Origin of the sequence: Gordonia sp. DT218 (genome assembly GCF_049847105.1) — a bacterium.
Lineage (GTDB): Bacteria > Actinomycetota > Actinomycetes > Mycobacteriales > Mycobacteriaceae > Gordonia.
Map to the genome: position 1 here is coordinate 1 of NZ_JBNCNS010000008.1, position 57,671 is coordinate 57,671.

The following is a 57,671-nucleotide window of genomic DNA, read 5'->3' on the forward strand; positions in this document are numbered from 1 at the left end:
GCCCTCACCGCCGACCACAACACCCGCACACAACCCGACACTCAAGCAGCCGCTTGACATAGGAGCTATGAGTAGCCGGCGAGCGGCAGCGAGTCGGCGTATCGAAACCCCCCGGCGACCCCCCCGAAACCCCACCACCACCCGTGACAACAAACTAGAACACGTTCTACTCTGGTGAGCGTGGATGTCTCCTACGACGCGACCAAACGCGAACTGACCACCGACCAGGGCGTACTGCGCTATCACGAGGCCGGCGACGCCTCCGCGCCGCCGTTGATCCTGCTGCACGGTTCCGGCCCCGGCGTCACCGGCTGGCGCAACTACCGGGGCAATCTCGACTTCTTCGCCCAGACCCACCACTGCTACGTGGTCGAGTTCCCGGGCTTCGGCGTGAGCGACCCGGTCGAGGGCCATCCGGTGCTCACCGCCGGGTCGTCGGTGATCCGCTTCATGGACGCCCTCGACATCCCGTCGGCCCCGATGATCGGCAATTCGATGGGCGGCGTCGTCGGCGTGAACCTGGCGATCAAGAAGCCCGACCGTGTCGAGAAGCTCGTGACCATCGGCGGCGTCGGCCCCAACGTCTTCAGTTCCAGCCCCAGCGAGGGCCTCCGATTGCTGCAGGAGTTCACCGACAATCCCGACAAGGACAAACTCGTCCGCTGGCTGACCGCGATGGTCTACGACCGGAAACTCGTCACCGAAGAACTCATCGAGGAACGCTGGGAAGCGGCGATCCATCCCGACGCCCAGAAGACCGCGCAGATGATGTACGGCTCGGCGGCGTTCGAGATGCAGCAGCAGTTCATGGCTGCGTCCGACACCCCGCCCTACTGGGCGATGATGCACAAGGTCGCCTGCCCGACGCTGCTCACCTGGGGCCGCGACGACCGCGTGAGCCCGCCGGACATGTCGATGGTCCCGATGCGCCTGATCCCCGAGGCCGAGCTGCACATCTTCCCGAACTGCGGCCACTGGGTGATGATCGAGGCGAAGGAGGCCTTCGAGTCGGCCGTCCGCGCGTTCCTGCTGCGCTGATTCGTCCTCGCTCACCCATTTCGTTCCCGCTCACTCGGTCGGGTGAGCGGGAACAGATTGGGTGAGCGGGAATCATGCGGCGATCAAGCCGCCACGCACCAGCCACGGCCGCAGCAGGGTGGCAACACCATGCTTTTCGAGCACCGCCCAGATCCATCGGACCACGACGAAACCCAGAGCCCGCAGCTCGTCTTCCCGGATCTTCTCACGAACGACGGCATCCGCCACGGTCTCGCCGGGACGCCGAAGCCGGCTGTACTTCTCCAGGCCGTCGAACTCGCCGATGACACCCTGCGAACCGTCCGCGCCTGCCTCCCAGTCGAAGTCGGCCCGATACTCCTTACGCCCACACTGGAAGGTGTGTTGCAGCCGCGGAGTGGGCAGGCCGGCGTCGATCATCTGTGCGCGACTCCAGGACTCGCCGACACTCTCCGACAGCGCGTCCGACAGCGGAAGCGCGCGACGAGCCGCATTGACGCCTCGACGACGCCGGGTACCGAGAATCTTCGTCATCAATTCGTCGTCCGCGCCAAGCCGTTTCGCGCCGTCGAACACGGTGAGCGCCTGTGCGAAATCCCCTGCGCAGGCGATGTCGACCGCGGTCCGCTCGAGACCGGTCACGCGGATGCCGTCGACCTCGGTGATCTCATCGGGACGAAGTAGTGCGGCGTGAATGTGTCGTTGCGCTCGCATCGACCCACCGGAGCGCTTTCCGTTGGTGACGTGAACGCGTTCGCGATCGGGTTTGAGCAACGGGAGTTTGTGTACCGCCGCAGATGATTCGTGGCTGAGTGGATGTGGAATCTCGCCGACGAGACCGGACGTGGCAGTGGCGATCGAGCGTAGGCGGTACAACTCGTCGGCGCCGGCCGGCCCGGTGAAGGAGTCGCTGTTCTCGACGAACGCTCCGCGGGTCAGCCGGCGGAGGTCCTTCTTCCGGACGGCAGCGGCGAGGTGATCGTCACCGATGTCGCGGGCCAGCGCGGCCTCGCGTCGGATGATCCCGAATCGGTCTTTGGAGTATGCGGTCATGAAACTCAGACGCAAGGCGGGCCGGGTCGGTTCCCGGTGGGATTTTCGCTCACCCAATCCGTTCCCGCTCACCATGCAGGATGCGCGGGAACGAGATGGGTGAGCGGGAAACGACGAAGGGGCCCCGACCTCGGCCGGGACCCCTCGTCAGTTCAGCTCAGCTCAGAACTTCTCACCCTTGGCTGCCTTGTCGACCAGCGACTGCGGCGGCTCGAAGTGCTTGCCGTACTTGCTCGCCAGGTCGCGGCTGCGGTCGACGAAGCCCTGCAGGCCACCCTCGTACTGGTTGATGTACTGGATGACACCACCGGTCCAGGCCGGGAAGCCGATACCGAAGATCGACCCGATGTTGGCGTCCTCGACGGAGGTGAGCACACCTTCGTCGAAGCACTTCACGGTCTCGAGGGCCTCGGCGAAGAGCATGCGCTCCTGCATGTCCTCGAACGGGATCTCCGTGGTGCCCGACTTGAAGTGGTCACGCCCACCGGTCCACAGTCCGGTGCGCTTGCCGTTCTCGTCGTAGTCGTAGAAGCCCTTGCCGTCCTTCTTGGCGGTGCGGCCGTTCTCGACCATCCAGTCGACGACGGCGTTGCTGCCGTGCTCCGGGATCGACTTGCCCTCGGCCTTGAGCGCGGCCTCGGTCTCCTTGCGGATCTTCTGCGGCAGCGTCAGGGTCAGCTCGTCCATCAGCTGCAGCGGCGCGGCCGGGTAACCGGCCTGGGTGCCCGCATGCTCGATGAACGCCGGCTCCACACCTTCGCCGACAGCCGCGACGGCCTCGTTGATGAAGGTGCCGATCACGCGGCTGGTGAAGAAGCCACGGCTGTCGTTGACCACGATCGGGGTCTTGCGGATCGCCATCGTGTAGTCGATGACCTTGGCCAGCACCTCATCCGAGGTCTTCTCGCCGCGGATGATCTCCACGAGCGGCATCTTGTCGACCGGCGAGAAGAAGTGGATACCGATGAAGTCCTCTTGGCGCTGCACGCCCTGGGCGAGGCTCGTGATCGGCAGCGTCGAGGTGTTGGAACCCAGGACGGCGTCAGGCTCGACGACACCCTCGATCTCCTGGAACACCTTGTGCTTCACCTCGACCGACTCGAACGCGGCCTCGATGACGAGGTCGACACCCTTGAAGTCGGCGGGATCGATCGTCGGCGTGATCCGCGCGAGCAGAGCGTCGCTCTTCTCCTGCGTGGTCTTGCCCTTGGCGAGCGCCTTCTCCTCGAGCTTCTCGGAGTACGCCTTGCCCTTCTTGGCGGCGTCGAGGTCGATGTCCTTGAGCACCACCTCGATACCGGCCTTGGCCGAGACGTACGCGATTGCCGCGCCCATCATGCCCGCGCCGATCACACCGACCTTCTTGGCCTGGTACTTCGGGTAGCCCTCGGGACGCGACCCACCGTTGTTGATGTGCTGCAGGTCGAAGAAGAACGCCTTGATCATGTTCTGCGCGACCTGGCCGGTGACCAGCGAGACGAAGTAGCGGGTCTCGATGATGTCGGCGGTGTCCACGTCGACGTAGGCACCCTCGACCGCGGCGGCCAGGATGGCCCGCGGCGCAGGCATGTTGGCACCCTTGATCTGCTTGCGCAGCAATGCCGGCAGAGCAGGCAGGTTGGCGGCGAAGGCCGGGTTGGTGGGAGCACCACCCGGGATCTTGTAGCCCTTCTTGTCCCATGGCTGCTGAGCCTCGGGATTCGCGGCGATCCATGCCTTGGCGGCCGGGACCAGCTCCTCGATCGAGCCGACGACCTCGTCGACCAGTCCGGTCTCCTTGGCCTTGGTCGGGTTGAACCGCGTGCCCTGCAACAGGACACCCATCAGGGCGTTCTGGATGCCGAGCAGACGGACGGTGCGGACCACGCCGCCACCGCCGGGCAGCAGCCCGAGCGTCGCCTCGGGCAGACCGATCTGGACACCCTTGACGTCAGCAGCAACGCGGTAGTGGGTGTGCAGGGCGATCTCGAGGCCACCGCCGAGAGCGGCGCCGTTGATCGCCGCGACGACCGGCTTGCCGAGGGTCTCCAGCCGGCGCATGACCTTCTTCATGGCGTTGGTGCGCTCGGTGATCGCGGTGGCGATCTCTTCCTTGGATTCCGAGCCTCGATCGCTGCTCATGTCCTTGAGGTCGCCGCCGGCGAAGAAGGTCTTCTTCGCCGAGGTGAGCACGACACCCGTGATGTCGTCCTTCTCCGCCTCGAGGCGATCGACGATCCCGGGCAGCGAGGTCATGAACAGCTCGTTCATGGTGTTGGCGCCCTGGTTGGGGTCGTCCATGGTCAGGATGACGACGCCATCGGCGTCCTTCTCCCAGTTGAACATGTTGTCACTCATGTGTTTCGAAGATTCTTTCTGTGAATGTGAGGCCAATCCCTCGATCCCTGAGGAGTATCGCGAGGAACGAGCGATGCGTCACGAAGGGTCGAAGGTGACTGTCCCGCAGGATCAGAGACGCTCGATGATGGTCGCGACGCCCATGCCGCCGCCGATGCACAGCGTGACCAGGCCGTAGCGGCCGCCGGTGCGCTCGAGCTCGTCGAGGCAGGTGCCGAAGATCATCGCGCCGGTCGCGCCGAGCGGGTGACCCATGGCGATCGCGCCGCCGTTGACGTTGACCTTCTCGTGCGGGATCTTCAGATCCTTCATCCACTTCAAGACGACCGACGCGAACGCCTCGTTCAGCTCGAAGACGTCGATGTCGTCGACGGTCAGTCCGGCCTTCTTGAGGGCCAGCTCGGTGGCCGGGGTCGGGCCGGTGAGCATGATGGTCGGCTCGCTGCCGATCTCGGCGAAGGTGACGATGCGGCCGCGCGGGGTGAGCCCGTTGCGCTTGCCCGCTTCTTCGCTGCCGAGGAGCACCAGACCGGAACCGTCGACGATGCCGGAGCTGTTGCCACCGGTGTGGATGTGGTTGATCTTCTCGACCGAGTGGTACTTCTGCAGCGCCACGTCGTCGAAGCCGGCCATGTCCGCGAGCGCCTGGAAGGCGGGCTTGAGCTTGCCGAGGCTCTCGACGGTGCTGCCGGGACGGCGGTGCTCGTCCTGATCGAGCACGATGACACCGTTGATGTCACGCACCGGGACCACTGACTTCGCGAAATAGCCGGAGGTCCAAGCCTTCTCGGCACGCACCTGCGACTCGGCGGCGAACGCGTCGACGTCGTCGCGGCTGAATCCCTCGATGGTGGCGATCAGGTCCGCACCGATGCCCTGCGGGACGATGTAGTTGTCGTACGCGGTGGCCGGGTCGGTGAACAGTGCGCCACCGTCGGAACCCATCGGGACGCGCGACATCGACTCGACACCACCCGCGAGAACCAGGTCGTCGAAGCCGGACGCGACCTTGGCGGCGGCCAGGTTGGTGGCCTCCAGACCGGACGCGCAGAACCGGTTGATCTGGGTGCCGGGGACGCTCTCGGGCAGACCGCTGTTCAGTGCCGCGGTGCGAGAGATGACCGCGCCCTGCTCGCCGACCGGTGAGACGACGCCCAGAACGACGTCGTTGACCTCGGCGGGATCGAGACCGCCGTGACGGGACAGGACCTCGTTGATCAGCCCGGAGACCAGATCGACCGGCTTGACGCTGTGCAGCGAGCCGCCGCGCTGCTTGCCACGGGGCGTACGGATCGCCTCGTAGATGAATGCTTGATCAGCCACGTTGAGTGTTCCTTTCGCATGAACCATGTGTGGTTACTCAACCAGGCTAACGCGGAATAACTTCCTTGGCCATACCGGGTGGTCAGGTGCCCACTCGCCGAGGGAAACATGCGCTATGGTCGATTCACCATGTCTACCCCGAAACCCGGCAGGCGCACGCGGCCGGCCGACCGCAAGGGACAGCTCGTCGACCATGCCGCGACGCTGTTCCTGGAACGCGGCTACCCGCAGGTGTCGGTCGCCGACATCGCACGGGCCGCAGGCGTGACCGCGCCGTCGGTGTACCGGCATTTCGCCGACAAACAGTCGCTTCTGGCCGCGGCCGTGCTGGCCGGCGTGGACGATCTCGAGGCCTGTACCGACCGCGCCCTGAGCGCCGCACCGACGCCGGGAGTGGATCGACTCATCGCCACCGTGTGCACCCTGGGCGTGCGACGTCCCGAGGCGACGTCGCTGTGGCGGTGGGCCAGCCAGCACCTGACCGACGACCAGAACCGTGAGGTGGTGCTGCGCACCCGGGAGATCCTGCATCGGTGGGCGGCCGCGCTCTCCGAGGGCACCGACCTCACCGATCGCGAGGCGGTCACCCTCGCGTGGGCGGTCCTCAGCGTCGCCGGGAGTCTGTCGGTGCACAACATCCGGATGCCGGCCGGGCGGGCCCTCGATGAGCTCGACACCCTGGTCCGCCGGGCGATCGCCCTGCACCCCGCCGGCGCCCCACCGTTGCCGTCGATGCCGCCTCCCGGAGCCGGACCGCCCACCCGCCGCGACGAGATCCTGGACGCCGCCGCCGCACTGTTCGCGGTGCGCGGATACGCCGGTGTCGGGGTCGACGACATCGGCGCGGCAGTCGGGATCACCGGACCGAGCGTGTACAAGCACTTCAGTTCCAAGTTGTCGATCCTGCTCGGCATCGGCCAGCGCAGCGCCACCCGCCTGGAGGCCGGCGTGATGGCCGCCTGGACGACCACCTCGGATCCGGCAAAACTGCTTGCGTTGCTGGTGGATTCGTACGTCAACGTGATCACCTCCACCCCGGACCTGTCGGTGGCGTTCAACAACTCGTTCGCACTGTCGGGGCAGCCGACGGCGTCCGATCTCGTCGACGTGCAGCGCCGTTATGTCGCGCGGTGGATGGATCTGCTGCTGCAGATCCATCCCACCCTGACGCGCGAACGTGCCGCCGTCGACGTCCACGGGGCGCTGAGCATCGTCAATGACGCGATCCGGATGCGACGCGGCACCCGACGTCCCGAATTCGGTGCGCAGATGGCGTATCTGATGAAGGGCGTGCTGGACATCTGAGAGGTGGTCTCGATACGCCTCCTCGCTACGCTCGTCGGCTACTCGACCGGCGGCTCAATCCTTCGCCCGCCGGCGCTTGCGACACCTCCCGGCGGTCGAGTAGGCACCGAGCGCAGCAGGCCCACCCACCGCCGGTCGAGTAGGCACCGAGCGCAGCAGGCCCACCCTCCGGCGGTCGAGTAGGCACCGAGCGCAGCAGGCCCACCCACCGGCGGTCGAGTAGGCACCGAGCGCAGCGAGGCGCCGTATCGAGACCACACCCCTCCACCGTTCTCTATGCTGAATCCCGTGACCGGACCCGACGGCGACACACCCGCCCGCTACACCCGCGACGAACTGATCGCCGAGCTCGGCCTCTCCCCCGAGTACGCGGAAAAGGTCTGGAACGCTTTCGGTTTCGCACGACGTTCGACACCGGACAAGATCTTCAGTGACGCCGACGTCGCCGCGCTCCGGCTCTTCGCCGACTCCGAGTCGACCATGCCGCAGGAAGCCCAGGTCGCCACCGCCCGCGCGATCGGTCAGACCATGTCGCGCCTCGCGGACTGGCAGGCAGATCAGCTGCGTGAACTCGACCGCAACCCCGACGTCCCGTGGTCGATCAGCCAGATGACCGGAGCGCTCGGACAGATCCAGCAACTGATCTGGCGCCGACACCTCGCGCTTGCCCTCGAGCGCGACGTCGAACGCGATACCGACGAACGTCTCGATCTGGTGGTGGGATTCGCCGACATCGTCGGCTACACCAGTCTGTCGCGCCGCATCGCCCTCGAAGAACTCGAGGAACTCCTCGAATCGTTCGAAGAGGACACCTTCGAGATCGTCGCGGCCAACGGCGGGCATGTCGTGAAAACCCTTGGTGATGCGGTCATGTTCACCTCCCATGACCCGGCATCCGCCGCAGCCATCGCGATCGCGTTGCACGAACTGTCCACCGGGGAAAGGATTCCACCGCTACGCGCGGGTATGGCGCGGGGCCGCGTCTTGAGTCGCCTCGGTGACGTGTTCGGTGAGCCGGTCAACATCGCCGCACGTCTGGCCGGATCCGCCCGGCCGGGCACGACGCTCGTCGACGAGGCGCTGGCCGAGAGTCTCACCGACGACGACAGGTTCTATCTGAAGTCGGTGCCCACCTTGAGTGTTCGTGGCTACAAGCGACTGAGGGCGCGCGCCCTCGAGTTGAACAGGCATTTCGACGGATCGTGAACCTCTGACGCAACCCGTCCGCATTCTCAGTACACGCGCACCGCGCTCGCTTTGACCGCGAAGTAGACGCGGGCACCGACGACGAGCGACAACGCTGCCACCGCGGCCCCGGTGACCTCCGCGCCGATCACATGTCCACCGACGTCACCCCGCACCACCATCCGATCACCGTGTGGGATCACCTGGGCGATCGAGCAGGCGAACACGTTGCGGAAGCTTGCATCCGACGGAGGTGAGGTGAACACCGCGACGCCATCGGGCGAGAACACCGCCGTCGCATGACGGCCGGTGTGAACCGGCTCGGCAACGGTTCCGGCGACGGCGATACCGTCGGTGACCACACTGGTTCCGTCCCACCGGCCGGACACGAGGTTGAGACCGGCCAGCCGCGCGACGAAGGCGTTGACCGGGTTGGCGAGAACCGCGGCCGCGGGCCCGCTGTCCACCGCATGCCCGTCGTCGACGACCACCATCTCCTCGGCCAGCGTCACCACATCGACAACGTCGTGGGTGACCATGATCGTCGTGCGCGAGCGGTCGTCGAGCAGATCTCGCAGCAGCGCTCGGAGGCGACCGGCAACGTCGACGTCGAGAGCACGAAATGGCTCGTCCAACAGCAGTATTCGGGGCTGCGCGGCCAGCGCACGTGCGATCGCGACCCGTTGCGCCTGCCCACCCGACAGCTCGGCCGGCTTGCGGTCGGCGAGATCGGCCACTTCGGTCGCCGCCAGCCATCGATCGACCCGAGCGGCGACCTCTGCGCGTGAAAGCCGTTGGGCGGATGGCGCGAAGGCGATATTAGACCGCACCGTGAGGTGTGGGAACAGCCGTGCGTCCTGGGAGAGCAGCGCGACCCCGCGACGGTGTGCCGGTACAGATGTGCGCCCGTCACAGAGTATTTCGCCATCCAGAGCAATCATCGATCGGCCATTCGTGAGCAGCCCGGCGATCACGCGCAGCAGAGTGGTCTTGCCCGCGCCGTTGGGTCCGACGACGGCGGTGGTGCTGCCCGCGGCGAACGTGTGCGAGATCCGCATCGGCGGCAGCACGTTGTCGATGTCCGCGTACAACCCCGAGCCGGGCACCGCGCCGGTCACAACGCGCCTTGTCCGACACCACGACGCCCGACACCACGCCGCGCGTGGACCGCGACCACGACGATCAGGGACACCACCACCAGCACCAGCGACAACGGGATCGCCGCCCGCGGATCGTCGATCTCCGCGACGTAGATCGCGAGCGGCGCGGTCTGCGTGATGCCCGGTGCGTTGCCGGCGAAGGTGATGGTCGCCCCGAATTCGCCCATGGCCCTGGCGAATGCCAGCACGACGCCGGCCAGGAGCGACGGCACGATCAGGGGCAGGGTGACCCGCCAGAGCGTTCGCGAGGGACCGGCCCCGAGCGTCGCGGCCACCTCCTCGTATCGCGTCCCGGCCACCCGCACCGCCCCCTCGACACTGATGACCAGAAACGGCAGCGCCACAAAGGTCTGCGCCAGGACCACCGCGGTCGAGCTGAACGCGATGTCGATGCCGACGGCGCGCAGATGCTCGCCGACGAGCCCGAGCCTGCCGAACGTGTACAGGAGCGCGATACCACCCACCACGGGCGGCAGCACGAGAGGCAAGAGGACCAGCGACCTCAGGACACGGGTGACGACGCCGTCGTGCCGCGCGAAGACCACCGCCATCGGCACCCCGAGCAGGATGCAGAGAAAGGTGCTGAACGCGGCCGTCCGGAGTGACAGCACCAGCGCCTGCCTCGACGATTCGGAGCCGACCTGGTCGAGGAAGGTGTCCCACGGCGTCTGTGCGATCAGGGCGATGGGCGGCAGCACGATCAGCGTGATGCCCAGCGCTGCTGGGAGATACAGCCAGACAGGCAGCCCGGCGCGGATCGACGGTCGGCGGATCAAGGCTTTCCGAAGCCCGCTTCCTGCAGGATCTGCTGTCCGGACGGGCTCAACACCGCGTCGACGAACTCCTTGCCCACCGCCTCGTCCGCGGCGTCGCGGACCGTGGTGATCGGATACGAGTTGACCACTGCCGCGAAGGCGGGATCGACCACCGTCGCGACCTTGTCACCCGCCCCCTTGGCATCGGTCACGTACACCAGACCGGCGTCGGCCTGCCCCGACGTCACCTTGGTGAGTACCGCCGTCACCGACTGTTCTTCCGACGCCGCATCGACGGTGATCCCGGTGTTACGTTCCACGGTGTCGGTCGCGTTGCCACACGGCTGCGCCGACTGGCACACGACGGTCGTCACGCCCGGCTTGTTCAGGTCGGCAAACGACTTGATGCCCTTCGGGTTACCCGGTGCGGTCACGATCACGAGGGTGTTGGTCGCGAAGATCTTCGGGTCGACGGCCGACTCGCCCAGCTTGGCCATGTTCTTCTGGTCCGCACTGGCGAAGACGTCGGCGGGGGCGCCCTGTTTGATCTGGTTCACCAAGGTCGACGAGCCGTCGAACGACAGCGACACCGTTGTCCCCGGGTGCTGCTTCTGGAACTCGTCAGCGATCGCGGTGAACGTCTTCTTGAGTGACGCGGCGGCGGACACGTTGAGTGTCGTCGGTGTCGTGGACGACGACTGGGACGAGGCGTCCTCCGACGACGAGCACCCAGAAGCGGCCGTCATCACCGATGCGGCAACCGCGACGGCGGCCAGAACCTTCTTCACTGTCCATCTCGTTTCGTCTCGACGATCACCGTGGTGGCCTTCACCACCGCGGTGGCGACCGACCCCGGCGCCAGTTGCAGCTCGCGTGCCGCGTCGGCACTCATCAAGGAGGTGACCTCGAACGGACCGCACTGCATCGTCACCTGGGCCATCACCCCGTCGATCGACACCGCGGTGACGAGACCGGCGAATCGGTTGCGCGCCGAGCGCAGGACTCCGTCGTCGTCCGGCGGGGCGGCGGCACGCGTGCGGGCACGAGCGGCCAGCTCGGCGCCGTCGACCATGGCAACCTCCCCGTCACCGGTGGATGCCGCGAGCTCGCCGGCGGCGATCCACCGCCGCACGGTGTCATCGCTGACGCCGAGCAGGCGAGCCGCGTCCCGCACTCGAATGACAGTCACTCGCTCACTTTATCCGCAGATGCGTTCAGAATGCTCATCGATACCCGCAGATGCGGAAATAACACCTCCGACGTTGACTTCATGTGCACGTGAACTCCTAGCGTGAACACCGACCACCCACGACGTACCGATGAGTTCTGGACGTCTCCGTGGTCTGCACTGATGCCCTCCCGGCAGCGCCTCGGAGGGATGAAAATTAGGTCGCTGGATGTCCGAATTGCACCGTAGTGTGGAGAAACATGAGCTCACCCACCGCCCCCGCCGTAGCGCGACGAGATCGACAGTCGACACCGGACGTCGCCATCGAGGCCGTCGACCTGGTGAAGAAATTCGGTGATTTCACCGCAGTCGACGGTGTCAGCTTCACCGTGCCCCAAGGTTCGGTTCTCGGCCTGCTCGGCCCCAACGGAGCAGGCAAGACCACCATTGTCCGCATGATGGCCACGTTGTCCCCGCCCACCAGCGGGTCGGCCAGCATCGCCGGATACGACGTCGCCAGTCAACCCGAGATGGTCCGCCGCAGTATGGGATTGACGGGTCAGGCCGCCACCGTCGACGAGATCCTCACCGGACGCGAGAACATCCGCATGATCGGCGGCCTGTACGGCATCGGTCGCAAGGAACTCGCCCGTCGAGCCGATCGGCTCCTCGAGCAATTCTCGCTGACCGAGGCCGGCAACAAACAAGTCAAGTCCTACTCGGGCGGCATGCGACGGCGCCTCGACCTCGCGGTCAGCCTGTTGGCCGCCCCGCCGGTGCTCTTTCTCGACGAGCCGACCACCGGCCTCGACCCTCGCAGCCGGCAGGAACTCTGGGACGTCCTGCGCAACCTGGTCGCCGACGGCACCACGCTGTTGCTGACCACGCAGTACCTCGAGGAGGCCGACCAGCTCGCCGACGACATCGTGGTGATCGACAAGGGGAAGATCATCGCGCATGGCACATCGCTACAGCTCAAGCAGCAGGCCGGGGCCGCAAGCCTGGTCCTGACCGTTTCCGATCCCGACGACATCCCCGAGGCGGAGGCGCTACTGCGCAAGACCGGCACCGAGGTCTTCATCGATCACGGCGCCCGACGACTGACCGCCCCCGCCGACGGACTCGGCGATCTCACCCGCGTCGTCGCATGGTTCGACGAGAGCGGCATCGCCGTCGACGACCTCGGGCTGGCCCGACCCAGCCTCGATGACGTCTTCCTGTCACTCACCGGCCACCGCGCCGAGGACGATTCGGCCTCCGAGGAGGAGCAGACCGCATGACCACCACCGTCACCTCCGATCCCGCGGTCGCCCAGCGACCCGAGATCCATCAGACAACAATCTGGCAGCAGTCATGGATCATGGTGAAACGCAACATGATCCACACCAAACGGATGCCGGAGATGCTCTCCGACGTGACCATCCAGCCGATCATGTTCGTGCTGCTGTTCGCGTACGTCTTCGGCGCGTCGATCACCAATACCGGTGGCGTGTCCTACAAGGAGTTCCTGCTCCCGGGCATCATGGGCCAGACGATCGTGTTCACCGCGTTCATCGTGGCCACCGGCATCACCGCCGACCTCGAGAAGGGGATCATCGATCGCTTCCGCTCGCTGCCGATACGTCGATCATCGGTTCTGGTCGGCCGCAGCATCGCGAGTCTCCTGCACTCGTCGATCGGCATCGTGGTCATGGCGATCACCGGGCTCGCGATCGGCTGGCGTATCCACGGAACGTTCGGGGAGGCGGTCCTCGCTTTCGCGCTCGTCCTGCTGTTCGGCTTCGGGATGATCTGGTTCGGCATCCTCATCGGATCGTGGCTGAGTTCGGTGGAAGCGGTGAACGGCTTCATGTTCACCACCCTGTTCCCGCTCACCTTCCTGTCGAATGCGTTTGTCCCGACCGCCCCGATGCCGACGTGGCTGCGGACCATCGCGGAGTGGAACCCGATCTCGGCGCTCGTCCAGGCGATGCGCGTGCTGTGGGGCAACGGGCCGGCCGCCGGGCCGGGTTCCCCGTGGCCACTGCAGCACCCGGAGGTCGCGACCCTGATCTGGGCCGTCGTGCTGACGCTGGTGTTCGCGCCGTTCGCGTTGCGCGCCTACAACAAGCGCACCTCCGACTGACCCCAGGGAACCCTCTCCCCCGCACCCCCTCCACCGCGCACCCCCGCAGCCGCGACGGTTCCCGTCATCCGCGACGCCATTTAGGGGGCGCGGGTGACGGAAACCGTCGCGGCTGCGGGGGGTGCCGGGGGTAGGGGGATTGAAGTTCAGGCGGTGGCGGCGAGCGCTTCCAGCGGATCGGTGTAGATCGCATCGAGGGCGACCGCACCGGCGGCCTGCTGCTGCACGGTGGTTCCCGAATGCGACACGCGCACATCGCGGTTGGCCACCACAGACGTCGTCTTGACCGCCTTCGCGACGGTCGGCAAGGTGGCCGGGAAATCGGTGAACGCCTGACCACCGAGCACGATGTGATCGGGATTGAAGATGTCGGCGATCAGCGCGACAGTCCGGCCGAGGACCTCGGCCCGCTCCTCGAGCAGTGCACGCGCAGTGGCGTCGCCGCCGCGGGCGAGGTCGTGCACACCCTCGATGTCGTCGACCGAGAGCCCGAGGGCCTGCGCGGCATCCACCACGCCGGTGTCGCTGGCGGTCGGCTCGAGTCGCCCGGTCTTCTCCGGATCGAGGAGTGTGGTGGGTCCGGTGGGGAAATGGCCGATGACCGGCGGGCCCGCGGTCGGCGTGTGCACGGTGCCGTCGACGCAGAAGGCGGTACCCACCATCTCGCGGGCATAGAAGTACAGGAAGCTCGACTTCTTCTGATCGGGATTGACGACGAGTTCCGCGGCGGCCATCGCCTCGACATGCGAGGCGACCGACACCGGCAGACCGACGGTCTCGGCGATTATCCGGCCGACCGGTGCCGCCGACCAGCCAAGGCGGGGGTGATCCACCAATCCGCCGGGCGCGACCCGCCCACCGAGCGCCACGCCGGCCCAGAGCACGCGGCGGCCCGCCCATCGGCCGACGAAGCGCCGAGCACTGACCCCGATCGCCTCGAGGGTCTCCTCCGCGCTGTCTGCGGCCGGGGTGGGGATCTGGATGGCCCCGACCACACGGTGCAGGAGGTCGTGGGTGGTGATCGAGGTGACCTTGTAGCCGATGTGGATGCCGAGCGTGAGGAAGTCGGCGACGTTGAGTTCGAACGGCAGTCGCGGCCGGCCGATCGCCCCGGCGGGGGCGAGATCGGCGCGTTCGCGGATCAGACCGGCCTTGAGCAGGGCACCCACCTGTCGGTTCACGGTCGAGATACTCAGCCCGGTGTACTCGGCGGCGTCGTCGCGGAACACCGGCCCGGAGAGACGCGCGGTACGCAGTACCAGCGCGGCAGGCTTCGACGACAGTTGCAGCTGAGGCGTGGCGATGTGAATGGCGGACGCTCCCTTCCGCGGTGACCCATAGGCGAGTGGGCGGGGAACGCGGTCGGCGAGCCGGTGTCCCGGTGGTCGGGGCGCCTGCGGTCGGGCGGGTTCCGGGTTGGCGGTGGCGGTGCTGTGGTGGTCGAGCGTTGCGGTCATCTGTGTGTCCTCATCGAATGTGCCACATCCGGGTCGGATCGGCGCCGGGGCGCGACCGAGTCGCTCGGATGAGCGGAAGTGAGTGGGCCGCCGTTGGCCCGGGGTGAATGCTGGGATCAGCGCATTCGGCAACAACACAGAACACGAGCAAACGGCAGCCGACAGCCCAGAGCGGTAGTCACATAGGTGACCTCTGGGACGTAGGGCTGGCGGCTCGTCATGTGCATCAAGCTAGCAACGCGCGAGGGCGACTGGCAACCTCGGACGGCCCACCACCCCGGTCGTCGGCGGCACGCAAATATGGGCGTTCACCGGCGATGATAGGACTGCGCCAACGTCCTGGCGTCGGTTGCGCGCAGCGTGATCCAAACCCGCTTCGGACGCCCCGGAGCGGGCCCGGCCGGCCCGGCGATCCCCCTCACGACCGCCGGACCGACCCGACTCATCCTGTGCATGAACACCGGACCTATATCTGACGCAGCGACCACGGAATCGGTTCCGTCGAACGCTCGACTCGAGGGGCTGACCTTGTCGGACCCTTCCCGTAATCTGGGTCACATGTCCACCACGACTGCGCCCAACGCGTCCGACGCCGAGTTTCTCGAGGTCACCGAACCGTTCCGGCGCGAGATCCTGGCGCATTGTTATCGGATGATGGGGTCCCATCACGACGCCGAGGATCTCATGCAGGAGACCTATCTGCGCGCATGGCGTGGCTACGGAGGATTCGATCGGCGTGCGTCGGTGCGCACGTGGTTGCACAAGATCGCCACCAACACCTGCCTCACCGCGCTGGGGAGCCGACAGCGGCGACCACTGCCGTCCGGACTCGGGGGTGACGCCTTCGACCCGACCGACGACCTCCTGCAAGACCACGAGGTCCCCTGGCTCGAGCCGTTCTCCGGCACCGTCGACGAGATCGCGCCGGGCGACGACGCCGATCCCGCCTATGTGGTGGGTGCCCGGGAGTCGATCCGCCTCGCCTTCATCGCCGCGCTCCAGCATCTGCCCGAACGTCAGCGCGCCGTCCTGATCCTCCGTGACGTCCTACAGTGGCGGGCCGCAGAGGTCGCCGACACCATCGGGGTCACCACCGCAACTGTGAACAGTCTTCTGCAGCGGGCCCGAGAGCAGCTCAAGAACGCTGCGCCCGAGAAGGATTCGCCGAGCACGCTCGACGATGCCGCCAAGCGTGAACTGCTCGCCAAGTACGTGTCGGCCTTCGAACGGTACGACGTCGATGCGATCGTCGACCTGTTCACAGACAAGGCCATCTGGGAGATGCCCCCGTTCACCGGCTGGTATCAGGGCCCCGCCGCCATCGGCACGCTCATCCGCCGCAACTGTCCCGCCGAGAAGGAAGGAGACCAGATCCTCCTGCCGACCACGGCGAACGGACAGCCGGCCTTCGGCCTCTACATGCGCGAGCCCGACGGCATCCACCGCCCGTTCCAGCTCCATGTGCTCGACCTCGACGCCGACGGCAAGGTCTCCTATGTGGTGGCCTTCTTCAGCGACACCCTGGAAGAAGATTTCGCGCGGTTCGGACTGCCCGCCACACCCTACGAGGCACCGCAGCGCTCCGCGCCGAGCCCGTTCCACTGAGCCGGATCACCGAGCCGCGCAGTCGGCTCAGAGCCCGGGCCCACTAGGTCGAGGAGTCGTCGTCCGCCGGGATCTGTGAGGGGTCCATCCAGACCACCTCCCACGCGTGGCCGTCGAGATCGCAGAAGCTGCGGCAGTACATGAAGCCGAGATCCTCGGGGTCACGCAGAGCGGATCCGCCGTATGTCAGCGCCGCATCCGCGCACCGATCGACCTCGGACCGCGAGCCGGCCGACACCGCCACCAACGACTCGCGTCCAAGGAGCGGGTCGGCCACCGCGCTCGCCGCATACCCCGCGAACCGCCCTGCCGCGTGGAGCACCACCCTGCTGCTGTCGTTGATCTCGATGCAGACGGTGCCCTGATCACAGAACAGCGCGTCGAACCGGAAGCCCAGGCACGTGAAGAACGCCCGCGAGCGCGCCACATCGGCCACGGGAAGGTTGACGAACAACATCGTCGACAATTCGGACACTCCTCGATCACGTGGTGATTCCACGATGTGTTGACCGGCCGGGCAGCCCGAACTCATCGGCAGCCGACCCGAGGCCATAAGGTGTGATGCATGGGCGTGATCTATCTGGTCCGGCACGGGCAGGCCGACCCGAATGCGTACGGCATCCAGGGCAGCGACGATCCGGCGCCCAACGGGCCGGGGGGACTCACCGACACGGGCGTGATGCAGGCCCGGCTGACCGGCGCGCTGCTCGCCAGCCTGACCGACAAGGTCACCGCTGCGGTGAGCGGTGATCTCCCGCGGCAGTCGCAGACCCTGGCCGCGGTGCTCTCGGCGTTCGACTCGGCTCCGACACCGGAGGTCGATCCGGACTGGAACGAATATGCGCTGCCGGCCTTGGTCGGTTCGGCCAGCGCCGAGGAGTATCGCGACGGCCGCAGCTATCAGCAGCGACTCGATACCGGTCTGGCCCAGTGGATCGCGGACACGGCCCAGCATCACGAGGCCGGCGGTGAGACCTACCGCGACTTCAGCGCCCGGATATCTGCCGCCGCCGACCGAGCCGTCGCCCTGGCCGGGTCGGGGCAGACCGTCGTGGTGGTGTCCTCCGCCGGCTCCATCACCCGATGGCTCGGCCAACTGTGGGACATCCCCGCGCAGGGCTGGCCGCTGCTGTCCCGCACGATGGTGAATGCCTCGGTGTCGAAGCTGATCGTCGGACGCAGCGGCGTCTCGGTCGTGTCCTTCAACGAACACGCCCATCTCGCGGATCGGGACGGTGGGGTCGCGACGTTCCGCTGACGGGGCAGACGATCTCGATACGGAGCCTCGCTACGCTCGGGTCCTACTCGATCAGCGGAGGCCGCCCGCCGCTGGTCGATCAGCGGAAGTCGCCTGCTGCTGGTCGAGTAGCAGATCCCGCGACGAAGGAGCCGGATCTGCGTATCGAGGCCCGCGTATCGAGGCCACTCACGCCCGATGCAGATTTGTCCCCGGCCTGGTCAGGATCACGTTGGGTAACACGGCAAATCGCGACAGCGCAGTGACCGAGTGTGCGATGGTGGCGACGTCGCCGACAGTGATCATCTCCTCGCCCGGGACCTGCTCCTTGAGCCAGTCGGACATGTCCGTGTCGACATATCCGGGTGCGATGGTGGTCGCACTCACGCCGTTCAATGACTCCTCGAGGTTGAACGTCTCGCACAGCGAGATCAGCGCCGCCTTCGTCGAGCCGTATGCGGACAGTTCCGGCTCGGGATAGACGCCGGTGATCGACGCGACGGCGATCACCTTCGCCACACCGTTCGCCTCGGCCGTGGCACGCAGCGTCGGCAGCAGAGATTGCAAAAGGATGTACGGCGCACGGACATTCACCTGATACAGACGGTCGAAACGACGGACCGGCAGGTCCGCGATGGCGCCCTTCTGCCCCATCCCGGCGTTGATCACCAGGGCATCGCACCTGCCGAACGCCTCGGCATGTCCCGCCGCCAGCTCAGCGACGGCGTCCGCATCGGTCATGTCCGCCGGGATCACCTCGACGCGACTCGCCCCGAGCTCCGAGAGCTCAGCGGCCCTCTGCTCCAACGCTTCTCGCCCGCGCGAACTGATGGTGAGGCCCCACCCGTCCGCGGCGAACCGCTCGGCGATCGCCGCACCGATCCCCCGCGAGGCGCCGGTCACCAACGCAACCTTGTCATCCGACATTCCGTGTCCCCCTCAGCTGCTGGAGCCCCGCGGCAACGAATTCTGCGGTCGCCTCGCCCGCACGCTCGGCACCGTCGGACGATGCGCCGGCACGCGCCCGATGCGCGATACCCTCCGCGACCACTCCGAGCTTCAGATTCGCCAGCGCCAGGTAGAAGTCCCAGTCCCCCAGATCACGTCCGGTCCGCGTGGCGTAACGCTGCGCGATGTCGTCGGCCGACGGATAACGATCGCTGGTCCACGCCGCCTCGAAGCCGACCACCTGATCGAAGCCGGGGCGGCGGTACACACACATCAGTGCGATATCGGTGAGTGGGTCGCCGAGCGTCGACAACTCCCAATCCACCACCGCTCGAACAACTCCCGGATCGTCGGGTGATGTGATGGTGTTGTCCACCCGATAGTCGCCGTGCACGATGGTGTTGCGCGCCTCGGTCGGCACCCGCTCACCCAATGCGGCGACAAGCCGATCGACGTCCTCGAGTTCACGGCTCTTCACGTGCCCCCACTGCCGGGCCCACAGCTTCACCTGGCGCGCGACAAAGCCATCCGGCCGACCGAACTCGCCGAGCCCGACAGCCCGGTAATCGACCTCGTGCAGCCGGGCCAACGTCTCCACCAGGCCGTCGAGATTGCGTTCGACATCACTGTCCGACAAGGCCTTCAGGTCACCGGCGGTCCGGATGACCGGTCCGTCGACGAACTCGACCACCGTGAACGGAGCGCCGAAGACCTCCCCCTCGGAGTCGATCGCGACGGTCCGCGCCACTGGGACGTCGGTCTGCTGGAGCGCACTCGTCACCGCCCACTCGCGGTTCATGTCGTGTGCCGACGGGGTGAGCCCGCTCGTCGGCGGGCGCCGCACCACCCAGTGCGACCGGTCATCGCGCACACTGAACGTCAGATTGGATTTGCCACCGCTGATGAGATCCACGCGGAGCCCGCCGACCACGTCGACTCCACGTCCGACCAGGAAGTCCCGCAGCAGAACCGAATTCAGCGCCGGATGCTCGCTCACCGGTTCGCTCCCGACGCGGCGGCGTCCGCCGACCGGGCCGCCTTACGTGCTCGACCGATCGCACGGCGCGCGATCGCCCATCGGTGCACTTCCGACGGTCCGTCGTAGATCCGGAACGGGCGCAATTCACTCTGCAGCCGCGCCAGCGGCAGGTCGTCGGAGACGCCCATCCCGCCGCACATCTGAATGCTGCGGTCGGCGATCCTCGTGTATGCCTCCGCGGCAAAGGTCTTGGCGATCGACGTCTCGTTCGACGCGTGGTTGCCCAGATCGAGTTCGTGGCAGGCCTTGATCAGCAGTGCGGTACTCGCGGCCAGATCGATCTCGTTGTCGGCGACCATCTGCTGAATCATGCCGAGGTCACCGAGCTTGCCGCCGAACCCTTCTCGTCGTGACACGTAGTCGACGGCGACATCGTGACAACGTTGCGCCGAGCCGAACCACCGCATCACGTGGGTCATCCGTGCCGGGCCCAATCGCACCTGCGCATACCGGTACCCCTCGTCGACCTCGCCGAGGATGTCCTCGTCCGGGACGAAGAGATCGGTGAAGCTGACCTCGCAGTGCCCGCCGATCATCGAGCGGTCCGTCGTCACGATGTGGCGGTCCACGGAGATGCCTGCGGCATCGGCCGGGGCGAGGAACATGGTCGCGCCGCCCCGGTCGCCGGGTGCCCCCGCGGTCCGCGCCATGATGATGAAGAAGCCCGCGCCATCGGCGCCGGTGATGAAGCGCTTCTCGCCGTTGATCTTCCAACCGCCGTCCACCTTGACGGCGCTGGTGCGTAACGCATTGGGATCCGAACCGGCTCCCGGGGAGGGTTCGGTCATCGCGAACGCCGACCGGACATCACCGGCCGCGAGCGGGGCGAGGTACTTGTGCTTCTGCTCGTCGCTCGCGACGTGCGCGAGCATGTGGACATTGCCCTCGTCCGGCGCGCCGATGTGCAATGCCACCGGCCCGAAGGTCGAGTATCCGGCAGCCGCGAAGACCGGTGCGCGGTCGGACATGTTCAGACCGAGCCCGCCGAACTCCACCGGCGCGTGTGGCGCGAAGATCCCCTCCGCCTTGGCCTTGGCGTTGAGCTCCCGACGGAGTTCGTCACCGCCGGCCGCGGTGATGTCTCCGCCATGCGCGTTCTCGATCGGCAGGACATGGTCGCGCACGAATCGGCTCGTCTTGTCGACGATCTCCGAGACGTCCGGGGAGTAGCTCAGGTCAACGGGCATCGGATCTCCTCATGGTTCGCCGACCGAGCGATCGTTCGGCGAACGTCACGATGCCAGCCCGGAAAGCCGCGGTCAAGTCAGGCCGACGCCACCGGGGGACGCATCAGTCCGAACCGTCGCCGGTCCGGTAGCCGACGAGAGCACGGGCAAGCTGCAGGTTCCGGGAGATGAGTTCGTCGGCACCGAGTTCACCGTCGAGCTTGAACCAGGTCGACACCCCGACACACATCGTGGCGACGGCACGACTCGCGTCCTTGGGATACCGGGTGGAGAACACTCCCGCCTCCACGCCGGCGAACACGACCTCGTCGACCATGTGCTGCTGCCGGTCCCGATGCCCGATGTAGGTCTGCCGATAGCTGTCGTCGAGACTGCGGATCTCGGTGGAACCGACGAACGCCTGCTCACGTCGGTACATGTGGAACCTCAGGAGCGACTCGACCACGGCGTCGAACTGGGCGATCGGCCGGTCACCGGCCTCAGAGATGGCACGCTCCGACCGACTCAGGAGGTCGGTCATGGTCCGCTCCAGCAAGCCCTGGAGCAACGACTGTTTCGACGGATAGTGGTGATAAAGCCCCGGTACCGAAAGGTTCGCGCGGGAGGCGATCTCTCGCACCGACGTTCCGTGGTAACCCTGCTCGGCGAACGCGGCCAGCGCCGCTGCCAGCGGCACCGGGAGCTCCGGCTCACCGTAGTCTCGCCATTCGCCGATGGAGTGTGGACGCACCTCCGCCTCGCCGGCTCCACTACTCATGGCATCCAACATAGCGTCCCTGCGGGTATGGCGGTGCAGCGGTGACACATGTCCCGATCGCTACGCGCCGAACCGTTCCACGCCGTCGGCGATGGCCATCATCAACCCGACGCTCACCTCCACGACACCGCCGCGGTCGAGGTCCAGGTGGCCGTCGAGCCATGCGGCCAACAGGTGGGCGAGGCCGCCGACCTGGAAGTGGGCCGCGGCCAACGCCTTCGGATGCGATCTGACCTCCAGCACTCCCGACGCCGACTGCAACGTCAGTCCGGCGAACAGCGCCGTGGACTCCATCCGCTTGGCCGCGATGGTGGGGCTGAGTAATGACTGGGAGAACAGCAGACGGCCCTTGCGGCGATCCTCGTCGATGATGCGCACGATGGTGGCGATCGCACCGGCAACCTTGCCCTCGACTGCGTCGCCGGCGTCGAACGCGGCGAGTGCATCCTCGGAGATCTCCGCGATCACCTCGTCGAACGTCGCACTCACCAGCGCTTCTATCGAGTCAAAACTCTCGTAGAAGTAACGCGTGGTGAGACCCGCCTCCCGGCACACACCACGCACCGTGACCGACCCGCCGTCCGATGCGCCGAGCAGTTCGAGTGCGGCGTCGACCAGTGTGGCCCGACGGCGGGCGACGCGGCTGCCGCCGTCCTCACCGCCGTAGGCACGCAATCTGCCGCCGGTACTCGATGAGCCGGTCGACCTGGTCTCGGAGGTGCTCGCCACATGTCCATCTTGACACCGATGACGATGACATCGTTGAATGAAAGAGAATACGCACGTTGTCAGAATGTGTGGCGGTCATGAACTGTCCGAGCAAACATGGGAGACCTGGTGAGTACTGAACCGATCGTCGACGTCGAGGTCGAGGTGCCGGCTGCCCACTCGGCGACCGCGCCGGACACCGAGTACCTGCCACCGGCGGCCCGGATGACCCGTGGCGAACTCGACGCCCTGCCGAGCCGGATGAACGAGATGAAGGGCATCTCCGCGCTCGCCGGACCGGCCAACGTGATCATGCAGCTCGCCATGCCCGCGGTCGGATACGGCGTGTACGAGAGCCGGGTCGACAGCGGCAACCTGTTCAAGCACCCGATCAAACGAACTCGCACCACGCTGAGCTACCTCGCCGTCGCGGTCATGGGCAGCCCGGCCGATCGCAAGGCCTACCGCAAAGCGGTGGGCAAGGCGCACGCGAAGGTGCGGTCGAGCGCCGACAGTCCGGTGAAGTACAACGCCTTCGACCCTCAGCTGCAGCTGTGGGTCGCGGCCTGCCTCTACAAGGGCTGGGAGGACATGCAGCGGATCTACGGCGATCCCGCCGACATCACCGACGAGGCCTATCAGAACGGCGCGGTCCTCGGCACCACGCTGCAGGTGCCGCGCGAGATGTGGCCGGCGACCCGAGCCGATTTCGAGACCTACTGGAACGAGACCGTCGAGAGCTTCGAGATCGATCCGGTCATCCGCGAACACCTGATGAGCATCACCCGTGCGGAATTCATGCCGCGCTGGTTCAGCGTGCTGGTCGGCTGGTGGTTCGAGCTGCTGACCATCGGCTTCCTGCCGCAGAACTTCCGCGACAAGATGGGCCTCGAGTTCAAGCCCTGGCAGCGCGTCGTGTTCGACACGCACAACAAAGTTGTCCGCGCCATCTGCAATCGGCTTCCGAAACCCATGCGCGAGTTTCCGTTCAACCTGCTGCTGTGGGATGTCCGCTTCCGGATCAGGACCAAGCGACCGCTGGTCTGAGCTCCCCTGCTCGCGGGCCCCGGGTCTCGATACGCTGCCTCGCTCCGCTCGGAAGCTACTCGACCAGCGAGAAATACCCCCGCCCGCCGGTCGAGTAGACGACGAGCGCAGCGAGGAGTCGTATCGAGACCCCACTCACACCGACTGCAACGGATCCCGATCACGGTCGGCACTCCACGCTCCGCGCCCGATACGCTGGCAGTCACATCGATTGGGAGGTCGCCGTGGCGTTGTGGTTGTACCGGCTCGGGCGTTTCACGTTCCGGCACAAATGGTGGTTCGTCGGAGCCTGGCTCGCGGTGATCATCGCCCTCGGCGCGATCGTCAGCGCGGCCGCACCCAAGTTCTCCACCGATTTCGAGCTGCCGGGCACCGACTCGGACCGTGCGATGTCGGTGATGAAGTCCGATTTCCCCGCGATCAACGAACAGCAGCTCAAGGCGTCGACCAGCATCCTGGTGGCCGCCGACGACGGGCTCGCCAACCACACCCAGCAGATCGACGCGCTGGTCGCCAAGGCCCGGACCCTGCCGAAGGTCGTGGAACCGGAGACCGTGGTCAACCCGGTGACCGCTGCGCAGGAGAACCCCGCGATGGCCTCGGCCGTCCTCGGCGACAACGGCAAGGTCGGCCTGATCCAGATCCGTCAGGACATCCCCCAGCAGGACCTGACCGGTGAGGACATGCAGCAGTTCGAGGATCTGTTGGCCGAGTTCCGTGGCGACGGACTCCAGGTCGAGGGCACGGGTTCGCTGATGCAGGTGTTCGAGCAGGGCGGCGTGTCCGAGCTGCTGGGCTTCGCGGTCGCGTTCGTGATCATGATCGTCGCGTTCGGCGCGCTGATCGCCGCGTTCATCCCGATCGTCACCGGCATCATGGGCGTGGGGATCACCATTCTGCTGGTCACGTTGAGCGCCAAGATCATCGACGTCCAGCAGAGCGCGACCACGATCATCACCATGCTCGGCATCGCCGTGTCGATCGACTACGCACTGTTCATCGTGTCCCGGTATCGATCCGAGCTGAATCTCGGCGGCAGTCGCGAGGCCGCGGTCGGACGGGCGGTCGGCACCGCGGGTTCGGCCGTCGTGTTCGCGGGCCTGACGGTGATGATCGCGGTCGCCGCGCTCGCCGTGGTCGGGATCCCGTTCATCACCCAGATGGGTGTCGCCGCGGCCGTGGCCGTCCTCGTCGCGGTGTTGGGCGCGATCACCCTCATCCCTGCGCTCCTCGGTGCCTTCGGGCGATTCGCGTTCAAGCCCCGCATCCCGGGTATCCGGCACGGCGACGAGCCCGACTCGCAGCCGTCGAACGGTTTGCGGTTCGCGCGGTTCGTCACCCGCTACCCGCTACCGGTGGCCATCGTCGGTCTCGTCCTCCTGGCCGTCGCCGCGATCCCGATGACCAAGATGGACCTCGGGATGGAGTCGACCACCGACAGCGAATACGCCGCCACCCAGCTGCTCAATCGAGGCTTCGGCGAGGGCGTGAACGGCCCCCTCCTGGTGGTCGTCAGCGACGCCGACGGCGGTGACGTGGCACCCGCGGCGACGGCGGTCGTCGAGAAGATGAAGACCCTCGACAACGTCGCCAATCCGGCCCAGATCACCTGGATCGGCAATGGCACCGACCCGGCGAACCCGCAGGCCGGCGCGACCGCGGCACTCATCTCCGTCACCCCGCAGCAGTCGCCGAGCGGTCCACAGACCCACGAATTGATGGAACAGATCCGTGACTACGGCGCGACCTCGCCCGACGGCGCCACCGTCAACGTCGGCGGACAGACCGCGATCATGTCGGACATCTCATCGAAGCTCAGTTCGGCACTGATCCCGTTCCTGATCGTCGTGGTCGGGTTGGCCTTCATCATCCTGACCATCGTGTTCCGGTCGTTGCTGGTCCCGCTGATCGCGACCATCGGGTTCCTGTTCTCGGTGTGCGCAACGTTCGGTGCGACGGTGGCGATCTTCCAGGAGGGCGACTTCGGCCTGATCGACCACACCAAACCGATCATCTCCTTCCTGCCGATCTTCCTGGTGGGCGTGGTGTTCGGCCTGGCGATGGACTATCAGGTGTTCCTGGTGACCCGAATGCGCGAGGAATACGTACACGGCGTCTCGGCCAAGGATTCCGTCATCGTCGGGTATCAGCACGGCGCCCGGGTGGTCGCGTCGGCGGCGGTCATCATGATCTCCGTGTTCGCGGCGTTCATGCTGGCTCCGGACACGATCGCGAAGATGATGGGCTTCGCGCTCGCGGCCGCGGTCTTCTTCGACGCCTTCATCATCCGGATGGCCGTGGTGCCTGCGGTCATCACGCTGCTCGGCGACACCGCGTGGAAGCTTCCCCGTTGGCTCGACCGCATCCTCCCCAACGTCGACGTCGAGGGATCCGCCATCCGCGAGATCCCGATCGAGACCCAGGTGGATCCGGATCTCTGGGAGCCCGAGCCGGCGAAGGTGTGACGGCCCACCTCGCCTCGGACGCCGCCCGATCCCTGAGGAGCGAGCCCGCGAGCGTCACCCGATCCCTGAGGAGCGAGCCTGCGAGCGTCACGAAGGGCCGCCCTTCGTGACGACCCTCCGCGGGCTCCGGGTCTCTCAGGCTCCGGGTCTCCTCAGAGATCGAATCCCGGAAGGCCCCGTCCTCACACCGACGCGATCAGCATCGCCCCCATCGCGAGCATCACGACCGCGACGACCGCGTCGAGCACCCGCCACGATCTCGGTGACGCGAAGTGGCGGGCAAGCCTCGTGGCGCCCCCGCCGAGCGACGCGAACCACAGCAGGCTTGCGAGGCATGCGCCGATGGCGAACGCCCACTTGGCATTTCCGTGGCTGTTCGCGATGGCCCCCATGGTGAGCACCGTGTCCAGGTAGACGTGCGGGTTGAGCCACGTGAGGGCCAGCGTCATCCCGACCGCCGCCCACCGGCTCACATTGTTCGCCTCGCCGGCATTGGTCACGATGGCCTCGCTGCTCCGCAGACACCGGCGCGCCGCCATCAGGCCGAGCACGACAACATATCCGCCACCGACGATCTTCGCGATCGTCACCACCGCCGGGTGAGCGGCGACCAGTGCGCCGAGCCCGGCGACGCCCGCGAGGATCAGCACCACGTCGGAGATCGCGCACACCGCGACGACCGGGATCACATGTGAGCGGGCCACACCCTGCCGGATGACGAAGACATTCTGGGGCCCGATCGCGATGATCAGCCCGGCGCCGGTCAGCAAACCGGCGACGGCGGCAAGGACATACGTGCTCATGGCAACGACGGTAAAGACACATGCCACGACAATCCAGCGAATGTTTTTCACGAATCATTCACAGAACTTATGATTACCCGATGGAGATCAGCCAAGAAGGCCTGCAGACCCTCGCCGCGGTTCTCCGTGAGGGCACCTTCGACGCCGCGGCGACATCACTGCACATCACCCCGTCGGCGGTCAGCCAGCGGATCAAGGCCCTCGAGACCTCGGTCGGAAGGGTGGTCCTGCGCCGCACCAAGCCGGCCACCGCCACGCCCGACGGCGAGCTACTCGTCCGCCTCGCCAAGCAATGGGAGCTGCTGCGCGAGGAGACCCGCTCCGAACTGATGGGCAGTGGCACGGCCGATCAGGACTCCGCCCGCATCCATCTCCCGATCGCCGCGAACGCGGACTCGCTGGCAACGTGGTTCCTCCCGGTTCTCGCGCGAATGCATCACGAGCACCCGGTCGCCATCGAGGTGGTGCGCGACGACGAGAGCCAGAACACCCGGTTCCTGCGGTCGGGAGAAGTGCTCGCCGCCATCACCTCCGACCCGCTCGGCATCCGCGGCTGCACCACCCGGGCACTCGGGTCGATGCGCTATCTGCCAGTCGCCACACCGGATTACGTGGCCCGCTGGCTCCCCGACGGCCCGACAGCGGCCGCGTTGTCCCGAGCCCCGATGGTGCTGTTCGACCGCAACGATTACATCCAGCGGGACGTGCTGACAACTCTTGCCGCGCAGCCGGTCTCGCCACCGATCAGCTATATCCCGGCCTCCACCGAGTTCCACCTCGCGGTGGAACTCGGTGTCGGCTGGGGTGCGGTACCGGAGGTACAGATCGCCGACGCGCTCGGCGCGGGGCGGGTGATCCCCATCGTCGACCACCACGTCGACATCCCGCTCTTCTGGCAGTATTGGAAACTCAGTTCGCCGATCCTCGACGCCCTGACCGACCTCACCGTCGCGGCGGCAGCCGAGCATCTCGTACCGCCGCCGGACCGGCTCAGGTGAGGACCTTGGGATTGTCGGTCACCTGAATCCGCAACGGATGGTCGATCTCGTCGCGCCACAGACGCGCCGCGAGGTAGAAGCACGCTGCGACCGGCACCGGCAGCAGACCGGCGACCACAAAGGTGGCGGTCAACCCGATCGCGTGACTGACCGGCGCGGCGATCGCCATCGACACGGGCATCAACGCAACCGACACGAAGAAGTCCAGGCTCGCGACCCGCCCGAGGAGCGCCGGTGGGACCCGACGCTGTAACAGCGTGCCCCACAAGACCATCGGGCCATCGAACAGCACGCCCATCAGGAGCCCGGCGGCCACGAACATCCACGTCCGGTCGGCGAAGCCCATGATCACCAGCGGCACGCTCGAGAAACCCCAGATCGAGAACATCACCGTCAGATACCGTCGCGGCATCGGGATCGAGGCGAACACCAGCGACGACAATGCCGCACCGACGCCGAACGCCGCGAGCACCAGCGAGTGGTCACCGGCGCCGCCGTGCACACGTTCCCGCAAGGCGAACGGCACCAGCACCTCGATCGGCCCCATGGTGGCGAGCACCAGGATGCAGGCAAAGAACAGGGTCGCCCACAACCACGGGGTGCGCCACATGTAAGCGAAGCCCTCGGCGATGTCGGTGACCACCGACCGGAACGGGTGCACCGTGATCGCGGCGGGTTCGCGCCGCACCCGGACCGGATCCATGGCGACATAGAACAGCGACGACGCCGCGCTCGCGACGCCCGCCAGCACGATCGAGGCGGCGGGTGACGCAATCGAGATGACCCCGCCCGCCACCATCGGACCGAACGCCTGGAAGACCACCGGACGCAGAAAACCCTCGATCCCGTTGGCGGCCTGCAACTGTTCCGCCTCCACGATGCTGGGCAGCAACGCAGAGTATGCGGGGTAGTACATGCCCATGGTGACGCCGCCGACGAACGCCGCGACGATCAGGAAGGGCTGATTCAACACACCGAGCATCGCGGCGACACCCACGACGCCGAACGCCAGCAGCTTCACGATCTCCAGCGCGATCATGATGCGCCGCTGGGAGACCCGGTCGGCGAGGACTCCGCCGGCGAGGGTCGACACCACCATGCCGAGCGCAGCCACGCCGGTGACGGCCGAGAGTTGCCCCGGTCCGCCGCCCATACCGATGACCTGCCACACCACGCCGACGGTCCACACGCCGTCGGCGAACATGGCCAGCACCAGACCGAGGACGAGCAACCGGTACTGCCGCAGCGCGAACGGTCTCAGCGTTGCGGGCAAACGACGGTCGGCCACGTGCCGATCGGAACCGGTGCTCACGTATCGAGCTTGCCGGATGATCACCGCCTCCGGCCAGCGATTATTCAGGCCGGACGCACGCCTACCCGAGGTTCGACCGTCCCGAACACCATCGCCTCGGTCACGTCGTACCGTCGCGCGTCGATGGCGTCGAGGACCAGATTGTGCCGGACGCGCCACGGTCGCTCCGACGACGCCTTGGGCAGCAGAGTCGCGGCCCGTCGTACGTATCCCGAGTCGAGGGCGAGCAGCAGTTCCTCCGGGAGGACCGCCGACCCGACCGTCGGATATGCGTGCGTGTACCCGTGCTCGTCCATGTGCGCGATCAGGTTTGCGAAGGCCTGGCTGGTCAGATCGACCCGAAGGGTCCACGACGCATTGGTGTAGCCGACCGACCAGGCCATGTTCGGGACGTCGTTGAGCATGTATCCGCGGTAGGCGAACTTGTCGTGCGGCTTGAACTCATGGCCGTCGATGCTCAGCGTCGCGCCACCGAAGGCGATCAGCGCGAGTCCGGTGGCGGTGACGACGATGTCGGCGTCGAGTTCGCGGCCGGAGACCAGTCGGATTCCGCCCGAGACGAATCGATCGATCTGATCGGTCACCACGTCGGCGTCGCCGTGGCGGATGGTGCGGTAGAAATCGCCGTCGGGGATGATGCACAACCGCTCGTCCCAGGGCTCGTAGCGGGGCCGGAAGTGGGTGTCGACGTCGTAGCCCTTCGGCAACGACCGGATCGCGATCTGGCGGAGGGTGTGGCGCGAGAGCTTCGGGAAGGCGCGGCAATAGAGGTAGAAGGCCAAGGTGCCCAGTGCATTTCGCCACCGGATGAGGTGATGCGACCACGTCTTCGGGAGTGCCCGCCGCAGCGCTCTGGTCATCGGGTCCTGCCACGGGAGCGGCAAAATGAAGGTGGGTGACCGCTGGAGCATCGTCACTGCGCCAGCGGATTCCGCCATGGCGGGGATCAGGGTGACCGCGGTGGCACCGCTGCCGATCACCACCACTTTCTTCCCCGCGTAATCGAGGTCCTCCGGCCAGAACTGCGGGTGCACGATGGTGCCGGAGAAGTCGGCCATGCCGGGGAAGTCCGGCAGGTATCCCTCGTCGTAGCGGTAATACCCGGTGCACATGTAGAGGAATCGTGCGACGTAGGTCCGACGGGTCCCGTCGTTCTCGGTGGTCACCGTCCAGAGATCCGTGTCGCTGTCGAAATCGGCTGCGGTGACAGACACCTCGAAGTCGATGTGCCGATCGATCCCGAACTCGTGTGCGGTGTCCTCGAGGTAGTCGCGGATCTCGTCGCCCTCGGCGATGGTCCGGTCCTTGGGCCACGGGCGGAACGGAAAGCTCAGGCTGAAGATGTCGGAATCCGACCGGACGCCGGGATACCGGAAGAGGTCCCACGTCCCACCGATCCGGCTGCGCTGCTCGACGATCCGGTAACGCAGACCCGGATTGCGTTCGGTGATCCGGAAGGCGGCGTCGATGCCCGAAAGACCCGCGCCGACGATCAGCACGTCGAGCTGTTCGGATTCCCCGGTCACCACACCATCACTCCATCCGCCGTCGCGACCACCGCACTAGCTAGGCCGACTTCTTCGCCGCCGCCTTCTTGGCCGCGGTCTTCTTTGCCGGGGCCTTCTTCGCGGCCGCCTGCTTCGCCGGGGCCTTCTTTGCCGGCGCCTTCTTCGCGGCCTTCTTGGCCGGGGCAGACTTCTCCCCGTCGTCCTCCGACGCCGAGCCGTCGGAGGTGCCCTTGTCCTTCACCGACGCGCGCAGCGCGGCGAGAAGATCGGCCACCTCGGAGTCGTCGTCTGCCGAGGATTCTTCCTCGCTCTCCGGGAATGCGTCGGCACCTTCGGATTTCGCTTCGACGAGTTTCGACAGCTCGACCTGATAAGTGTCCTCGAACTCGGCGGGGTCGAAGTCCTTGGCCATCGTCTCGATGAGCGACGCGGCCATCTCGAGTTCCTGGGGGCGGATCTCGGGTTCGTCGCCGAGGAACTCGAAATCGGCGGCCCGGACCTCGTCCGGCCACAGCAGGGTCTGGAGGGTCATGACACCGTCGACCACGCGCAAGGCCGCGAGCCGGGTCCGGTTGCGGAGCGTGAAATTGGCGATGGCGAGACGGTCCGTCTTCTGCAGTGCCTGGGCCAGCAATGCGTAGGCCTTCGGGGACTTCGACGCCGGCTCGAGGTAGTAGGGCTTGTCGAAGTAGATCGGATCGACCTGGTCGGTCGGGACGAACTCGAGGATGGAGATCTCGGGACTCTTCTGCACCGGCAGCATCCCCAGGTCCTCTTTGGTGAGGATCACGGTCTCCCCGGAGTCGGTCTCGTACGCGTTCGCGATGTCGGAGTAGTCGACCTCGGTGTCGGTGCCCTCTCGCACTCGCCGATACCGGATCCGCGTGCCGTCCTTGGAGTCGACCTGATACGACTTCCGGTCGTGACTTTCCGTGGCCGAGTACACTTTGACCGGAACATTCACCAGGCCAAAGCTCAGATCGCCCTTCCAGATCGAGCGCATGGGGTTCATTGTGCCACCGGTTGCCTGAATCCTCGGCCCGGAATGTGGACAATGGTGGTCATGGCGGGTGGTGACAGTCTCGAGGTCGACGGTCGTCGCATCCCGGTCACCAACCTCGAGAAGGTGCTGTATCCGGAGACCGGTACCCGGAAATTCGAGGTCATCGACTATTACTCGCGCATCGCCGACGTCCTGCTCCCGCACCTCGCCGGCCGCCCGATCACCCGCAAACGCTGGCCGAACGGCGTGGAATCGATGCCGTTCTTCGAGAAGGATCTCCCGGTGTCGGCACCGGATTGGCTCGAGCGATTCGGCGAACAGCACAGCAAACGCGTGATCACCTACCCCCTCGCATCCTCGCAGGCCGACCTCGTGTGGTTCGGCCAGATGGCCGCGCTGGAATTGCACACGCCGCAGTGGCGTGTGCCGGCCTTCGACGGAACCGCGCCGAAAGCCGACCGTCTCGTCCTCGACCTCGATCCCGGTCCCGACGTCCCGCTCTCGCAGTGCGCCGAGGTGGCACTGATGATCCGCGACATGCTGTCGGCGGCCGGGCTGACCGCGTTCCCGGTGACGAGCGGCGGCAAGGGGCTGCACCTGTACGCACGGTTCGACCGCCCCGTCTCGCCGGACGCGGCCCGGACGGTCGCCAAGCAGATCGCCACCAGTCTGGCCGCCGCGCATCCCGACTCGATCACCGCGACGATGTCCAAGTCGATCCGGGCCGGCAAGGTCTTCATCGACTGGAGCCAGAACAGCGGCTCCAAGACGACGTTGGCGCCGTACTCGATGCGCGGTCGGGAACAGCCATGGGTGGCCGCACCCCGCTCCTGGGACGAACTCGACGACCCCGACATCGGCCAGCTGCTGTTCCACGAGGTCCTCGAAAGAGTTGCCACCGACGGCGATCTGCTGCTCGACCTCGACGACGCACACGACTCCGATTCCGAAGAGCTCGACACCGACGCCGTCGTCGCGGCGGCCGCCACAACTGCCCCCGTCTCGAATCCTGTTGTCAGCCTTGGCGAGTACCGCCGTAAGCGGGATGCGGACAAGACACCCGAGCCGTTCGGCGACGAGGCGCACCGTGATCGCGCCGACGAAGAGACGTCGGCCGACCCGATCTTCGTCATCCAGGAGCATCACGCGCGCCGTCTGCACTACGACTTCCGGCTCGAGCGTGACGGCGTGCTGGTCTCGTGGGCGGTCCCGAAGAATCTGCCCGACGACCCGGGCCAGAACCGTCTTGCGGTGCACACCGAGGACCACCCGATGGATTACGCCGATTTCGAGGGAGACATCCCGCACGCCGAATACGGCGGCGGGCACGTGGAGATCTGGGACCGCGGCACCTACGAGACCGAGAAGTGGCGTGAGAACGAGGTGATCGTCCGGCTGCACGGCGAACGGGTGCAGGGTCGCTACGCGCTCATCAAGACGGGGGACAAGAACTGGCTCGCCCATCTGATGAGCGACGAGCCGCGGCCGATCCTGCCGGACAGTCTCAAGGATCCACGACCCATGCTGGCCACCGACGAGTCGATCGACAACCTCGACGGACGCGACTGGGCGTTCGAGGGGAAGTGGGACGGCTACCGAATCCTCTTGCGCTACATCGACGGCGACTTCCGACTGACGTCGCGGTCGGGTATCGACATGACCGCCGACTTCCCCCGCCTGCGCTCCATCGCCGACGATCTCGGGCTGATCGACGTCGTCCTCGACGGCGAGGTGGTGGTCCTCGATGCGAGTGGTCGGACCAACTTCACGCTGCTCGCCGCACGCAATACCACCGACGAGGATCTCACCGTCAAGCTCTATATCTTCGACGTGCTCTACCTGAACGGCACGTCGCTCCTACGTCGGCCGTGGTCACAACGACGGGAGTTGCTCGAGGAGCTCGCCCCGGCATTCGCGCACTCGCCCTATGCCGAGGTCCCGCCACTGCTCGACGGGCCCGGGCGTGCCGCGGTGGAGCACAGCCGCGAACAGGGGTACGAGGGTGTCGTCGCAAAGCGACGGACCTCCACGTATCAGCAGGGCCGGCGCACCACCCAATGGCGCAAACACAAGAACTGGAGCGACATCGAGGTCGTGATCGGCGGATACCGGCCCGGCCGCGGCAACCGGTCGGACACCATCGGGTCGCTACTGCTCGGACTGCCCGAGGAAACCGGGCTGCGATACGTCGGACGGGTCGGCACCGGCTTCACCGACGCCCAACTCCGTTCCCTCGCCGAAGAACTCGAGCCGTTGCAGATCAAGTTCTGTCCATTCGTCGACAAGCTGGACCGCCCGGTCGCGTCGAGTGCGGTGTGGGTGCTGCCGAAGATCGTCGGCGAGGTCCGGTTCATGGACTGGACCACCACCGGTCACCTGCGCCACCCCAGCTGGCGCGGCATCCGCCGTGACAAACTGCCCGGAGACCTCTGAGACCTGTCCACCGTGGAAAGGGAAAAACCTGTGTCGAACGAGATGATCACGATCTCCACACCGGATGGCATCGCCGACGCCTACGTCACGCGTCCGGACAATGCTTCCGGTCCAGTCCCGGGTGTGCTGTTCGCCATCGACGCCATCGGGCTGCGCCCGCAGACCAAACAGATGGCCGATCGAATCGCGTCCTGGGGATATGTCGTGTTGGCGCCCAATGTCTTCTATCGCTCGGGCGTCGCCACCGATCTCGAACCGGCCGCCGACCTCACCGATCCGACGAGCCGGGCGGACTTCTTCAAGGAGGTGATGCCGCGGGTGCGAGCGCTCACCGACGACCTCGCCGCGCCGGATCTGTCCGCCTACCTCGACACGCTGCGTGGGCTCGACGGTGTCTCCGGCGGTGACGTGGGGATCACCGGCTACTGCATGGGCGGACGTCTCGCGCTGCTGGCCGCGGCCACCCGCCCCGACGTGGTGGGCGCGATCGGCATGTTCCACACCGGTGGCCTCGTCACCGACGACGACAGCAGTCCGCATCGCCGTCTGCCTGACGTCCGCGCCGACGTGCTTGCCATCCACGCCGACCAGGATCAGTCGCTGCCACCGGAGGCCGTCGCGGCGTTCGAGCACGCCCTCACCTCATGCGGCGTCACGCATTCGGCAACGGTGTATCCGGGTGCCCACCACGGCTATACGATGGCCGACACGGCGATCTATCACTACGAGGCCACCGAGAAGCACTTCGCAGAACTGCAGAAGCTGTTCGAGCGCACTCTGCACTGACCACGCGCGGTCTCCCGCCGACCGGACACAGAATCTCGCCGAGCTCGCGCGCTAGAGGTGTTGCCGCTCCCGCTGCTGAGCGACGAACTTCGTCGACAGCTTCTGCATCAGTCCGGGCGCGAGACGCGAGAAGCGCCACGCCATCCGAGCCTGCGCGGGCACCACCAGCAGCGGCCGGTTGCTCTCGACGGCGTCGAGGGCCTCGGACGCGAGCCTGTCGGCGTCGTATGCGGTCCGCACTCCCTGCCCGGACAGGTAGAAGGTCCGGCCGGTGAATCCGCCGACACCGGGGGCATCGAGCAGCGGCGTCTCCACCGCGGCCGGGCAGAGCGCCAGCACGCCGACACCATGTACCGCGGCTTCCGACCGCAGCGCCAGCGACAGGCCGACGACCGCGTGTTTGGTCATCACGTAGCTGGTGAGCAATCCGGCAGCAGTGAGCCCGCCCATCGACGCCGTGTTCACGATGTGGCCGGACTGCTGACGGATCATGTGCGGATAAGCGGCCGCCACACCGTGGACCACGCCGCGGATGTTCACGTCGATGATCGCGTTCCATTGGTCTGCGGTGAGCAGTTCGGTGTTGCCGCCGAGGGCCATGCCGGCGTTGTTGAACATGAGGTCGATGCGGCCCGTCGACGCCACCACCTCGTCCACCAGGGCTCGGACCGCATCACCGTCGGTGACGTCGAGGTGCGCGGCGCGGGCCGAGCCGGGTGCCGAACGCAGGCCCTCGACGACCCGTTGCGCCGCGTCGACATCGCGATCGGTACACACCACGTCGGCGCCGGCGGCGACGAGCGCTCTGGTGAGTGCCGCCCCGATGCCGGACCCGCCGCCGGTCACCACCGCGGTCGCACCCGCAAATCGAGTCGTGTCCCGGACCCCGCCACCTCGTCGTCTCATCCGCCGACTCTCATCTGCCCGGCGACAACTGTCAACACCCCGCTGCGCGCGGTCGACCGGGCGGGGCGCGCAGGGGATCCGGGGCCTTGTCGCGCCGTCCGTGGCCGATGTGACTAGCCTCAGGTGAGTCCGTCATCGAGGAGCGCGTGTGTTCGTCGTCGCCCACATCAGCGACCTGCATTTCAACGGCACGCGGTACAACCGCAGCCGCATCGAATCGACGCTTGGCTACATCAATGCCCGCGCCGACGGCCTCGACGCGCTCCTGGTGACCGGCGACATCACCGACGAGGGCAGCGAGTCCGAGTACCGCGAGGCCTATGGCGTGCTCTACAGCCCGCTGCCGATGCTCATCACCGCAGGCAATCACGACAAGCGGGAGGGCTTCAACGCCCACCTGATGGCCCGGCAGACCGACGAGCCGGTCAACCAGGCAGCACTGATCGGCGGCGTGCTGTTCGTGGTCTGCGACAGTTCCATCCCCGACCGCAACGACGGCCACCTCCCCGACGACACACTCGCCTGGATGTCCGCCGAGATCGCGGCCGCAGGCCCGACGACACCTGTGCTGATCGCGTTCCACCACCCACCAACCACGTTGGGGATGCCGTTCATGGACTCCATCCGACAGACCGGCGAAGAGCGGCTGGCAGCGATGGTCGACCAGCACCCGAACATCGTTGCCTTTCTCTGCGGCCACGCCCACACCCCGGCGGTGACGACGTTCGCCGGCCGGCCGCTGGCGATCGCGCCCGGCGCGGCGTCCACCCTCAACCTGCCCTTCGAGGGCACCGAGATCGTCAATCGCGGTCAGCCGCCGGGTATCGCGTTCCACTTCCTGGACGGCCTCGGCGGCCCGCCCGCCGACTGGCGGCTGATCACGCACTTCCGTTCGGTGATGTTCTGAGCCTTGGGGGCGAGGACTGTCCGGGTCACGCACCCCGACTCGATGAATCCACCTTGATACCGAACGATTGTGATGTCACCGAGTCGAGGTGGCGCGCGTTCCGCGGAACGCGCGGGACGATCAGGGCAGCAACGTCTCCGCACGCGCATCGGTGCCCGCGAGCCGGATCTCGGTGCCGGTGACCTCGAAGACCTGCGCGGTCGGGATGTCGAAGAACAGCCCGACGACGCGCAACCGCCCGTCGGCGGCCGCACGACCGACGACGGCGTCGCGCATCAGGTTCTCCACCTGCTTGGCCACATTGACCACGGCGAGCTGGTCGACCTCGGGGAAGCCCGCCTCGGCGGCGGCCCGGCCGGCCGGGTGGCCCAGGCGGTAGGCTGCCAGGCTGGGGATGGCGTGGCCGAGCCAGGAACCGATCTTGCCGTCGCCCGCGTCGGCACCGGCGAGCATCGCCTTCATCGCGCCGCACGACGAATGACCGCAGACCACAACCGAACTCACCCCGATCTCACCGATGGCGAACTCGAGTGCGGCGGCCACCGACGTGTCCGTGGACCCGTCACCGGGGACCAGGTTGCCGACGTTCCGGACGGTGAACAGGTCACCGGGGCCACTCGCGGTGATGATGTTCGGCATCAGCCACGAATCGGAGCAGGTCAGGAACAGCGAGTCCGGGTCCTGCCGGTGGGTGACATCGGCAGTGGCAGCTCGCAGGAGATCGGGGCGCGCCCTGCTTTCGTCGCGCCGATGAATCCTGTGAGACCGGCCAAGACTGCGGTGACGATGTGGGTCAGTTCACCCGGCGGTCCCACACCTGTGAATCATGCGTTGTTGCCTATGTTTTCGACGACGATCGCGAACCGATCGCTCAATTGGTCTCCGACGACCCCGTCCCGAGCAGGGTCTCGAGCAGCTTTCCGCCGAACTCGGTGATCAGTCCCGGCCCGGTGTCGGGGAGGTTCTGCGGCAGCGGCAGACCCAGTTGTCGGGTGGCCGGGATCTTCGCCGTGCGCGTCGCCTCGAGCCGAATACCCTTCTGCTGATCGCGGGTCAGCGGTGTGGCGTACTTGGCCAGATCGGTCGCGGTGGTCACCGTCGCCGCGGTCCGAAGTCCGGCCGCGGCGAAATCCGCTGCACCGCGACGGATGTGGTTGGGTGAGGTGACGAGGATGACGTTGCCGATGCCCTGTTCGCGCAGGATCTCCGCGGTGTTCTGTGCGTTGGCGACCGTGGATCCGGACTTGCCCTCTTCGGTGATCCGGGCCGCGTCGACCCCGTTGGCGACCAACCACTTCTTCATCGCCGCGGCCTCGGTGACGCCGGCCTTGGGGACTCCGCCGGTCACGACGATCGGTGCGGTGGAGGTGGTCTCGGCCTGAGACTTGCCTGCGGTCACCCGCCGGACCAGTTCGGGTGCCATCTTGCCGTCACGGTTGAGCCCGAACCCGAGGACGACGATCGCCGCCCGGCCGGCGACGGTCTTCGGTGCGGTGTCGGGGACGATCTGCGCGGCGGCTGCGACCCCGTCGTTGATGTTGCGTGCCGCGGTCGCCAGCGCCGGATTGACCCCGCCGAGCCGCGAGAGGGCGGCCTGGCGCGTGGCGGCGTCTCCGGCCTGATCTGACCAGATGGCCTGCAGAGCAAGAGCGTCCGGGTCTACCGGAATGATCGCAAGGGCCTGCTTGATCGCATCGAGGCCGCCCGGCACGTCGCCCGCGGCGAACTTCTGCTGCGCCGAATTGTAGAGGGTGGCCGGGTCGACGCTGGTCGCCGCGGGCGCGACCGATCGCTCCGATACGACGGGCATCGTGCCGGCGGCAACACCGCCGATGCCCGCGAAGGCGATCACCGCCAGCGCAGCAGCACGACGTCGAGTCACTCTGGTCCCTTTTGTCACTTGCGCAACAGTAGGACGTCCGTGCAACACCCAGGCACCCGTGGCATCCCAGATCGGTAACGTCGTCCAGTGCCCGCTCACTCATTTCGTTCCCGCTCACCCGGGAGGATGAGCGGGAACGAAGTGGGTGAGCGCCAGACTCAGCGTCGCAACCCGACGACCTTCAGCAGTTCCGGGCGACGCAGGACCAGTCCCACCCACATCAGCACGCCGAGGTAGACGGCGAACAGGGTGGTGCTGACGAGCGGCGACTCGACCCGCATGTTGGCGGTGACCGCGCCGCCGAGATAGGCGGTGATGCCGAGCGCGCCGAGCACCGCGGTGCGTGGGATCGCGTACGCCACAAGGCAGATCAGCAGGACGGTACCCATGACGTAGGCCTGTTCGATCGGGAATCCGAGCTTGGCGGTGCCCTCGACGACGGCCTCGGGTTGCGTCAGCTTGCCGACGACGTCGAAGGCGAGGAAGGCGCCGATCACGACGCTGATGACGACGCCCACGATCTGTCGCACGCTACGGGTGCCGGCGATCTCGCGGGTGGCGGACGGGGTTGCGGTTGCGGTGGCCATGACGGGCTCCTCGGGTGGCGGTGTGGTGGTGTTGTGCTGAGATAGACACCGCCCCTGCGGAAAACTCATCGGCCGCCGAGCGCCGTTCCCCAGCGACGTTCCCCAACCACCCAGAAACGGTCAATCCACCTTGGTTCAGAACCAAGGTGGATTGACCAATTGCGTGTGCTTGCAGCGCGAGTGTTACAGCGCCGGGTGTGTTTACAGCGCTGGGTATGTTTACAGCGCCTTGAGTTCCTCGATCACGCTGTCGACGCTCTTCTTGGCGTCGCCGAACAGCATGCTCGTGCCGTCGCCGTAGAACAGCGGGTTCTCGATACCGGCGTAGCCCGAGCTCATCGATCGCTTGAGCACGATCACCGAACGGGCCTCGTCGACGTTGAGGATCGGCATGCCGTGGATCGGCGAACTCGGGTCGTTGCGCGCCGCCGGGTTGGTGACGTCGTTGGCGCCGATGACGATGGCGACGTCGGTGCGGTTGAACTCACCGTTGATGTCGTCCATCTCCTTCATCGCGTCATAGGCGACGTCGGCCTCGGCCAGCAGCACGTTCATGTGGCCCGGCATACGACCGGCAACCGGATGGATCGCGTACTTGACCTCGACGCCCTTGCCCTCGAGCAGCGCCGCCATCTCCTTGACCGCGTGCTGCGCCTGCGCGACGGCAAGTCCGTAGCCGGGCACCACGATCACCTGGTTGGCATACGCCATCTGGATCGCGGCATCGGCGGCCGAGGTGGCCTTGACCGTGCCGCCGGCATCTCCTGCGGCACCCGCCGGTCCGGCATCGCCACCACCGAACGAGCCGAAGATGATCGCCGGGATGGACCGGTTCATCGCCTTGGCCATCAGGTTGGTGAGGATGGAACCCGACGCGCCGACGATCATGCCGGCCACGATCATCGCCTGGTTGTTGAGGGCCAGACCCGCGGCCGCAGCCGACAGACCGGTCAACGCGTTGAGCAGCGAGATGACCACCGGCATATCGGCGCCGCCGATCGGGAACACCACGAACAGGCCCATCAGCCCGGCGATCACCAGCAGCAGCACGATCCAGAACCACGGCGTCGCCGACGTGGAGTCCGCGCTGACACCGATGTAGACGGCGATCGCGACCGCCGCAATGGCCAGCACGATGTTGGCGAGCTGGAAGCCCTTGGCCGCCTTGACCAACGACTTCTCGAAGTTCTTGTTCAGCAGTTCCTGCAGCTTGGCGAACGCGACCAGCGAACCCCAGAACGACACGGAACCGATGATCGCCGCGAACAGCGACCCGACGATGACGTGTACGTCCGGGGTCTCGCCGACCGCGGTGAACCCGTCGGTCTCGATGTACTCCGCCCATGCGATCAACGCGACGGTGCCACCACCGACACCGTTGAACAGCGCGACCAGCTGCGGCATCGCGGTCATCTTCGTCTTGAGCGCCGGCGGGATGCCCAGCACCACACCGACGATCAGACCCACCACGATGAGTACCCAGTTGACGGTCGGCACCCCGGCATCGCCGGCGTTGTTGTAGACGCCCAGCAGGGTCGCGATGATCGCGATCCCCATACCGGTCGCCGCGATCCAGTTGCCGCGCACCGCGGTCTTGGGTCCGGTCAGACCCATCAGGCCGTAGATGAACAGCGAGAACGCGACGATGTAGAGGACGGTGACCCCGTAGCCGAGGCCCTCGGACACCTGGCCCGACGATTCCACCGCGAGGTTCAGACTCGTTGCCTGCAGGACAGGGGCGCTCACTTGGCGGCCTCCTTCTTACCCTTGAACATGCCGAGCATGCGGTCGGTGACGGCGAAGCCGCCGACCACGTTGAGCGTTCCGAACACCAGCGCGACGAACGCGATGATGCGGACACCCCAGTTGGCGTCGGCGGGCAACGAGCCCAGGACCACCAGGGCACCGAGCACGACGATGCCGTGAATGGCGTTGGTGCCCGACATCAGCGGCGTGTGCAAGGTGTTGGGGACCTTGGAGATGACGGCGAAACCCACGAATCCGGCCAGCACCAGGATCGCGATGTTCGCGAGAAGTTCGTTGTACATCAGGCCTTTACCTCCTCTCGCGTGACGCACGCTCCCGCGAGCACCTCGTCGTCGAAATCCGGTGCGAAACCGCCGTTGTCGTCGAGCATCAACTCGATCAGCGCAAGCAGGTTCTTCGAATACAGCTCGCTGGCGTGCTCGGGCATCGTGGCCGGCAGATTCAGTGGCGAGGTGATGGTCACGTCGTGCTTGACCAAGGTCTCGCCCGGTTCGGTCAGCTCGCAGTTGCCGCCGGTCTCGCCGGCCAGATCGACCACCACGCTGCCGGCCTTCATACCTTCCACCGCGGCGGCAGTGACCAGCCGCGGTGCGGGACGCCCCGGCACCAACGCGGTCGTGATGACCACGTCGAAACTCTTGATCGCATCCTCGAGGGCCTGCTGCTGCTTGGCACGTTCGTCATCGGTGAGCTCACGGGCGTATCCGCCCTCACCGGCGGCGTCGATACCGAGATCGAGCCACTGCGCACCGACCGACCGCACCTGCTCAGCCACCTCCGGACGCACGTCGTACCCCGTGGTGCGACCGCCGAGGCGTTTGGCCGTGGCCAATGCCTGCAGCCCCGCGACGCCCACACCGAGCACCAGCACCGTGGCCGGTTTCACCGTGCCCGCCGCCGTCGTCATCATCGGGAAGTACCGGGTGGACAGATCGGCCGCCACGACGACCGCCTTGTACCCCGAGACGTTGGCCTGCGAACTCAGCGCATCCATCACCTGCGCACGCGAGATACGCGGGATCGCCTCGACCGCATATGCCTCCACACCAGCAGATTTGAGCGCACCGATCTGGTTGTCGACGTTGCGCGGCGCGAGGAAGCCGATCAGCTTCTGCCCGCTGCGCAATCTACCGATCTCGTCATCCGACGGCGGCGCAACCCGCACCACCACATCCGCCGAATACGGATCGCCGATGGTGGCACCCGCCTCGACATAATGATCGTCGGGGATCAATGCCCCCAGACCGGCACCCGATTCGACGATCACCGAGACACCCTTACCGACCAACGAGCCGACCACCTTGGGGACCAACGCCACTCGGCGTTCGCCCGCGGCAGACTCGCGCACGACACCCACACTCATAGTTCTCACCCTGTCTGGTTCGCACCGGGCAGACCGGACCCCCCGCAGTCGATGCCCACACCACGAGACCGTGCCGGACCGCGATGTACCGGGGGCAGTGCATTGTCACCCGGCTCACAAAAACGTGCGACGAACATAGCATGACCTCACCTGATGGGGGCGACGCAGTCAGATTGGTCACTCACCTATTGACGAACACGCTACCCATCGGAATGGACACTTGTCCAGGCTACTGTCCAGCCGAGCTCGAGTTCGAGGACGCACCACCCGAGGTGCCGGACCCCGACTCCGAGTCCGTCGAGCCGCTCGATGGTTCGTCGTCCGATGAGGTGTCGTCCGATGAGGTGTCATCGGATGAGGTGTCATCCGACATATCCGAGGTCTTGCCAGAGTGATCGTCTGCCTCGTCGGCGGTCGATTCGGACCGCGTGGCCTCGGTGTCCGGTCCCGACCCCGTCTCGGGCTCGGCCGTCTCGGGCTCAGCCGTCTCGGGCTCGGCCGTCTCGGGCTCGGACACCTCCGGCACCTCGGACCCTGTCGCCGCCGGTGACCCGGTATCCGATGTGGCCGTATCCGATGTGGCCGTATCCGATGTGGTCGTATCCGGTGCGGTCGGAACCGCGGAAGCCGACTCTGCCGTCGTCTCCGTTGTTTTGACAGTCTCGGTTGTCGCGGAAGTCTCGGTTGTCGCCGTCGACGAACCGGTCGCGCCCGCCGCGCGCTTGTCCAGCACATCGGGATCGGTTGCGGGGACCGTCCAGCCGAGCTTCTCGTAGATCTGTTCCTGGAGTTCCCGGGGCGTCGGAATCGCGTGGCCGCCGATCTCGGCCTGCTCTCCCGGCATCGGGACGGGGATCAGGGTGTTCAGCGCCTCGTCGAACTCCTTGGGTACGTCGATGCCGACGTCGCGCAGCATCATCCCCCACGGGTTGCCGCCGCCGTCGCCCTTGAGCACCACGTAGGTGGTGTTGCCGTCGTCGCTGTCCCACGTCTTGATCCGGGTGTAGTCGTTGACGTGGCTCTCCAGGAACGCGTGCGTATAGAAACCCGGGATCAGGTAGAAGAAGGTGCCGATCGGGTCGGCGAACGGATTGCCCACCCCGCACGTGGCATCACCTTGGACGCAGTAGGAGATGACCTTGATGTCGCCGGTGTCGGCCGGATCCCGATCGCCATTGGTGTACATCCCGTCGATGAAGCTCGGGACGACGTTCTCCACACCTGTGTTGGGGAATCGCGAGTCCGCGCCGACCACCACGACGACGTTCTCGTCGGGGATGGCACCCTCGACCCCGTTGACGTAGTCCTTGTGCAGTTCGTAGGCGATGTTCATCGCCACCGGACCGCTCTGGGAATAGCCATTGACGATGACTGTGCCCTGTTGCCCTTGTTTCACCCAGGCCGCGTAGGCGTCCTGGACGCCGGTCGCAGTCCCTTTGTCGACCGACTCGTTGAACGTACCGATGCCCGCGAGGTCGATCTGAAGACCGAAGATCTTGAGGCCGAAGGCGGCCGGGTAGTCGACGGTGGTGATCGGTGGCAACTCTTCGCGCGGGCCATCGGGCGAATCGTAGAACCCGATCCCTGCGGTGCGGGCCATCTGATCGGAGCCGTCGTAGTCGGTGGTGCCCGGGACCAGGATCACCGAGGCGTTCTCGCCGAGGCTGGGCGGCAACCAATCCGGCTTCTTGCGGGTGAGTTCCTGGTCGCCGATCGAGACCGGCGGATCGATGTCGGGGAACTGGATGCCCCCGATCCCCAGTGCGTGGGCGGACCCGGGCTGGAAGCCAGGTTGGAGAAACAGACCGACCATGAGAAATACGGTCAGCGACAACAGAACTCGGCGCACAATCCCTCAACCCACTCGAACCCGACACGAAGTGAGCAGAGTTTAGCGGCTCACACCGACATCTGGTGGCGTAGTCGCCGATTTGTGAAAACTATCAGTCTCGTTTCACCTGTTCGTGCTACGTGATCGTGTACGTCCGGGAGTCGAGTCCCGTGGCCCCGTCCGGGACGGGCGACGCGTACGACTCGACCTGGGCGCGGCCATTCTTGTCGGTGGCGCGACAGGTCACGGTGTGGTCCCCGGGGGCGGCGTTCCAGGTGAACCGCCACTGCCGCCAGGTGTCCACCGAGTATTCTTCGGCGAGCTGTGCGGACTGCCAGGCTCCGTCGTCGATGCGCACGTCCACCGATGCCACCCCGGTGTGCTGCGCCCATGCGGTTCCGGCGATCACGACGTCCCCGCGCGCATGCTCCGACCGAGAGTCCGGTCGATCGATCCGTGAGGCCAGCTTGATCGGGCCGAGGGCCGACCATCCGCGCGTGGTCCAGTAGGCCTTGGCATCGGAGAATCGGGTGAGCTCCCAGTCGACGAGCCATTTGGTCGCCGACACATAGCCGTAGAGACCGGGGATCACCTGCCGCACCGGGTATCCGTGCTCGACGGGCAGCGGAGCCCCGTTCATCCCGATGGCCAGCAACGCATCTCGTCCGTCGGTGGCCACCGACACCGGCGTGCCGCAGGTCCACCCGTCGGCACTCGTCGACAACAGCATGTCGACGCCGGGCTGCACGCCGGCCCGGTCGAGAAGGGTTTTCATCGGGACTCCGAGCCACCGCGCATTGCCGATCAGGTCACCGCCGATGACGTTGGACACGCACGTCAGGGTGACGATCCTTTCCGTCATCGGCATCGTCAGCAACTCGTCCCAGCCGATCCGGATCTCGTTGTCGACCATGCCGTGAATGCGTAGCGACCAATCCGCGGTCGTGAGACTCGGGACCTGCAGGGCCGTGTCGATCCGGTAGAAATCGTCGTTCGTGGTGACGAAGGGAGTGGCGCCGGGGACCTGTAGATCGGCCGCGGCGGGTACGGGCGGTGCCGCCGACCGCGGGATGGGCAGCAACACTTTGCTGCGGTCGGCGATGGTACGCGTGGTGTCGGCGAGGACCCGCCTACCGGCGACTCCGGCGGCCACGGCCAGGACGGCGATCCCGCCTGCGGTCAGGAGGAACCGACGACCAACACCCGAGGGTGACGGTTCGCCGACGTCGGCCGCGGTCGTACGGGCAACCGTGTCCTCGGCCTTGCGCAGCATGCCCACCAGGATTCGCAGGACGAGCACCGCGACGAGCCCCGCGAAGACCGACGGGATCGCGAAAGTCCACCGGGAGTCCGGACGGGCCAGCGCGGCGATGACACCGACCACGCCGAAAATGGCGACGACCACGGTGCCGGCCGGCGGTCGAAGGCGTTCGGCGACACCGCACGCCGCAGCGATCGCGACGATGATCAAGCCCATGCCGATGAAGAGCGCAAGCTTGTCGGACGTTCCGAAGGTGCCGATCGCCCACTCACGGATCCCGTCCGGTGTGTGGTCGACGACCGCGGAGCCGACGGCGAAGTAGGGCGAGGCGCCCGGAGCCACCATGACCGCGAAGAGTTCGCCGATCCCGAGCCCCGCGCCGACCGCGACGACGCCGGCCAGAGCGGCCGCCCAGAAGTGGGCGGATGGACGAGCGGTGGTGGTCACACCCCTTGATACCTCACGTGGCGCACGAATGGCCCCGCTCGGACCGGGACGTCATCCTTCGGTCACAACCTCCGAACGGCGAGCGGCGTGCCGGCCGGCACGCCGACCGAAATACGAGCCCTCCCCGAGCTGTGTTCCGCTCGCATAGCCCTTGCCATCCTGAGCAAGATTGGCGGCGCAGGCACCCGCGGCGTAGAGCCCGGCGATCGGTGCGCCGTCGCCGTCCAGCACCTCGGCGTCGATCGACGTCGCCATCCCACCGATGGTGAAGCAGGAGTACATCGCCTTGCCGAGGCTGAGATCGAAGGCACCCCACGGCCCCTGATCCTGGGGTGCCAGGAATTCCGCCGACTTGTGGAAGTCCGGATCCTCGCCCTTCGCCGCGTTCACGTTGTAGTCGGCGAGCGTCTTCTGGAGTCGACCCTCGGGGATGCCGAGGGCAGATTCCATCTCGGCGACGGTCTCCCAACCGTCGATGAGGTTGATCAACGGGACCTCGGGGCGTTTCATATGCGCTTCGTCGACGATCAGGTACGCCGCCGAATCCGGTTGATCCATCACGAATCCCGAGGTTCGCGAGTGATACGAGTCCTCGGCGACAAAGCGTTCACCGTTCTTGTTCACGACGATGCCGGTGAGCAGGATGCTCGGCGGGTAGATCGGCGCGGTCACGAACGCCTGGTCCATGTGCTTGAGCGCCGCGCCGACCGATTCGCCGAGCCGGATGCCGAGCCCGTCGTCGTAGGTGCTTCCCAGCGTGAACGGCTTCTCGGCGACATGGGGCACGTAGCGCGCCACCATTTCCTCGTTCATCACGAAGCCCCCGGCGGCGACGACCACCGACCGCGCCCGGATGACACCCTCCTCGCCGGGGCGTTTCCACGTTGCACCGACCACGCTGCCGGACTCGTCGACCACGAGTTGTCGAGCGCCGGTCTCGTAGCGGATCTCGGCGCCGAGCTCGGCGAGACGTTTGACCAAGAGGTCGACGACCATCGAGGCACCGCCGGTGTCGCCGGGGACGGGCACCTTGTGCCCACGCGGAGCCGGCGCCGCGATGTTCTTGAACGGCCACACCTTCTCGTTACCGGTGAACATCAGCCCCTGCGTCTGCGGCTGGATGACGGCCTTCTCCGGGTAGAAGCTGCGCTCGAAACTGAACCCGAGGCCTTCGAGCCAGTTGAAGTGTTCGACGCTGTCGAAGCAGTAGGCGTGGATCTTGTCCGGCTCGGGTTCACGGGACACCGCGGTGATGTACTTCTCCATCTCCTCCGGGCTGTCGTCGTGCCCGGTGGCCTGCTGCACCGCGGTGCCGCCGCCCAGGTAGAAATGTCCGCCCGCCATACAGCTGGTGCCGCCGGCCGCCGCCGCGCGTTCGAGGACCAGGACCCTGGCCCCGGCCGCTGCCGCTTCCACGGCCGCGCTCCCGCCTGCGACACCACACCCGATGACCAGCACGTCGACGTCGTCGGAGAAGGACTCCACCGAGTCCAGCGCGATCGTGTCGGGGATCTCAGAACCTGCCATGCGCACAGAGTAGACGATGGACTAGAACCTGTTCTAGTTCTCCCCCGGTTCGTTTGCTCGATGCTGCTGCCCGCCCGCACAGATCGGACGCAGCTTCGCCGATCGGGCACAGCGTCCCGTCGATCGTGCACAGATCTTCGCCGATCGTGCACACTGAGACCAGCCGGGTGGTCGGCAACGCACACTCGGCGGGATTCTGCGCACGGTCGGCGGGATGGCGGTTGCCGTCGGCGGGATAGCGGTTGCTGTCGGCGGGATGGTGAGGTCTGCCGCGGCGGTCAGCGGGGATGCGGACGGAAGCGTCGCAGCCGGAGGCTGTTCGCCACCACGAACACCGACGACAGCGCCATCGCCGCGCCGGCGAGCATCGGATTGAGCAGACCGGCCGCGGCCACCGGGATCGCGGCCACGTTGTAGGCGAACGCCCAGAAGAGATTGCCCTTGATGGTGGCCAGCGTGCGCCGGGCGAGGCGGATCGCATCGACGACGGCCCAGAGGTCACCGCTGACCACGGTCAGGTCGCTCGCCTGGATGGCCACGTCTGTTCCGGTGCCCATCGCGAGTCCGAGGTCGGCCTGCGCGAGCGCACCGGCATCGTTGATGCCATCTCCGGCCATCGCCACCGAATGTCCCTGCGCCTGGAGTTCTTTGATCGCCGACAGCTTGTCCGCGGGCGACACCTCGGCGATCACACGATCGATCCCGACCGCCCGTGCGACATGCTCGGCAGCACCCGCATTGTCGCCGGTGAGGAGAACGGGCGTCAGACCCATCCGTCGGAGTTCGGCGATGGCCGCGGCCGACGTCGGCTTGATCCGGTCCCCGACGACGACGACACCGACGGCGCGGCCGTCGAACGTCACCACCACCGCAGTGGCACCCGCCCGGTGGGCACCGTCGACAGCCCGGGAAAGCCGTTCCGGCAACGTCTGTTCCAGCCGGCGCGGGTTCGTGACCTCGACGCGGACACCGTCTACGAGCCCACCCACGCCGGAACCCTCCGACGCCCGGAATTCGCTCACCGCCGGCAGCGAGGCGGGCGACCGCTGCGCGGCCCCCGCGACGATCGCGGCGCCGATCGGATGCTCCGAGCCCGCCTCGACGGCGGCCGCCGCGCACAGCACTCGATCCTCGTCGAGATGTTCGCCGGCATCCCCGTCGACGACGGTGACCGATTCCACGGTCATCTCGCCCGTGGTGACCGTGCCGGTCTTGTCGAGCACGATGGTGTCGACGCGTCGGGTGGTCTCGAGCACCTCGGGCCCCTTGAGCAGCACCCCGAGTTGTGCGCCCCGGCCGGTGCCGACCATCAGGGCCGTGGGCGTGGCCAGACCGAGTGCGCACGGACAGGCGACGATGAGAACCGCAACCGCGGCGGTGAACGCGAACGTGACCCCGCCGGACCCGCCCGACACACTGTCCACGCCGAGCCAGAAACCCAGGGCCGCAACGGCAATCGCGATGACGGCCGGCACGAAGAACGACGAGATCCGGTCGGCCAGACGCTGCGCGGCCGCCTTGCCGGCCTGCGCGTCGGCGACCATCTTCGCTATCTGCGCGAGTGCGGTGTCCGCCCCGATCCGGCTCGCGCGCACCACCAGTCGGCCGCTGGTGTTGACCGTTGCGCCGGTCACGTCGTCGCCCTCGGTGACCTCCACCGGTACGGATTCACCGGTGATCATCGATGCGTCGACTGCGGAGGCGCCCTGCACCACCGCCCCGTCGGTCGCGATCCTCTCACCCGGCCGGACGAGGAACTCGTCGCCGACCGACAACTCCGACACCGGGATTCGTCGTTCCATCCCGTCCACCACGACGGCGACGTCCTTGGCTCCGAGGTCGAGCAGCGCGCGCAGCGCATCCCCGGCACGCCGCTTCGCCCGCTTCTCGAAGTACCTGCCCGCCAACAGGAATGTGGTGACGCCCGCGGCCGCTTCGAGATAGATGTTCCCCGCGCCGTCGCCGCGGGCGGCGATGAGGTCGAATCCGTGGCGCATCCCTGGCTCCCCGGCGGTCCCGAGGAACAGCGCGTACACCGACCAGGCGAACGCCGCCAGCGTGCCCATGGACACGAGCGTGTCCATGGTGGTGGCGCCGTGGCGCAGATTCATCCATGCCGCACGGTGGAACGGATAGGCACCCCACACCACGACCGGCGCGGCGAGGGTGAGCGAGAGCCACTGCCAGTAGGTGAACTGCCACGCGGGCACCATCGCGAGTGCGACCACCGGGACCGTGAGCACCGCCGACACGATGAGCCGCTGCCGCAATCCACGAAGGTCGCGGTCCTCGGGACCGTCCCGCTGCGCGTCGTCGGCGGCGTCCGGCCGATCCCCTGGGGCAGGGACCGGGGTCGCGTCGTAGCCGGCGCCGCGGACAACCGTCACGAGATCCGTGGAGTCGAGGGTGGACGGGAACTCGACGTGCGCCTGTTCGGTCGCGTAGTTGACCGTCGCGCTGACCCCGTCGAGTTTGTTGAGCTTGCGTTCGATGCGATTCGCGCACGACGCGCAGGTCATGCCGTCGATGTCGAGATCGATCCGCTCGATGGTGCTGGACATCTCGTCACTCCGTGTGTTGCTGGTGGACGCCCGGTGGTCCCGCCGGGGCATCACCGCCCCACGGGTCGACCGCTCGTCCGATCCCGAACGCGACGGCGAAAACCGCCGCCATCGCGATCAGGAAGCCGACGATCCGGGTTCCGGTGGTCATGTCAGTCGGTAGCCGGCCTCGGAGACAGCGGCCGCGACCTCGTCCCGGTCCAGCACCCGATCGCTGGTGATCTCGACGGCACCGGTGTCGAGGGACACCTCGACACGATCGACTCCGGAGATCTCACCGATCTCCTCTCGAACAGATGCCACGCAATGTCCGCAGGTCATCCCGCTGACGGTAAAGGTGCTGGTGGTCATGAAGAACCCTCCTTGCGGTGGTTGTCGCCGCCATTGTGTTACTGCGATTGTGTTACTGCGATTGTGTTACTGCGATTGTGTTTTTGCGATTGTGTTACGGCGATTGTGTTACCGCAGTTGCGTTACCGCGGTTGTGGACACCCGGTCAGGACCGGACCAGGCGCGTGATCGCCTGCATCGCCTCGTCGACCTTCTCCTGACCCGCGGCGTCGCTCTCCTGTGCCGCGTTCACGACACAGTGGTTCATGTGCTCCTCGAGGAGGCCGAGTCCGACCGCCTGCAGAGCCTTGGTCATCGCGGAGACCTGGGTCAGGATGTCGATGCAGTAGGCCTCCTCGTCGACCATGCGCTGCAACCCCCGGGCCTGGCCCTCGATGCGGCGAAGTCTCCGCAGGTAGTCGTCCTTGCGACCGATGTACCCGTGCTGTGCATGCTCCATCAGTGCAATCCTCTCGACGTCCTCGGGTTACCAGTACCCCCTACAGGTATACCATCCCGAGATGTATACCGGTACCCCCATAGGGTAACCAGAAGGCCGGCCGCGCGACATGTCTCGTCACCACGGGACGGAGGGCTATTCGTTACGCGATGCGCGCACCGCCGCGGCCAGGTTCTCCAGCGCGGCGGCGACCTCGCTCAACGCTGCTGCGAGATCGGCATCACCCCGGCCCGGCGCGGGGGTCGGCGAAGCTGCCTGCGTGGCAGCACCATGGGCCGATGTCGCCGACGATGCGGTCGGCTGCGACGTTGCGTGGGGCTTACGCTCCGGCTGCTCCGCCTGAGGCGGTGGCGAGGCGGGCGGCGGCGAGGCGGGCGGCGGCGAGGCCGGCGGAGTCGGCTTGGGCGGCGGACCGGCGGGCGATTGCGGCGATTGCGGCGTGCCGGAGTCTGCGTCCGGAAGCCGGTGACGACTGCCCGGCCGGGGCGCCGACGGCGTCGGAGGCTCGGCGTCGGTGGAGCGACGTCCCGGCCGATATCCGTCGTGCCGACCGCCCGCGTTCGCGTGGGCGCCGGGCACCGGGGCAGCGGGGCGCGAGGCCGGACGCCCGCCTGTTCGGGCCGCGTCCTGCGACGACGATTCCTGAGTGGCCGATCCCTGGGTGGCCGACTGCTGGGCGGCCGTCCGGACCACCGGGATGTGGGTGTCGGTCGTCATCCGCATCCGGTCGGGCTGGTGCGGGGCCTGCCCGGGATGCGCGGGTGGCGCGGGCGTCCGCGGCCCAGGAGGCCCCGGCCTGGGCATCGGCCGAGGGATCTCGCCGGACTGACCGGGGCCCTGAGTCGGCGTCTGGCCCGTCGCCGGATGGGGTCCGCGAATCTCGGTCGGCGCGTGACCGTTGGACGGCGCGAAGAAGTGCTGGCCGCCGTGGCTCGCGAAGTACAGGCACGCGGCGCCCTGTGGCGAACGCACCGAACACGGGTTGCGTTCGATGAGCGATTGCGCGTGGTCGTCGAAGTCGTTCCATTCCAGCCACAGTCGACGGTCGGCCCGTGGCCGGACGCTCGCGTCGGTCGCATGGTTGCCCTGATGGCCCGCCGCGAGCCGGCAGTGCAACAACCACTCGGATTGGCCCGTCAGCCCCAGCGCGGCACGCTCCGCGGGCGTGCATACGACCGTCGACCAGCAACCCTCGCCGTTCATCCGGCCTCTCCTTCGCGCTTCACGCGCATGTGCGATCGATCAAGACAACCTGCCCCCGCTTGTGACCATGCCGCGTACGAGACGACTGTCGGCCAACGGTACGTGCGCTCCCGATGCTTCCCCGCGGCCAGTCTACGAAGGAACCGACCGTCCCCGCCATAGACGCGGCCCATGTCGCCGGGCCGGATGTCGAGCGGGTGGTCGAGCGGGTGGTCGGGGCGGGTGAACGGCGGGCACCGCCTAACGGTGTGCACCGATGAAGTCGAGGACGACCTGGGTGAAGGCGTCGTTGTCGTCGGCGGCGGCCGTGTGGGCGGCGTCCGTGAGTTCGATCACCTCTGCGGACGGGACCACCTCGCGGAACCCGGCGACCGCGTCCTCGGGGACGACGTCGGAGAGCTTGCCGCGGATCAACAGGATCGGGACCGTCAGCGACGCGAGCTGCTCCTCCAGATGCTCGGCCCGCACGAAGCGGTCGTCCCCCGGTTTCGACGCCACGAACGCCGGGTCCCAGTGCCAGTACCAGCGACCGTCCTCACCTGCACGCAGATTGCGTTTGAGTCCTTCCGGGTGGAAGGTCTTGGGTCGGTGCGGGAGATATGCGGCGATGGCCTCTGCCGCGTCCTCGAGTGTGTCGAATCCGCCGACGTTGGCCGTCATGAAATCGCGAATCCGGGCGCTCCCGGCCTGGTCGAAGCGCGGGACCACGTCGACGAGCACCAACCCGCGCGCCTTCTCGGCCCCGAGTTCGGCGGCTGCGCCGATGCTGCTGAGCCCGCCCATGCTGGCACCGACGAGCGTGACCGGCGTGCCGATCTGCTCGACCACCGCGACGACGTCGGCGGTGAACAGTTCCAGGCTGTACCGACCGCTCGGGGACCAGTCGCTGGCGCCGTGACCTCGCGTGTCGAGCGACACCACATGAGTGCCGGCGGCCGCCAGGAACTGACCTGTCTGCTTCCACGAGTGCCGGGTCTGCCCGCCACCGTGCAGCATTACGATCGTCGGGCCGACCTCGTCGTCGGCCGGCCGCCACTCGTCGGCGCGCAGCGTGATCCCGTCGACGCCGGTGAACGAGATCTGATCGGGCTGGACGGCAGGGCGCGACATGGGGTCGATTGTGCGCCGGACCTCACCACCGGTGCGCCCCGGGGCGCCGACCGAGGTTCACGAACCGAGGAAGTCGACGACCCGGCGATGCACCGGATCGGGTCGATCCAGATGAACGAAATGGCCTGCGTGATCGATCCTGGCGACCTCGCTGCCCGCCGGCAGCAACTCGGTCAATCCGTCGGTGAAATCCACCTGCATGCATCCGTCCAGCGCGCCGTGCAGGTAGAGCAACGGTGTCCGGGGTGGCCGCAGCCAATCCGTGGCGTGGTCGGCATATCGGGCGCCGACGCGGGGGCGCAGCATGGCCCGGTAGTACCCGACGACGGCCGATCCGTGGGCGCGATTCGGCACCGTGGCCAGCGCGTTGTCGATGTCATCGACGTTCGGGAACGGCCCCCAGTGCCGCCAGAGCGTCGGGATGAGCCACCCGAGAACTCGCTCCGGGAGGAACGGGATCTGGTTGAAGCCGATATACCAGCTCATCGCCATCTGTCGAGGGATGAGGCGCAACCGCGCACGCACCGACGTCCCCGCGTGTCGCATCGCGGCGATCGGCGGCACCGCGACCGCGACGACGCGCCGGAACGGGTGGTCGTCGCGGGCGAGGATCGCGTGGGCGGTCAGCGCGCCCCAGTCGTGTCCGATCAGGACCGCCCGATCGTCGCCGCCGAGTTCGTGGTGCAGCGCCAGGACGTCGTGGGCGAGCGCCGCCACGTGATAGTCGCCGTCGGCCGGGATCTCGGACGGCGCGTAGCCGCGGGTGAACGGCGCGACCACCCGATACCCGGCCGACACGAGTTCGGGCGCGAGGTGTCGCCACGTCCACGCGGAATCCGGGAAACCGTGCAGGCAGATGGCGAGCGGCGCATCGGGCTCCCCCCAGGTGAGGGCATGCAGACGGATGTGGCCGAGGTCGACGACGACTCGTCCGGGCGCGGTCATGCTCGCCGACGTTACCGCTCCGGGTCGGGCCGACAGCTCAGGACACCAGCGCGTGGATGCCGGTGATGATCTCGCTGCCGTCGCACTCGGTGAGCTCGCCGTCGAGCCAGCCGAAACACCGCGTCCGCGCCGGCGGGTCGGTGTGCGGATGGTCGATCCGCGTGTGACAGCCACGCGATTCGGTGCGCGCTCGCGCCGCCTCCACGACGACCCGGGCAGTCAAGGTCAGCGCGGCGTCCTCGATGTCGGCGTCGGTGACCGCCGCCCGGTCCGGGAGGCTGCTCAGCGCTGTGGCGATCCGGGCCAGCCCGTCGGCGTCCCGGCGGAGCGCGACCGATCGGGACATGTTGTCCTGCAGCTCTTTCCGAGTCATCGCCGGATGCATCCCCAGCGTCACGGCGACGCCCTCGCTCACCCAGTTGCCCCGACGCCCGACCGCAACCTCGGCGGCCCGCCGGCCCATGACCAGCCCCTCCAGCAAGCTGTTCGACGCCAGCCGGTTCCCGCCGTGCAGTCCGGTCCGGGCGACCTCACCCGCGGCCAGCAGCCCGGGCACCGCCGTCCGGCCGTCGACGTCGGTGAGCACGCCGCCGCACTGGTAATGCGCACCCGGCACCACCGGAATGAGGCCGGCGGACACGTCGAGTCCGGCGGCGGCGATGCCCGCGGTCACCGTGGGGAATCGGGTCGGGAAATCGGCGATCGACCGGACGTCGAGATAGACGCACGGGTGGCCGGATTCGGCGATCCTCGCCTCGACGGCATTGGCGACCACGTCGCGCGGCGCGAGATCACCCATCGGGTGCACCCCGGCGGTCACCGGGTCGCCGTCGACGTCCACCAGCCGGCCGCCCTCGCCGCGCACGGCCTCGCTGATCAGCGTGCGCCGGCCGCGTGCACCGTCGACGAACAGCATCGTCGGGTGGAACTGGATGAACTCCATGTCCGCGACGACGGCCCCGGCCCGCAGCGCGAGGGCGATGCCGTCGGCGGTCGCGCCGGACGGATTGGTGGTGGCGGCATAGAGGTGACCGCTGCCGCCGGTGGCGAGCAGGACGGTCGGCGCATGGACGACACGGTCCCGCCCCTGCCGCCGGTAGGCGACCCCGACCGTCTGGCCGTCGGCACGCAGGATCGCGGTGGCGACCGCGTCGTCGTGGCTCGTGATCGCCAGGGATCGCGAGGCGGCCCGTAGCCGGCGCACCAGTGCGTGCTGCACCCGGGCACCCGTCGCGTCGCCGCCGGCATGGATGATGCGGCGCACCGAGTGACCGCCTTCACGGGTCCGGAGCAACTCCCCGTCGGTGCCGCGGTCGAACTCGGCACCCCAGCCGATCAACCCGGACACGGCGGGCCACCCGTCGTCGAGGATGGGTCGGGCGATCCGCGGATCCGTCAGGCCTGCCCCGGCGCCCACTGTGTCGGCGAGATGCAGGTCGACCGAGTCCGTGGGGTAACCGGGTTCGACGACGGCGATCCCGCCCTGCGCATAGAAGGTCGAGGTCGCCTGTTCTACCCGATCCGGATGCCATGCGGGCCCCTTGGTGAGAATCACCACGCGCAGTCCCGCCTCGGCGGCACGCAGGGCGGCGGTCAGTCCGGCCACACCGGCACCGACCACAACGAAGTCGGCACGCGTCTCGTCGCGCTGGTCACGGCTCATCTCGTTCTGGGCCATCTCGCACCTCTCGCGGGGGAACGTCGATGTGAGGATCAACCACGCCGACCTGTTTTCGATTCCCAGTCGAAAACCATACCCCTCCCCCGTGCTCCGGGGGACGGCCGTCAGTGCACCGACAGATCCGCCCGTCGGAGCAACTGCGCGTTGAGCGCGACGACCACGGTCGAGACCGACATCAGGATGGCACCGACGGCCATCGGCAACACGAAGCCGACTGGTGCCAGCACACCGGCCGCGAGCGGGACGGCGAGCAGGTTGTAGCCGGCCGCCCACCAGAGGTTTTGCCGCATCTTGCGGTAGGCCTGCCCGGACAGGACCATCGCCGAGACCACGGTGCGCGGGTCGTCGCCGGCCAGCACCACCCCGGCCGATCCGATCGCGACGTCCGTCCCGGCACCGATCGCGACACCCACATCGGCACGCGCGAGGGCCGGAGCGTCGTTGACGCCGTCACCGACCATCACCACGGTGTTCCCCTCGGCCTGCAGGTCGGCGACGATCGACTCCTTGTCCTCGGGACGGACGCCCGCGTAGACGCGGTCGATGCCGAGTTCGACCGCCACCCGCTCGGCCACGTCGTGCGCGTCCCCGGTGGCCATCACGGAGGTCACGCCACGATCGGCGAGGGCTCGGATCGCGTCCGCCGATTCCGGACGGATCGCGTCGGCCAGGGCGACCGCACCGATGACGGTTCCGTCGTCGACGACGTAGAGCACGGTGTTGCCGCGGCCGGCCAGGTCCGCCGAGCCGTCCGGCTCGGAGAGTCCGCGCTCGTCGAGGAGCCGCGGACCCCCGACGGCGATCTCACGTCCGCCGACCTCGGCCCGCACCCCGACCGCGGGACTCGACGAGAAGTCCTGCGCCGCAGGGATGGTGATGCCACGGTCGACGGCGGCACGGACGATCGCGGTCGCCAGGGGGTGCTCACTGTCGGCTTCCGCGGCGGCCGCCACGGCCAGGATGTCGTCGCCCGACCTCCCGGCGGCGCCGACGACGTCCACCACGGCAGGCTCACCCTTGGTGAGGGTGCCGGTCTTGTCGAACAGCACCACATCGGCCTGCCGCAAGGTCTCCAGCGCGATCCGGTCGGTCACCAGCACACCCATCTTGGCCGCGCGTTCGGTCGCGATCGCGACGACCAGCGGGATGGCCAGCCCGAGTGCGTGCGGGCAGGCGATGACGAGCACGGTGATGGTGCGGATCACGGCGTTGTCGGATTGCCCGACTGCGGTCCACACGACCGCCGTGATCAGTGCCGAGGCCAGCGCGAACCAGAACAACCAGCCGGCGGCCCGGTCGGCCAGTCGCTGCGCACGGCTCGATGAATTCTGGGCATCGGACACGAGGCGCTGGATGCCCGCCAGAGCGGTGTCGCCACCGACCGCACCGACCCGGACCCGGATGGCGGTGTCCGCGCTGACCGTACCCGCGACCACCCGATCACCGACCGTGCGGCTCACCAGTGTCGATTCTCCGGTGATCATCGACTCGTCGACTTCTGCAGTGCCCGAGATGATCTCACCGTCGGCGGGGATGCGCCCACCGGGTCGCACGACGACCAGGTCACCCACCCGCAGATCGGCAGGCGACACCGTCCGCACCACGTCGCCGTCCACCCGCTCGGCCTCGTCGGGCAGCAGGGCGGCCAGTGATCGCAGCGCCGACGTGGTCTGCGATATCGACCGCATCTCGATCCAATGACCGAGCAGCATGATCACGATCAGCAGCGCGAGCTCCCACCAGAAATCGAGTTCATTGTGCAGCAGGTCCAGGGTCGCACCCCACGAGGCGACGAACGCGACACCGATGGCCAGGGCGATCAGAGTCATCATCCCCGGTGTCCGAGAACGCAATTCGCCGACCGCTCCGGTGAGGAACGGGCGCCCGCCCCAGACGAACATGGCGGTACCGAGGACCGGCGACACCCAATCCAGCCACCCCCACGACGGCAACTCGTAGCCGATCAGGTCGGCGAACATCGGGCTCGCGATCACCACCGGGACCGCGAGCACCGTCATGACCAGAAAGAGCCGCCGGAACATCGCGACGTGGTCGCCGTGACCGCCATGACCGCGCGCATCACGATCCCCACCGCCGGAATGGCCGTCGTGGGGATGCGTGTGATGGGCGTGCAGGTCGCGATCGGGCTCGGCGACTCCGACCGTCGCGTGGTCGAGGCTGT

General features: G+C 67.2%; 49 protein-coding genes and 1 pseudogene (1 of these 50 running past the window's edge). 13 read left to right on the top strand and 37 right to left on the bottom strand.

Features of this window, described 5'->3' with window-relative positions; all coding sequences use genetic code 11:
* Positions 1-180 precede the first annotated feature (180 nt).
* Positions 181-1,038: an alpha/beta fold hydrolase gene (locus tag ACPXCG_RS22465; protein WP_425794539.1), complete on the top strand. Its 858-nt coding sequence runs from the start codon at positions 181-183 to the stop codon at positions 1,036-1,038.
* A gap of 72 nt (positions 1,039-1,110) precedes the next feature.
* Here ACPXCG_RS22465 and ACPXCG_RS22470 read toward each other — a convergent pair whose 3' ends face one another.
* The 3 genes from ACPXCG_RS22470 to ACPXCG_RS22480 form a co-directional block, all read right to left on the bottom strand.
* The gene (locus ACPXCG_RS22470; protein WP_425794540.1) at positions 1,111-2,070 is read right to left on the bottom strand and encodes a hypothetical protein; all 960 of its coding nucleotides are present in this window, start codon (positions 2,068-2,070) and stop codon (positions 1,111-1,113) included.
* 162 nt (positions 2,071-2,232) lie between these two features.
* Positions 2,233-4,407 (bottom strand): 3-hydroxyacyl-CoA dehydrogenase NAD-binding domain-containing protein, encoded by a 2,175-nt coding sequence (locus tag ACPXCG_RS22475; protein WP_425794542.1) that lies wholly within the window; start codon positions 4,405-4,407, stop codon positions 2,233-2,235.
* Between the two features lie 111 nt (positions 4,408-4,518).
* Positions 4,519-5,730 (bottom strand): acetyl-CoA C-acetyltransferase, encoded by a 1,212-nt coding sequence (locus tag ACPXCG_RS22480; protein WP_425794544.1) that lies wholly within the window; start codon positions 5,728-5,730, stop codon positions 4,519-4,521.
* Between the two features lie 129 nt (positions 5,731-5,859).
* Here ACPXCG_RS22480 and ACPXCG_RS22485 point away from each other — a divergent pair, with 129 nt between their 5' ends.
* Positions 5,860-7,035 carry a TetR/AcrR family transcriptional regulator gene (locus tag ACPXCG_RS22485; protein ID WP_425794546.1) on the top strand — a complete coding sequence of 392 codons (1,176 nt, stop codon included), beginning with the start codon at positions 5,860-5,862 and terminating at the stop codon, positions 7,033-7,035.
* A gap of 288 nt (positions 7,036-7,323) precedes the next feature.
* The gene (locus ACPXCG_RS22490; RefSeq protein WP_425794547.1) at positions 7,324-8,241 is read left to right on the top strand and encodes an adenylate/guanylate cyclase domain-containing protein; all 918 of its coding nucleotides are present in this window, start codon (positions 7,324-7,326) and stop codon (positions 8,239-8,241) included.
* Positions 8,242-8,267: 26 nt separating this feature from the next.
* On the opposite strand, the gene ACPXCG_RS22495 is transcribed toward ACPXCG_RS22490, so the two are convergent.
* The 4 genes from ACPXCG_RS22495 to ACPXCG_RS22510 are packed head-to-tail and all read right to left on the bottom strand — an operon-like array spanning position 8,268 to position 11,324.
* Positions 8,268-9,338, bottom strand: coding sequence for a sulfate/molybdate ABC transporter ATP-binding protein (locus tag ACPXCG_RS22495; RefSeq protein WP_425794548.1), 1,071 nt, complete (start codon positions 9,336-9,338; stop codon positions 8,268-8,270).
* Complete coding sequence (locus ACPXCG_RS22500) at positions 9,335-10,156, bottom strand: ABC transporter permease (protein ID WP_425794550.1); 822 nt, start codon at positions 10,154-10,156, stop codon at positions 9,335-9,337. The genes ACPXCG_RS22495 and ACPXCG_RS22500 overlap by 4 nt, the downstream gene beginning before the upstream one ends.
* Positions 10,153-10,923 carry a molybdate ABC transporter substrate-binding protein gene (modA, locus tag ACPXCG_RS22505; protein WP_425794552.1) on the bottom strand — a complete coding sequence of 257 codons (771 nt, stop codon included), beginning with the start codon at positions 10,921-10,923 and terminating at the stop codon, positions 10,153-10,155. Before modA ends, ACPXCG_RS22500 begins: the two co-directional genes overlap by 4 nt.
* Positions 10,920-11,324 (bottom strand): TOBE domain-containing protein, encoded by a 405-nt coding sequence (locus tag ACPXCG_RS22510; protein WP_425794554.1) that lies wholly within the window; start codon positions 11,322-11,324, stop codon positions 10,920-10,922. Before ACPXCG_RS22510 ends, modA begins: the two co-directional genes overlap by 4 nt.
* 239 nt (positions 11,325-11,563) lie before the next feature.
* On the opposite strand from ACPXCG_RS22510, the gene ACPXCG_RS22515 reads away from it, so the two are divergent.
* Together ACPXCG_RS22515 and ACPXCG_RS22520 are read left to right on the top strand one after the other, a co-directional pair.
* Positions 11,564-12,583 (top strand): ATP-binding cassette domain-containing protein, encoded by a 1,020-nt coding sequence (locus ACPXCG_RS22515; RefSeq protein ID WP_425794556.1) that lies wholly within the window; start codon positions 11,564-11,566, stop codon positions 12,581-12,583.
* Positions 12,580-13,428 carry an ABC transporter permease gene (locus ACPXCG_RS22520; RefSeq protein WP_425794557.1) on the top strand — a complete coding sequence of 283 codons (849 nt, stop codon included), beginning with the start codon at positions 12,580-12,582 and terminating at the stop codon, positions 13,426-13,428. The genes ACPXCG_RS22515 and ACPXCG_RS22520 overlap by 4 nt, the downstream gene beginning before the upstream one ends.
* A gap of 146 nt (positions 13,429-13,574) precedes the next feature.
* On the opposite strand, the gene ACPXCG_RS22525 is transcribed toward ACPXCG_RS22520, so the two are convergent.
* Positions 13,575-14,885: an ROK family transcriptional regulator gene (locus tag ACPXCG_RS22525; protein ID WP_425794558.1), complete on the bottom strand. Its 1,311-nt coding sequence runs from the start codon at positions 14,883-14,885 to the stop codon at positions 13,575-13,577.
* A 558-nt stretch (positions 14,886-15,443) separates the two neighbouring features.
* Here ACPXCG_RS22525 and ACPXCG_RS22530 point away from each other — a divergent pair.
* Complete coding sequence (locus tag ACPXCG_RS22530) at positions 15,444-16,490, top strand: sigma-70 family RNA polymerase sigma factor (protein ID WP_425794559.1); 1,047 nt, start codon at positions 15,444-15,446, stop codon at positions 16,488-16,490.
* Positions 16,491-16,533: 43 nt separating this feature from the next.
* On the opposite strand, the gene ACPXCG_RS22535 is transcribed toward ACPXCG_RS22530, so the two are convergent.
* Entirely contained in the window at positions 16,534-16,956 is a 423-nt protein-coding gene (locus ACPXCG_RS22535) for a VOC family protein (RefSeq protein WP_425794655.1), read from the bottom strand.
* A gap of 99 nt (positions 16,957-17,055) precedes the next feature.
* Between ACPXCG_RS22535 and ACPXCG_RS22540 the strand changes: the two genes are divergently transcribed.
* Entirely contained in the window at positions 17,056-17,748 is a 693-nt protein-coding gene (locus ACPXCG_RS22540) for a histidine phosphatase family protein (protein WP_425794560.1), read from the top strand.
* 168 nt (positions 17,749-17,916) lie between these two features.
* Here ACPXCG_RS22540 and ACPXCG_RS22545 read toward each other — a convergent pair whose 3' ends face one another.
* From ACPXCG_RS22545 to ACPXCG_RS22565, 5 genes are all read right to left on the bottom strand, one after another.
* Entirely contained in the window at positions 17,917-18,654 is a 738-nt protein-coding gene (locus ACPXCG_RS22545) for an SDR family NAD(P)-dependent oxidoreductase (protein WP_425794561.1), read from the bottom strand.
* On the bottom strand, positions 18,644-19,672 hold the full coding sequence (locus ACPXCG_RS22550; protein ID WP_425794563.1) for a phosphotransferase family protein: 1,029 nt from the start codon (positions 19,670-19,672) through the stop codon (positions 18,644-18,646). The genes ACPXCG_RS22545 and ACPXCG_RS22550 overlap by 11 nt, the downstream gene beginning before the upstream one ends.
* Positions 19,669-20,901, bottom strand: a complete 1,233-nt coding sequence (locus tag ACPXCG_RS22555) for an acyl-CoA dehydrogenase family protein (RefSeq protein WP_425794564.1) — start codon at positions 20,899-20,901, stop codon at positions 19,669-19,671. Before ACPXCG_RS22555 ends, ACPXCG_RS22550 begins: the two co-directional genes overlap by 4 nt.
* A gap of 103 nt (positions 20,902-21,004) precedes the next feature.
* Positions 21,005-21,670, bottom strand: coding sequence for a TetR/AcrR family transcriptional regulator (locus tag ACPXCG_RS22560; RefSeq protein ID WP_425794565.1), 666 nt, complete (start codon positions 21,668-21,670; stop codon positions 21,005-21,007).
* A 48-nt stretch (positions 21,671-21,718) separates the two neighbouring features.
* Positions 21,719-22,387: a TetR/AcrR family transcriptional regulator gene (locus ACPXCG_RS22565; protein WP_425794566.1), complete on the bottom strand. Its 669-nt coding sequence runs from the start codon at positions 22,385-22,387 to the stop codon at positions 21,719-21,721.
* Positions 22,388-22,495: 108 nt separating this feature from the next.
* On the opposite strand from ACPXCG_RS22565, the gene ACPXCG_RS22570 reads away from it, so the two are divergent.
* Both ACPXCG_RS22570 and ACPXCG_RS22575 read left to right on the top strand, forming a co-directional pair.
* Entirely contained in the window at positions 22,496-23,413 is a 918-nt protein-coding gene (locus ACPXCG_RS22570; protein ID WP_425794567.1) for an oxygenase MpaB family protein, read from the top strand.
* A 224-nt stretch (positions 23,414-23,637) separates the two neighbouring features.
* Positions 23,638-25,878 carry an MMPL family transporter gene (locus ACPXCG_RS22575; protein WP_425794569.1) on the top strand — a complete coding sequence of 747 codons (2,241 nt, stop codon included), beginning with the start codon at positions 23,638-23,640 and terminating at the stop codon, positions 25,876-25,878.
* Between the two features lie 182 nt (positions 25,879-26,060).
* On the opposite strand, the gene ACPXCG_RS22580 is transcribed toward ACPXCG_RS22575, so the two are convergent.
* A complete protein-coding gene (locus tag ACPXCG_RS22580) occupies positions 26,061-26,681 on the bottom strand; it encodes a LysE/ArgO family amino acid transporter (protein ID WP_425794570.1) in 621 nt (206 codons plus the stop codon).
* A gap of 80 nt (positions 26,682-26,761) precedes the next feature.
* Between ACPXCG_RS22580 and ACPXCG_RS22585 the strand changes: the two genes are divergently transcribed.
* On the top strand, positions 26,762-27,679 hold the full coding sequence (locus ACPXCG_RS22585) for a LysR family transcriptional regulator ArgP (protein WP_425794571.1): 918 nt from the start codon (positions 26,762-26,764) through the stop codon (positions 27,677-27,679).
* Here ACPXCG_RS22585 and ACPXCG_RS22590 read toward each other — a convergent pair.
* The 3 genes from ACPXCG_RS22590 to ACPXCG_RS22600 are packed head-to-tail and all read right to left on the bottom strand — an operon-like array spanning position 27,672 to position 31,511.
* Positions 27,672-28,991, bottom strand: a complete 1,320-nt coding sequence (locus ACPXCG_RS22590; RefSeq protein ID WP_425794572.1) for an MFS transporter — start codon at positions 28,989-28,991, stop codon at positions 27,672-27,674. The two genes, ACPXCG_RS22585 and ACPXCG_RS22590, sit on opposite strands and share 8 nt — an antisense overlap.
* 44 nt (positions 28,992-29,035) lie before the next feature.
* A complete protein-coding gene (locus ACPXCG_RS22595) occupies positions 29,036-30,520 on the bottom strand; it encodes a flavin-containing monooxygenase (protein ID WP_425794573.1) in 1,485 nt (494 codons plus the stop codon).
* A 37-nt stretch (positions 30,521-30,557) separates the two neighbouring features.
* A complete protein-coding gene (locus tag ACPXCG_RS22600) occupies positions 30,558-31,511 on the bottom strand; it encodes a Ku protein (RefSeq protein WP_425794574.1) in 954 nt (317 codons plus the stop codon).
* Positions 31,512-31,562: 51 nt separating this feature from the next.
* Between ACPXCG_RS22600 and ACPXCG_RS22605 the strand changes: the two genes are divergently transcribed.
* Entirely contained in the window at positions 31,563-33,935 is a 2,373-nt protein-coding gene (locus ACPXCG_RS22605) for an ATP-dependent DNA ligase (RefSeq protein WP_425794576.1), read from the top strand.
* A gap of 30 nt (positions 33,936-33,965) precedes the next feature.
* Positions 33,966-34,721 carry a dienelactone hydrolase family protein gene (locus tag ACPXCG_RS22610; RefSeq protein WP_425794577.1) on the top strand — a complete coding sequence of 252 codons (756 nt, stop codon included), beginning with the start codon at positions 33,966-33,968 and terminating at the stop codon, positions 34,719-34,721.
* A 51-nt stretch (positions 34,722-34,772) separates the two neighbouring features.
* On the opposite strand, the gene ACPXCG_RS22615 is transcribed toward ACPXCG_RS22610, so the two are convergent.
* A complete protein-coding gene (locus tag ACPXCG_RS22615; protein ID WP_425794578.1) occupies positions 34,773-35,627 on the bottom strand; it encodes an SDR family NAD(P)-dependent oxidoreductase in 855 nt (284 codons plus the stop codon).
* A 148-nt stretch (positions 35,628-35,775) separates the two neighbouring features.
* On the opposite strand from ACPXCG_RS22615, the gene ACPXCG_RS22620 reads away from it, so the two are divergent.
* The gene (locus ACPXCG_RS22620; RefSeq protein WP_425794579.1) at positions 35,776-36,534 is read left to right on the top strand and encodes a metallophosphoesterase; all 759 of its coding nucleotides are present in this window, start codon (positions 35,776-35,778) and stop codon (positions 36,532-36,534) included.
* 120 nt (positions 36,535-36,654) lie between these two features.
* On the opposite strand, the pseudogene ACPXCG_RS22625 reads toward ACPXCG_RS22620, so the two are convergent.
* The 18 genes and pseudogenes from ACPXCG_RS22625 to ACPXCG_RS22710 form a co-directional block, all read right to left on the bottom strand.
* Positions 36,655-37,287: pseudogene (locus tag ACPXCG_RS22625) on the bottom strand (carbonic anhydrase); the annotation flags it as partial.
* Positions 37,288-37,405: 118 nt separating this feature from the next.
* Entirely contained in the window at positions 37,406-38,416 is a 1,011-nt protein-coding gene (locus ACPXCG_RS22630; RefSeq protein ID WP_425794580.1) for a YdcF family protein, read from the bottom strand.
* Between the two features lie 158 nt (positions 38,417-38,574).
* A complete protein-coding gene (locus ACPXCG_RS22635; protein WP_425794581.1) occupies positions 38,575-39,003 on the bottom strand; it encodes a DoxX family protein in 429 nt (142 codons plus the stop codon).
* 219 nt (positions 39,004-39,222) lie between these two features.
* On the bottom strand, positions 39,223-40,719 hold the full coding sequence (locus tag ACPXCG_RS22640) for an NAD(P)(+) transhydrogenase (Re/Si-specific) subunit beta (protein WP_425794657.1): 1,497 nt from the start codon (positions 40,717-40,719) through the stop codon (positions 39,223-39,225).
* Positions 40,720-40,745: 26 nt separating this feature from the next.
* Positions 40,746-41,051 carry an NAD(P) transhydrogenase subunit alpha gene (locus ACPXCG_RS22645; protein ID WP_425794582.1) on the bottom strand — a complete coding sequence of 102 codons (306 nt, stop codon included), beginning with the start codon at positions 41,049-41,051 and terminating at the stop codon, positions 40,746-40,748.
* A complete protein-coding gene (locus ACPXCG_RS22650) occupies positions 41,051-42,133 on the bottom strand; it encodes a Re/Si-specific NAD(P)(+) transhydrogenase subunit alpha (RefSeq protein ID WP_425794584.1) in 1,083 nt (360 codons plus the stop codon). Before ACPXCG_RS22650 ends, ACPXCG_RS22645 begins: the two co-directional genes overlap by 1 nt.
* A 229-nt stretch (positions 42,134-42,362) precedes the next feature.
* Positions 42,363-43,946, bottom strand: coding sequence for a hypothetical protein (locus tag ACPXCG_RS22655; RefSeq protein ID WP_425794585.1), 1,584 nt, complete (start codon positions 43,944-43,946; stop codon positions 42,363-42,365).
* A gap of 154 nt (positions 43,947-44,100) precedes the next feature.
* Positions 44,101-45,672 carry a molybdopterin-dependent oxidoreductase gene (locus tag ACPXCG_RS22660; RefSeq protein ID WP_425794586.1) on the bottom strand — a complete coding sequence of 524 codons (1,572 nt, stop codon included), beginning with the start codon at positions 45,670-45,672 and terminating at the stop codon, positions 44,101-44,103.
* A gap of 51 nt (positions 45,673-45,723) precedes the next feature.
* Positions 45,724-47,199, bottom strand: coding sequence for an FAD-binding protein (locus ACPXCG_RS22665; protein ID WP_425794587.1), 1,476 nt, complete (start codon positions 47,197-47,199; stop codon positions 45,724-45,726).
* 278 nt (positions 47,200-47,477) lie between these two features.
* Positions 47,478-49,760, bottom strand: coding sequence for a heavy metal translocating P-type ATPase (locus tag ACPXCG_RS22670; protein WP_425794588.1), 2,283 nt, complete (start codon positions 49,758-49,760; stop codon positions 47,478-47,480).
* Positions 49,761-49,764: 4 nt separating this feature from the next.
* Entirely contained in the window at positions 49,765-49,911 is a 147-nt protein-coding gene (locus tag ACPXCG_RS22675; RefSeq protein ID WP_425794589.1) for a hypothetical protein, read from the bottom strand.
* The gene (locus tag ACPXCG_RS22680) at positions 49,908-50,111 is read right to left on the bottom strand and encodes a heavy-metal-associated domain-containing protein (protein WP_425794590.1); all 204 of its coding nucleotides are present in this window, start codon (positions 50,109-50,111) and stop codon (positions 49,908-49,910) included. Before ACPXCG_RS22680 ends, ACPXCG_RS22675 begins: the two co-directional genes overlap by 4 nt.
* 145 nt (positions 50,112-50,256) lie before the next feature.
* Positions 50,257-50,550 carry a metal-sensitive transcriptional regulator gene (locus ACPXCG_RS22685; RefSeq protein ID WP_161060733.1) on the bottom strand — a complete coding sequence of 98 codons (294 nt, stop codon included), beginning with the start codon at positions 50,548-50,550 and terminating at the stop codon, positions 50,257-50,259.
* A gap of 135 nt (positions 50,551-50,685) precedes the next feature.
* Positions 50,686-51,753: a hypothetical protein gene (locus ACPXCG_RS22690; RefSeq protein ID WP_425794591.1), complete on the bottom strand. Its 1,068-nt coding sequence runs from the start codon at positions 51,751-51,753 to the stop codon at positions 50,686-50,688.
* Positions 51,754-51,993: 240 nt separating this feature from the next.
* The gene (locus ACPXCG_RS22695) at positions 51,994-52,863 is read right to left on the bottom strand and encodes an alpha/beta fold hydrolase (protein ID WP_425794593.1); all 870 of its coding nucleotides are present in this window, start codon (positions 52,861-52,863) and stop codon (positions 51,994-51,996) included.
* Between the two features lie 57 nt (positions 52,864-52,920).
* Positions 52,921-53,808 carry an alpha/beta fold hydrolase gene (locus tag ACPXCG_RS22700; protein ID WP_425794594.1) on the bottom strand — a complete coding sequence of 296 codons (888 nt, stop codon included), beginning with the start codon at positions 53,806-53,808 and terminating at the stop codon, positions 52,921-52,923.
* Between the two features lie 37 nt (positions 53,809-53,845).
* A complete protein-coding gene (gene nadB / locus ACPXCG_RS22705; RefSeq protein ID WP_425794595.1) occupies positions 53,846-55,486 on the bottom strand; it encodes an L-aspartate oxidase in 1,641 nt (546 codons plus the stop codon).
* 107 nt (positions 55,487-55,593) lie between these two features.
* On the bottom strand, positions 55,594-57,671 hold the 3' portion of the coding sequence (locus ACPXCG_RS22710; RefSeq protein ID WP_425794596.1) for a heavy metal translocating P-type ATPase. The gene runs 7 nt beyond the window's last position; the window shows 2,078 of its 2,085 coding nt (coding positions 8-2,085); its start codon lies off the right edge, out of view; it ends in the stop codon at positions 55,594-55,596.

Excerpts from the sequence above, each read along its gene's own strand:
- ACPXCG_RS22635 (WP_425794581.1), bottom strand. The coding sequence starts at position 39,003 with ATGGCCACCGCAACCGCAACCCCGTCCGCCACCCGCGAGATCGCCGGC.
- ACPXCG_RS22470 (WP_425794540.1), bottom strand. The coding sequence starts at position 2,070 with ATGACCGCATACTCCAAAGACCGATTCGGGATCATCCGACGCGAGGCC.
- ACPXCG_RS22515 (WP_425794556.1), top strand. The coding sequence starts at position 11,564 with ATGAGCTCACCCACCGCCCCCGCCGTAGCGCGACGAGATCGACAGTCG.
- ACPXCG_RS22690 (WP_425794591.1), bottom strand. The coding sequence starts at position 51,753 with ATGAACGGCGAGGGTTGCTGGTCGACGGTCGTATGCACGCCCGCGGAG.
- ACPXCG_RS22600 (WP_425794574.1), bottom strand. The coding sequence starts at position 31,511 with ATGAACCCCATGCGCTCGATCTGGAAGGGCGATCTGAGCTTTGGCCTG.
- ACPXCG_RS22605 (WP_425794576.1), top strand. The coding sequence starts at position 31,563 with ATGGCGGGTGGTGACAGTCTCGAGGTCGACGGTCGTCGCATCCCGGTC.
- ACPXCG_RS22665 (WP_425794587.1), bottom strand. The coding sequence starts at position 47,199 with ATGGCAGGTTCTGAGATCCCCGACACGATCGCGCTGGACTCGGTGGAG.
- ACPXCG_RS22615 (WP_425794578.1), bottom strand. The coding sequence starts at position 35,627 with ATGAGACGACGAGGTGGCGGGGTCCGGGACACGACTCGATTTGCGGGT.
- ACPXCG_RS22555 (WP_425794564.1), bottom strand. The coding sequence starts at position 20,901 with ATGCCCGTTGACCTGAGCTACTCCCCGGACGTCTCGGAGATCGTCGAC.
- ACPXCG_RS22670 (WP_425794588.1), bottom strand. The coding sequence starts at position 49,760 with ATGTCCAGCACCATCGAGCGGATCGATCTCGACATCGACGGCATGACC.
- ACPXCG_RS22650 (WP_425794584.1), bottom strand. The coding sequence starts at position 42,133 with ATGAGTGTGGGTGTCGTGCGCGAGTCTGCCGCGGGCGAACGCCGAGTG.
- ACPXCG_RS22680 (WP_425794590.1), bottom strand. The coding sequence starts at position 50,111 with ATGACCACCAGCACCTTTACCGTCAGCGGGATGACCTGCGGACATTGC.
- ACPXCG_RS22560 (WP_425794565.1), bottom strand. The coding sequence starts at position 21,670 with ATGTTGGATGCCATGAGTAGTGGAGCCGGCGAGGCGGAGGTGCGTCCA.
- ACPXCG_RS22475 (WP_425794542.1), bottom strand. The coding sequence starts at position 4,407 with ATGAGTGACAACATGTTCAACTGGGAGAAGGACGCCGATGGCGTCGTC.
- ACPXCG_RS22700 (WP_425794594.1), bottom strand. The coding sequence starts at position 53,808 with ATGACCGCGCCCGGACGAGTCGTCGTCGACCTCGGCCACATCCGTCTG.
- ACPXCG_RS22525 (WP_425794558.1), bottom strand. The coding sequence starts at position 14,885 with ATGACCGCAACGCTCGACCACCACAGCACCGCCACCGCCAACCCGGAA.
- ACPXCG_RS22545 (WP_425794561.1), bottom strand. The coding sequence starts at position 18,654 with ATGTCGGATGACAAGGTTGCGTTGGTGACCGGCGCCTCGCGGGGGATC.
- ACPXCG_RS22520 (WP_425794557.1), top strand. The coding sequence starts at position 12,580 with ATGACCACCACCGTCACCTCCGATCCCGCGGTCGCCCAGCGACCCGAG.
- ACPXCG_RS22655 (WP_425794585.1), bottom strand. The coding sequence starts at position 43,946 with ATGGTCGGTCTGTTTCTCCAACCTGGCTTCCAGCCCGGGTCCGCCCAC.
- ACPXCG_RS22580 (WP_425794570.1), bottom strand. The coding sequence starts at position 26,681 with ATGAGCACGTATGTCCTTGCCGCCGTCGCCGGTTTGCTGACCGGCGCC.
- ACPXCG_RS22685 (WP_161060733.1), bottom strand. The coding sequence starts at position 50,550 with ATGGAGCATGCACAGCACGGGTACATCGGTCGCAAGGACGACTACCTG.
- ACPXCG_RS22645 (WP_425794582.1), bottom strand. The coding sequence starts at position 41,051 with ATGTACAACGAACTTCTCGCGAACATCGCGATCCTGGTGCTGGCCGGA.
- ACPXCG_RS22695 (WP_425794593.1), bottom strand. The coding sequence starts at position 52,863 with ATGTCGCGCCCTGCCGTCCAGCCCGATCAGATCTCGTTCACCGGCGTC.
- ACPXCG_RS22585 (WP_425794571.1), top strand. The coding sequence starts at position 26,762 with ATGGAGATCAGCCAAGAAGGCCTGCAGACCCTCGCCGCGGTTCTCCGT.
- nadB (WP_425794595.1), bottom strand. The coding sequence starts at position 55,486 with ATGGCCCAGAACGAGATGAGCCGTGACCAGCGCGACGAGACGCGTGCC.
- ACPXCG_RS22675 (WP_425794589.1), bottom strand. The coding sequence starts at position 49,911 with ATGACCACCGGAACCCGGATCGTCGGCTTCCTGATCGCGATGGCGGCG.
- ACPXCG_RS22485 (WP_425794546.1), top strand. The coding sequence starts at position 5,860 with ATGTCTACCCCGAAACCCGGCAGGCGCACGCGGCCGGCCGACCGCAAG.
- ACPXCG_RS22530 (WP_425794559.1), top strand. The coding sequence starts at position 15,444 with ATGTCCACCACGACTGCGCCCAACGCGTCCGACGCCGAGTTTCTCGAG.
- ACPXCG_RS22540 (WP_425794560.1), top strand. The coding sequence starts at position 17,056 with ATGGGCGTGATCTATCTGGTCCGGCACGGGCAGGCCGACCCGAATGCG.